The sequence below is a fragment of the Shinella sp. 1A1 genome (assembly GCF_055379515.1).
Genome location: NZ_AP039671.1, coordinates 3,367,256 through 3,421,294, shown reverse-complemented (window position 1 = coordinate 3,421,294; position 54,039 = coordinate 3,367,256). Strand labels below are relative to the sequence as shown.

Annotated in this window: 57 protein-coding genes (2 of these 57 only partly in view); 29 read left to right on the top strand and 28 right to left on the bottom strand. The window is 65.6% G+C overall.

Features of this window, described 5'->3' with window-relative positions:
* A protein-coding gene (locus ACZ48C_RS16630; protein ID WP_318910530.1) for a F0F1 ATP synthase subunit A crosses the window boundary here: on the top strand, window positions 1–566 show its 3' portion. It extends 181 nt beyond the left edge of the window; only the last 566 of its 747 coding nucleotides appear in the window; the start codon falls outside the window, past its left edge; it ends in the stop codon at window positions 564–566.
* Window positions 567–687: 121 nt separating this feature from the next.
* A complete protein-coding gene (locus ACZ48C_RS16625) occupies window positions 688–897 on the top strand; it encodes a hypothetical protein (protein ID WP_464781784.1) in 210 nt (69 codons plus the stop codon).
* A 4-nt stretch (window positions 898–901) separates the two neighbouring features.
* Here ACZ48C_RS16625 and ACZ48C_RS16620 read toward each other — a convergent pair whose 3' ends face one another.
* Window positions 902–1,900, bottom strand: a complete 999-nt coding sequence (locus ACZ48C_RS16620; protein WP_464781783.1) for an aldo/keto reductase — start codon at window positions 1,898–1,900, stop codon at window positions 902–904.
* Between the two features lie 148 nt (window positions 1,901–2,048).
* Between ACZ48C_RS16620 and ACZ48C_RS16615 the strand changes: the two genes are divergently transcribed.
* Window positions 2,049–2,945, top strand: a complete 897-nt coding sequence (locus tag ACZ48C_RS16615) for a LysR family transcriptional regulator (protein ID WP_464781782.1) — start codon at window positions 2,049–2,051, stop codon at window positions 2,943–2,945.
* Here ACZ48C_RS16615 and ACZ48C_RS16610 read toward each other — a convergent pair.
* Entirely contained in the window at window positions 2,936–3,379 is a 444-nt protein-coding gene (locus ACZ48C_RS16610) for an N-acetyltransferase family protein (RefSeq protein WP_464781781.1), read from the bottom strand. The genes ACZ48C_RS16615 and ACZ48C_RS16610 overlap by 10 nt on opposite strands.
* A 2-nt stretch (window positions 3,380–3,381) precedes the next feature.
* A complete protein-coding gene (locus tag ACZ48C_RS16605) occupies window positions 3,382–4,332 on the bottom strand; it encodes an aldo/keto reductase (protein ID WP_464781780.1) in 951 nt (316 codons plus the stop codon).
* 173 nt (window positions 4,333–4,505) lie between these two features.
* On the opposite strand from ACZ48C_RS16605, the gene ACZ48C_RS16600 reads away from it, so the two are divergent.
* On the top strand, window positions 4,506–5,492 hold the full coding sequence (locus tag ACZ48C_RS16600) for a Gfo/Idh/MocA family protein (protein WP_318910521.1): 987 nt from the start codon (window positions 4,506–4,508) through the stop codon (window positions 5,490–5,492).
* Here the strand turns inward: ACZ48C_RS16600 and ACZ48C_RS16595 are convergent, their stop codons facing one another.
* Complete coding sequence (locus ACZ48C_RS16595) at window positions 5,493–6,020, bottom strand: N-acetyltransferase family protein (protein ID WP_464781779.1); 528 nt, start codon at window positions 6,018–6,020, stop codon at window positions 5,493–5,495.
* 8 nt (window positions 6,021–6,028) lie between these two features.
* Window positions 6,029–6,607, bottom strand: a complete 579-nt coding sequence (locus tag ACZ48C_RS16590) for a helix-turn-helix domain-containing protein (RefSeq protein ID WP_464781778.1) — start codon at window positions 6,605–6,607, stop codon at window positions 6,029–6,031.
* Window positions 6,608–6,750: 143 nt separating this feature from the next.
* Between ACZ48C_RS16590 and ACZ48C_RS16585 the strand changes: the two genes are divergently transcribed.
* Window positions 6,751–7,998, top strand: a complete 1,248-nt coding sequence (locus tag ACZ48C_RS16585; RefSeq protein WP_464781777.1) for an MFS transporter — start codon at window positions 6,751–6,753, stop codon at window positions 7,996–7,998.
* A 61-nt stretch (window positions 7,999–8,059) separates the two neighbouring features.
* Complete coding sequence (gene lepA, locus ACZ48C_RS16580) at window positions 8,060–9,892, top strand: translation elongation factor 4 (protein WP_119257273.1); 1,833 nt, start codon at window positions 8,060–8,062, stop codon at window positions 9,890–9,892.
* A gap of 59 nt (window positions 9,893–9,951) precedes the next feature.
* On the opposite strand, the gene ACZ48C_RS16575 is transcribed toward lepA, so the two are convergent.
* Window positions 9,952–10,923, bottom strand: a complete 972-nt coding sequence (locus ACZ48C_RS16575; protein ID WP_464781776.1) for a hypothetical protein — start codon at window positions 10,921–10,923, stop codon at window positions 9,952–9,954.
* A 176-nt stretch (window positions 10,924–11,099) separates the two neighbouring features.
* On the opposite strand from ACZ48C_RS16575, the gene ACZ48C_RS16570 reads away from it, so the two are divergent.
* Complete coding sequence (locus ACZ48C_RS16570; RefSeq protein WP_464781775.1) at window positions 11,100–11,297, top strand: hypothetical protein; 198 nt, start codon at window positions 11,100–11,102, stop codon at window positions 11,295–11,297.
* Window positions 11,298–11,412: 115 nt separating this feature from the next.
* Here ACZ48C_RS16570 and ACZ48C_RS16565 read toward each other — a convergent pair whose 3' ends face one another.
* Window positions 11,413–12,027: a transglutaminase-like cysteine peptidase gene (locus ACZ48C_RS16565; RefSeq protein ID WP_119257272.1), complete on the bottom strand. Its 615-nt coding sequence runs from the start codon at window positions 12,025–12,027 to the stop codon at window positions 11,413–11,415.
* 112 nt (window positions 12,028–12,139) lie between these two features.
* Window positions 12,140–12,958 (bottom strand): alpha/beta hydrolase, encoded by an 819-nt coding sequence (locus ACZ48C_RS16560; RefSeq protein ID WP_464781774.1) that lies wholly within the window; start codon window positions 12,956–12,958, stop codon window positions 12,140–12,142.
* A gap of 234 nt (window positions 12,959–13,192) precedes the next feature.
* Here ACZ48C_RS16560 and infC point away from each other — a divergent pair, with 234 nt between their 5' ends.
* The 6 genes from infC (at window position 13,193) to pheT (ending at window position 19,078) form a co-directional block, all read left to right on the top strand.
* Window positions 13,193–13,729 carry a translation initiation factor IF-3 gene (gene infC, locus ACZ48C_RS16555; protein WP_119257271.1) on the top strand — a complete coding sequence of 179 codons (537 nt, stop codon included), beginning with the start codon at window positions 13,193–13,195 and terminating at the stop codon, window positions 13,727–13,729.
* Between the two features lie 226 nt (window positions 13,730–13,955).
* Window positions 13,956–14,159 (top strand): 50S ribosomal protein L35, encoded by a 204-nt coding sequence (gene rpmI / locus ACZ48C_RS16550; protein WP_024270153.1) that lies wholly within the window; start codon window positions 13,956–13,958, stop codon window positions 14,157–14,159.
* 38 nt (window positions 14,160–14,197) lie between these two features.
* A complete protein-coding gene (gene rplT / locus ACZ48C_RS16545) occupies window positions 14,198–14,602 on the top strand; it encodes a 50S ribosomal protein L20 (protein ID WP_119257270.1) in 405 nt (134 codons plus the stop codon).
* Window positions 14,603–14,687: 85 nt separating this feature from the next.
* Window positions 14,688–15,551: a serine/threonine protein phosphatase gene (locus tag ACZ48C_RS16540; RefSeq protein ID WP_464781773.1), complete on the top strand. Its 864-nt coding sequence runs from the start codon at window positions 14,688–14,690 to the stop codon at window positions 15,549–15,551.
* A complete protein-coding gene (pheS, locus tag ACZ48C_RS16535; protein ID WP_464781772.1) occupies window positions 15,544–16,629 on the top strand; it encodes a phenylalanine--tRNA ligase subunit alpha in 1,086 nt (361 codons plus the stop codon). Before ACZ48C_RS16540 ends, pheS begins: the two co-directional genes overlap by 8 nt.
* 22 nt (window positions 16,630–16,651) lie before the next feature.
* Window positions 16,652–19,078, top strand: a complete 2,427-nt coding sequence (pheT, locus tag ACZ48C_RS16530; RefSeq protein WP_464781771.1) for a phenylalanine--tRNA ligase subunit beta — start codon at window positions 16,652–16,654, stop codon at window positions 19,076–19,078.
* A 181-nt stretch (window positions 19,079–19,259) separates the two neighbouring features.
* Here the strand turns inward: pheT and mbfA are convergent, their stop codons facing one another.
* Window positions 19,260–20,243 (bottom strand): iron exporter MbfA, encoded by a 984-nt coding sequence (gene mbfA, locus ACZ48C_RS16525; protein WP_424547739.1) that lies wholly within the window; start codon window positions 20,241–20,243, stop codon window positions 19,260–19,262.
* Window positions 20,244–20,362: 119 nt separating this feature from the next.
* Between mbfA and ACZ48C_RS16520 the strand changes: the two genes are divergently transcribed.
* Window positions 20,363–21,187: a C40 family peptidase gene (locus tag ACZ48C_RS16520; protein WP_318910506.1), complete on the top strand. Its 825-nt coding sequence runs from the start codon at window positions 20,363–20,365 to the stop codon at window positions 21,185–21,187.
* 98 nt (window positions 21,188–21,285) lie between these two features.
* Here the strand turns inward: ACZ48C_RS16520 and ACZ48C_RS16515 are convergent, their stop codons facing one another.
* From ACZ48C_RS16515 to ACZ48C_RS16500, 4 genes are all read right to left on the bottom strand, one after another.
* Entirely contained in the window at window positions 21,286–21,951 is a 666-nt protein-coding gene (locus ACZ48C_RS16515; protein WP_119257264.1) for a YiaD family glycine zipper/OmpA-like lipoprotein, read from the bottom strand.
* A 151-nt stretch (window positions 21,952–22,102) separates the two neighbouring features.
* Window positions 22,103–22,978, bottom strand: a complete 876-nt coding sequence (locus ACZ48C_RS16510) for an EamA family transporter (protein ID WP_464781770.1) — start codon at window positions 22,976–22,978, stop codon at window positions 22,103–22,105.
* A gap of 129 nt (window positions 22,979–23,107) precedes the next feature.
* Complete coding sequence (locus tag ACZ48C_RS16505) at window positions 23,108–24,133, bottom strand: histone deacetylase family protein (RefSeq protein WP_464781769.1); 1,026 nt, start codon at window positions 24,131–24,133, stop codon at window positions 23,108–23,110.
* Window positions 24,134–24,380: 247 nt separating this feature from the next.
* The gene (locus ACZ48C_RS16500; protein ID WP_464781768.1) at window positions 24,381–24,791 is read right to left on the bottom strand and encodes a hypothetical protein; all 411 of its coding nucleotides are present in this window, start codon (window positions 24,789–24,791) and stop codon (window positions 24,381–24,383) included.
* A gap of 124 nt (window positions 24,792–24,915) precedes the next feature.
* Between ACZ48C_RS16500 and ACZ48C_RS16495 the strand changes: the two genes are divergently transcribed.
* Window positions 24,916–25,701 carry a helix-turn-helix domain-containing protein gene (locus tag ACZ48C_RS16495; RefSeq protein WP_464781767.1) on the top strand — a complete coding sequence of 262 codons (786 nt, stop codon included), beginning with the start codon at window positions 24,916–24,918 and terminating at the stop codon, window positions 25,699–25,701.
* Here the strand turns inward: ACZ48C_RS16495 and ACZ48C_RS16490 are convergent.
* From ACZ48C_RS16490 to ACZ48C_RS16480, 3 genes are read right to left on the bottom strand one after another with little or no spacing between them, the layout of a single operon-like run.
* A complete protein-coding gene (locus ACZ48C_RS16490; RefSeq protein WP_464781766.1) occupies window positions 25,691–26,056 on the bottom strand; it encodes a DMT family transporter in 366 nt (121 codons plus the stop codon). The two genes, ACZ48C_RS16495 and ACZ48C_RS16490, sit on opposite strands and share 11 nt — an antisense overlap.
* Window positions 26,053–26,760 (bottom strand): class I SAM-dependent methyltransferase, encoded by a 708-nt coding sequence (locus ACZ48C_RS16485; RefSeq protein WP_464781765.1) that lies wholly within the window; start codon window positions 26,758–26,760, stop codon window positions 26,053–26,055. Before ACZ48C_RS16485 ends, ACZ48C_RS16490 begins: the two co-directional genes overlap by 4 nt.
* Window positions 26,761–26,783: 23 nt before the next feature.
* A complete protein-coding gene (locus ACZ48C_RS16480) occupies window positions 26,784–27,776 on the bottom strand; it encodes a glycosyltransferase (protein WP_119257259.1) in 993 nt (330 codons plus the stop codon).
* Window positions 27,777–27,902: 126 nt separating this feature from the next.
* Between ACZ48C_RS16480 and ACZ48C_RS16475 the strand changes: the two genes are divergently transcribed.
* The 3 genes from ACZ48C_RS16475 (at window position 27,903) to ACZ48C_RS16465 (ending at window position 31,964) form a co-directional block, all read left to right on the top strand.
* Window positions 27,903–29,723 (top strand): hypothetical protein, encoded by a 1,821-nt coding sequence (locus ACZ48C_RS16475; protein ID WP_464781764.1) that lies wholly within the window; start codon window positions 27,903–27,905, stop codon window positions 29,721–29,723.
* A 62-nt stretch (window positions 29,724–29,785) separates the two neighbouring features.
* Window positions 29,786–31,366: an exodeoxyribonuclease VII large subunit gene (xseA, locus tag ACZ48C_RS16470; protein ID WP_464781763.1), complete on the top strand. Its 1,581-nt coding sequence runs from the start codon at window positions 29,786–29,788 to the stop codon at window positions 31,364–31,366.
* Window positions 31,367–31,373: 7 nt separating this feature from the next.
* On the top strand, window positions 31,374–31,964 hold the full coding sequence (locus tag ACZ48C_RS16465; protein ID WP_464781762.1) for an NAD(P)H-dependent oxidoreductase: 591 nt from the start codon (window positions 31,374–31,376) through the stop codon (window positions 31,962–31,964).
* Here ACZ48C_RS16465 and ACZ48C_RS16460 read toward each other — a convergent pair whose 3' ends face one another.
* The gene (locus ACZ48C_RS16460) at window positions 31,965–32,447 is read right to left on the bottom strand and encodes a MarR family winged helix-turn-helix transcriptional regulator (protein WP_464781761.1); all 483 of its coding nucleotides are present in this window, start codon (window positions 32,445–32,447) and stop codon (window positions 31,965–31,967) included.
* Window positions 32,448–32,530: 83 nt separating this feature from the next.
* On the opposite strand from ACZ48C_RS16460, the gene ACZ48C_RS16455 reads away from it, so the two are divergent.
* A complete protein-coding gene (locus ACZ48C_RS16455) occupies window positions 32,531–33,427 on the top strand; it encodes an EamA family transporter (protein ID WP_464781760.1) in 897 nt (298 codons plus the stop codon).
* A 79-nt stretch (window positions 33,428–33,506) separates the two neighbouring features.
* Here the strand turns inward: ACZ48C_RS16455 and ACZ48C_RS16450 are convergent, their stop codons facing one another.
* A complete protein-coding gene (locus tag ACZ48C_RS16450) occupies window positions 33,507–34,745 on the bottom strand; it encodes an aminopeptidase (protein WP_464781759.1) in 1,239 nt (412 codons plus the stop codon).
* Window positions 34,746–34,806: 61 nt separating this feature from the next.
* A complete protein-coding gene (gene ybaK, locus ACZ48C_RS16445) occupies window positions 34,807–35,280 on the bottom strand; it encodes a Cys-tRNA(Pro) deacylase (RefSeq protein ID WP_464781758.1) in 474 nt (157 codons plus the stop codon).
* A gap of 189 nt (window positions 35,281–35,469) precedes the next feature.
* Here ybaK and ACZ48C_RS16440 point away from each other — a divergent pair, with 189 nt between their 5' ends.
* Window positions 35,470–35,646: a hypothetical protein gene (locus ACZ48C_RS16440; protein WP_464781757.1), complete on the top strand. Its 177-nt coding sequence runs from the start codon at window positions 35,470–35,472 to the stop codon at window positions 35,644–35,646.
* A 228-nt stretch (window positions 35,647–35,874) separates the two neighbouring features.
* On the opposite strand, the gene ACZ48C_RS16435 is transcribed toward ACZ48C_RS16440, so the two are convergent.
* The 5 genes from ACZ48C_RS16435 to ACZ48C_RS16415 all read right to left on the bottom strand — a co-directional run bounded on the left by ACZ48C_RS16435 (window position 35,875) and on the right by ACZ48C_RS16415 (window position 42,697).
* A complete protein-coding gene (locus ACZ48C_RS16435; RefSeq protein WP_464781756.1) occupies window positions 35,875–36,834 on the bottom strand; it encodes a 2-hydroxyacid dehydrogenase in 960 nt (319 codons plus the stop codon).
* A gap of 14 nt (window positions 36,835–36,848) precedes the next feature.
* Entirely contained in the window at window positions 36,849–38,483 is a 1,635-nt protein-coding gene (locus ACZ48C_RS16430; protein WP_464781755.1) for an ABC transporter ATP-binding protein, read from the bottom strand.
* A complete protein-coding gene (locus tag ACZ48C_RS16425; protein ID WP_454630316.1) occupies window positions 38,480–39,619 on the bottom strand; it encodes an ABC transporter permease in 1,140 nt (379 codons plus the stop codon). Before ACZ48C_RS16425 ends, ACZ48C_RS16430 begins: the two co-directional genes overlap by 4 nt.
* Entirely contained in the window at window positions 39,619–40,695 is a 1,077-nt protein-coding gene (locus ACZ48C_RS16420) for a microcin C ABC transporter permease YejB (protein ID WP_119257249.1), read from the bottom strand. Before ACZ48C_RS16420 ends, ACZ48C_RS16425 begins: the two co-directional genes overlap by 1 nt.
* Before the next feature lie 151 nt (window positions 40,696–40,846).
* Window positions 40,847–42,697 (bottom strand): extracellular solute-binding protein, encoded by a 1,851-nt coding sequence (locus ACZ48C_RS16415; RefSeq protein ID WP_119257248.1) that lies wholly within the window; start codon window positions 42,695–42,697, stop codon window positions 40,847–40,849.
* A gap of 181 nt (window positions 42,698–42,878) precedes the next feature.
* Here ACZ48C_RS16415 and mepA point away from each other — a divergent pair, with 181 nt between their 5' ends.
* The 6 genes from mepA (at window position 42,879) to ACZ48C_RS16385 (ending at window position 48,983) form a co-directional block, all read left to right on the top strand.
* Window positions 42,879–43,949 (top strand): penicillin-insensitive murein endopeptidase, encoded by a 1,071-nt coding sequence (gene mepA / locus ACZ48C_RS16410; RefSeq protein WP_464781754.1) that lies wholly within the window; start codon window positions 42,879–42,881, stop codon window positions 43,947–43,949.
* Between the two features lie 157 nt (window positions 43,950–44,106).
* Window positions 44,107–44,487, top strand: coding sequence for a methylglyoxal synthase (locus ACZ48C_RS16405; RefSeq protein WP_119257246.1), 381 nt, complete (start codon window positions 44,107–44,109; stop codon window positions 44,485–44,487).
* Window positions 44,488–44,548: 61 nt separating this feature from the next.
* Window positions 44,549–45,574 (top strand): glucokinase, encoded by a 1,026-nt coding sequence (locus tag ACZ48C_RS16400; RefSeq protein ID WP_119257245.1) that lies wholly within the window; start codon window positions 44,549–44,551, stop codon window positions 45,572–45,574.
* Between the two features lie 117 nt (window positions 45,575–45,691).
* The gene (locus tag ACZ48C_RS16395; protein WP_464781753.1) at window positions 45,692–47,485 is read left to right on the top strand and encodes an ABC transporter ATP-binding protein; all 1,794 of its coding nucleotides are present in this window, start codon (window positions 45,692–45,694) and stop codon (window positions 47,483–47,485) included.
* Window positions 47,486–47,504: 19 nt separating this feature from the next.
* Window positions 47,505–48,323, top strand: a complete 819-nt coding sequence (gene dapB, locus ACZ48C_RS16390) for a 4-hydroxy-tetrahydrodipicolinate reductase (RefSeq protein WP_464781752.1) — start codon at window positions 47,505–47,507, stop codon at window positions 48,321–48,323.
* A gap of 24 nt (window positions 48,324–48,347) precedes the next feature.
* Window positions 48,348–48,983 (top strand): 2,3-bisphosphoglycerate-dependent phosphoglycerate mutase, encoded by a 636-nt coding sequence (locus tag ACZ48C_RS16385; RefSeq protein ID WP_424547760.1) that lies wholly within the window; start codon window positions 48,348–48,350, stop codon window positions 48,981–48,983.
* A 52-nt stretch (window positions 48,984–49,035) separates the two neighbouring features.
* On the opposite strand, the gene ACZ48C_RS16380 is transcribed toward ACZ48C_RS16385, so the two are convergent.
* Together ACZ48C_RS16380 and ACZ48C_RS16375 are read right to left on the bottom strand one after the other, a co-directional pair.
* The gene (locus ACZ48C_RS16380) at window positions 49,036–49,908 is read right to left on the bottom strand and encodes a methylated-DNA--[protein]-cysteine S-methyltransferase (protein ID WP_464781751.1); all 873 of its coding nucleotides are present in this window, start codon (window positions 49,906–49,908) and stop codon (window positions 49,036–49,038) included.
* 71 nt (window positions 49,909–49,979) lie between these two features.
* Window positions 49,980–50,480, bottom strand: a complete 501-nt coding sequence (locus tag ACZ48C_RS16375) for a DUF2244 domain-containing protein (protein ID WP_464781750.1) — start codon at window positions 50,478–50,480, stop codon at window positions 49,980–49,982.
* A gap of 69 nt (window positions 50,481–50,549) precedes the next feature.
* On the opposite strand from ACZ48C_RS16375, the gene nth reads away from it, so the two are divergent.
* Window positions 50,550–51,314, top strand: coding sequence for an endonuclease III (gene nth / locus ACZ48C_RS16370; protein WP_464781749.1), 765 nt, complete (start codon window positions 50,550–50,552; stop codon window positions 51,312–51,314).
* Here the strand turns inward: nth and ACZ48C_RS16365 are convergent.
* A complete protein-coding gene (locus ACZ48C_RS16365) occupies window positions 51,304–51,876 on the bottom strand; it encodes a TetR/AcrR family transcriptional regulator (RefSeq protein ID WP_464781748.1) in 573 nt (190 codons plus the stop codon). The two genes, nth and ACZ48C_RS16365, sit on opposite strands and share 11 nt — an antisense overlap.
* Before the next feature lie 137 nt (window positions 51,877–52,013).
* On the opposite strand from ACZ48C_RS16365, the gene ACZ48C_RS16360 reads away from it, so the two are divergent.
* Window positions 52,014–52,442, top strand: a complete 429-nt coding sequence (locus ACZ48C_RS16360; RefSeq protein WP_464781747.1) for a VOC family protein — start codon at window positions 52,014–52,016, stop codon at window positions 52,440–52,442.
* Here the strand turns inward: ACZ48C_RS16360 and ACZ48C_RS16355 are convergent.
* On the bottom strand, window positions 52,425–53,150 hold the full coding sequence (locus tag ACZ48C_RS16355; protein ID WP_424547764.1) for a sulfate transporter family protein: 726 nt from the start codon (window positions 53,148–53,150) through the stop codon (window positions 52,425–52,427). The genes ACZ48C_RS16360 and ACZ48C_RS16355 overlap by 18 nt on opposite strands.
* A 151-nt stretch (window positions 53,151–53,301) precedes the next feature.
* On the opposite strand from ACZ48C_RS16355, the gene ACZ48C_RS16350 reads away from it, so the two are divergent.
* Window positions 53,302–54,039, top strand: the beginning of a protein-coding gene (locus ACZ48C_RS16350; RefSeq protein WP_464781746.1) for a methyl-accepting chemotaxis protein. The gene runs 831 nt beyond the window's last position; 738 of the gene's 1,569 nt are visible here — the first part of the coding sequence; the start codon lies at window positions 53,302–53,304; the stop codon falls past the right edge of the window.

Genomic DNA, 54,039 nt, shown 5'->3' with positions numbered 1-54,039 from the left:
CCGAACTCGTCTACGATTTCATCGCCAGGACGCTGCGCTCCAATGCGGGCGAGCAGGGCATGCGCTTCTTCCCGCTGGTCTTCTCGCTCTTCATGTTCATCCTCGTCGCGAATCTCATCGGCATGTTTCCCTATGCCTTCACCGTGACGAGCCAACTCATCGTCACCTTCGCGCTCGCCATCACGGTCTTTACGACCGTCACGCTCTACGGCCTCTTCCGGCATGGCGCGGGGTTCCTCCGCCTCTTCGTACCGTCCGGCGTTCCGCTGGTCCTGACGCCGATCATCGTGCCGATCGAGGTGATGTCCTATTTCTCGCGGCCCGTCAGCCACTCCGTCCGTCTCTTCGCCGTCATGCTCGCCGGCCATATCACGCTGAAGGTCTTTGCCGGCTTCGTCGCCTCGATGACGGGGCTGGGAACGCTCGGCGTGCTGGGCGCCATCCTGCCCTTCGCCATGACGGTGGCGCTGACGGCGCTGGAAATCCTGATGGCCGTCATCCAGGCCTATGTCTTCGCCATGCTGACCTGCATGTATCTCAACGACGCGCTGCATCCGAGCCACTGACAACCCGCCCTGTGCCGAAAATGCACAGGGCCGAGCCGTCGCCGTTCACGCAATCGAAAGGGGCGTGCGGTAAAGGGAGGGTGGATCACAACGGGGCCATCCCATGCAGATAGCCGGCATCATGAACACGGCCCTCCGGGGCATGGCGGGCGAGACGGCGCGCCTCGACCGGGCGGCGCAGACGATCGCGGAGGCACCGGCCGGGGCCGATGACCCGGCAGAGAGCATGCTGGACATGATCTCCGCCAGGATCGGCTTTCGTGCGAATGCCGCCGTCTTCGAGACGGGTGCGGACCTCTGGCAGGTCCTTGCCACGATCAAGCGCGACTGATCCTCTACCGGTTCGCCATTGAGGCCATGCGCTGCGGATAGCGCCCGCCGGCGACCCGCGCCGGCGACAGCAGCTCGCCGAGCCGCGCGGCCTCCTCCTTCGTCAGGGCGACATCGGCGGCGGCGACGTTCTGCTCGAGATGCGGCACCTTGCTGGCACCGGGGATCGGCACGATGAAATCGCCCTGCGCCAGCACCCAGGCAAGCGCGAGCTGCGCGGGGGCCACGCCCTTCTCCTTCGCCATCTCCTCCAGGAGCGCCACCAGCGCCAGGTTGGCATCGAAGTTTTCCGCCTCGAAACGCGGCAGCGAGCGGCGGAAATCGTCGGCCGAGAGGCCGTCGAGCTTCTTCAGCGCGCCGGTGAGAACGCCGCGGCCGAGCGGGCTGAAGGGCACGAAGCCGATGCCGAGTTCCCGGCAGGTTTCCAGAACGCCGTTCTCCTCCGGGTCGCGGGTCCACAGCGAATATTCGCTCTGCAGGGCGGATATCGGGTGTACGGCATGGGCCCGGCGGATCGTCTCGGCGCCGGCTTCCGACAGGCCGAGCGCCTTCACCTTGCCCGCGCGCACCAGCTCCGCCATCGCGCCCACCGTCTCCTCGATCGGCACGGCCGGATCGACGCGATGCTGGTAGTAGAGGTCGATGACCTCGACGCCGAGCCGCTTCAGCGACGCCTCGGCGACGGCCCGAACATTTTCCGGCCGGCTGTCGGTGCCCGTGATCATCTCGGCGGAAGGCTTCGTGTCGTCGATGCGGAAGCCGAATTTCGTGGCGATCACCACCTTGTCGCGCACCGGCTTCAGCGCCTTGCCGACGAGGATCTCGTTCCGGTAGGGGCCATAGACCTCGGCCGTATCGAAGAGGGTGACGCCAAGATCGACGGCGCGATGCAGCGTCCTGATCGCCGCCGTCTCGTCGCTCGAAGGGCCGTAGGCGTGGCTCATGCCCATGCAGCCGAGGCCGAGGGCGGAGACGTCGAGGCTGCCGAGTTGTCTGTGTTTCATGACAGGATCCTTTTGCTTGCGACCGGGAGGCGGTCCATGCGCCGGGCAGCGGCTCACCCGCCCTCATCCGGCGAAACGCAATCTACGGCGCGCCGCTTCATCTGAAAATTGCTGCAAAAGCCAACGGCTTGTTCTATCTGTTGGAACAATGAACCGCACCCAGCTCTCGCAACTCGCCGTGCTCACCATCGTCGCCGAGACGCGCTCCTTCCGCAAGGCCGCCGCCGAGCTCGGCATCGCGCCCTCGGCCGTCAGCCATGCCATCTCGGCGCTGGAGGCAAGCCTCGGCGTGCGGCTCCTCGCCCGCACCACCCGCTCCGTTTCGCCGACGGAGGAGGGCCGCATGCTGCTCGATACGCTGGCGCCGGCCCTGTCCGACATCGGCAATGTCATGGAGGCGCTCGCCGACCGGCAGGGCCGGCCCGCCGGGCCGCTGCGCGTCACCATGCCCCTTATCGCCGCGGAGGACATCGTCATGCCCCGGCTCGGGGCCTTCCTTCTCGCCTATCCCGATATCGAGCTGGAGCTTCGGACCGACGACCGCTTCGAGGATATCGTCGAGAAGGGCTTCGATGCCGGCCTCCGGCTCGGCGAGCATCTGGAGGCCGACATGGTCGCCGTGCGGGCGAGCGGGCCGTGGCGCGGCCTCGTGGTGGGCGCGCCGGCCTATTTCGAAACGCACCCGAAGCCGCTCCAGCCGCGCGACCTCATGCAGCACCGCTGCATCCGCCGGCGCTTTTCGAGCGGTCGCATCTATCGCTGGGAGCTGGAGAAGGACGGGCGGCAGGTGACGGTCGACGTTACCGGCCCCCTCATCGTCTCGGACCAGCGGTTGATGCGGGCGGCGGCGATGGACGGCGCGGGCCTTGCCTATGTCTTCGACCAGCGCGTTGCCGAGGACATTGCGGCGGGGCGCCTCGTCGCGGTGCTGGAGGACTGGTGCCCCGCCTTCGACGGCTTTTCGATCTACTATCCGACGCGCCGGCAGATGCGCCCGGCGCTGCGCGCCTTCGTCGATTTCTTCCGCTATCGCGGTCAGGTCTGAAGACGGTAGCGGATGTGCCCGTCGGTCTCGACATAGCTGTCGTAGAGTTTCCTCGCCCGGTCGTTGTCGTGGCTGGTATGCCAGTAGATGCCGCGCCAGCCATGCCGCTTGGAAATGGCGATCAGGTCGTCGATCAGCGCCCGGCCGACGCCCCTGCCACGGACCGTGCCGTCGACGAAGAGGTCTTCGAGATAGCCCTCCGGCGCGATGTCCCAGGTGGAATCATGGTAGTGGTGGATGGCAAAGCCGACCACCTTGCCGTCCTCCTCCGCGACGCGCATCGAGACGCGCGAGCCGGGATCGAGCACGCGCGCCCAGGTGAAGGCCGTCACCTCCTCCGGTACCTCGGTTCTATAGAAGGCGAGATAGCCGGCCCAGAGCCTTCTCCAGGCCGCCTCGTCGTCTTCGGCCGCATCGCGGAGGATGAGCGCCATGGTCAGGCCCCCGCCTTGTCGAGCGCCGCCATCTGCTCGGGCGACAGCGAAAGATCGGCGGCCTTCGTCAGGCTCCCGAGCTGGGCAAGGCTCGTCGCGCTGGCGATCGGCGCGGTGACCGCCGGCTTGGCCATCAGCCAGGCGAGCGCGATTTCCGCCGGCTTCGCGCCGGTCTCGGCCGCGACCTTGTCGAGCGCCGCAAGGATGCGCTGGCCCTTGTCATCGAGATAATGCGCGACGCCCTCGCCGCGCGCCTTGCCCTCGGTATCGGCCTTCGAGCGGTACTTGCCGGTGAGGAAGCCGGAGGCGAGGCTGTAATAGGTGATGACGCCGATATCCTCCTTGCGGCAAAGCTCGGCGAGCGGCCCCTCGAAGCTGCCGCGGTCATAGAGGTTGTATTCGGGCTGGAGCGCCGCATAGCGCGGCAGGCCCGCCTCGTCGGCGGCCTCGAACGAGGCCTGCAGCTGGCCGGCATCGAGGTTCGACGCGCCGAAGGCGCGCACCTTGCCGGCCTTCACGAGGCTCGCATGGGCTTCCAACGTCTCCTCGTAAGGGGTGTCGGCGTCCGGCCAGTGGGAGAGATAGAGGTCGATATGGTCGGTCTGCAGCCGCTTCAGCGACTTCTCGACCGCCTCGACGATCCACGACTTGCGCAGGTCCCGCCGTCCCTGGCCCATGTCGGAGCCGACCTTGGTGACGATCACCACCCTGTCGCGGGCGATGCCCGAGCGCTTCAGCCACTTGCCGATGATCGCCTCGGACTCGCCCCCCTCATTGCCCGGCACCCAGCGGGAATAGACATCCGCCGTGTCGATGGCGTTGAAGCCCGCGCCGGTGAAGGCATCGAGGAGATCGAAGGAAGTCTTCTCGTCGGCCGTCCAGCCGAAGACATTGCCGCCGAAGACGAGCGGCGCGATGGAAAGGCCGGTCCTGCCGAGGGAGCGAAACTGCATGGGGTCCTCCAAGGGGTTCGTGCTGAAAAGGCTTTTCGCCAACATAGGGCGCGGCCCGGCGCTTTGCACGTGGCCCGCCGTCGATTTTTGGGCGTCCTGCGCTTGCGAGGAACGTACCTCGTGACTAGTCTTCCCGGCGCAATCAGGGCCCGCACAATCGAGGAGAGATCATCATGCTGCGTTTCGGAATCCTGTCGACGGCCAAGATCGGCCGCGAACTCGTCGTGCCGGCCATCCAGGATGCGGAGAACTGCGTCGTCACCGCCGTCGCGAGCCGTGACAAGGCCAAGGCGCGCGCCATGGCCGACCGCTTCTCCGTGCCGCATGCCTTCGGCTCCTACGAGGAGATGCTCGCCTCCGATACGATCGACGCGGTCTATATCCCGCTGCCGACCGCGCAGCATGTGGAATGGTCGATCAAGGCGGCGGATGCCGGCAAGCACGTGCTCTGCGAAAAGCCGATCGCGCTCAATGCCGGCGAGATCGACGCGCTGATCAAGGCGCGCGACCGCAACAAGGTGCTAATCTCGGAAGCCTACATGGTCACCTACAGCCCCGTCTGGCGCAAGGTGCGCGCGCTTCTCGCCGAGGGCGCGATCGGCCGGCTGCGCCATGTGCAGGGCGCCTTCACCTATTTCAACCGCGATCCGGGCAACATGCGCAACGTGCCGGAGCTCGGCGGCGGCGGCCTGCCGGATATCGGCGTCTACCCGACGATCACCACCCGCTTCGCCACGGGCAAGGAGCCGGTCCGCGTGCAGGCGAGCACCGACCGCGACCCGGATTTCGGCACCGACATCTATTCGAGCGTGCGCGCCGATTTCGGCGATTTCGAACTGTCCTTCTACATCTCCACCCAGCTCGCCCAGCGCCAGATCATGGTCTTCCACGGCGACAAGGGCTTCATCGAGGTGAAGTCGCCCTTCAATGCCGACCGCTACGGCGTGGAGGAGGTCGAGCTCACCAACCAGAACCATGGCGAGAGCCAGATTTTCCGCTTCCAGGACGCCCGCCAGTACCGGCGCGAGGCCGAGGCCTTCAGCCGGGCCGCGCGCGGCGAGAAGGAGGAGATCGTGACGCTGGAAAGTTCGGTGAACAACCAGAAGGTCATCGACGCCATCTACCGCGCCAGCGAGAAGGACGGCTGGGAGGCGGTGTGATCACCGCTTTGCCCCGATCTTCTTGTAAAAAAACGTCGTCGCGCAGAAGCGCCCGTCCGGATAGAGCGCATAGTCGGGGATGACCCCGGCGCGCTGCCACCCGAGGCGTTCGTAGACCGTCTCGGCGGGGCTGCCGGTGGCGGTGTCGAGCACCAGCAGCGTCTTGCCGTGCCGGGCCGCCTCCGCTTCGGCGGCCGTCATCAGCGCGCGGGCAAGGCCCCGGCCGCGCTCGCTTTCCATGACGAGCAGCTTCTTCACGTCCGCCCGGTGCGGCTGGTTCGGCATCTGGCGGATGCCGACCTGCACCGTGCCGACGATGCGGCGCTCCCGCTCCGCGGCGAAGAGCAGCGTCGCCCCCTCCCCGACCGCTGCCGCGACGCCGTCCCAGAAGGGCAGCGCATCGGCCGGCCCATAGGGCGCCATGAAGCCGATGGAGGCCCCGCCGGCAACGCAATCGGCCAGAACCTCTGCCAGTTCGCCCATGCGGGCGCGGGTCTCGCTCTCGTCGAGCAGCCTGATATCGCGCATCTGTCCTCTCAGGAACGGCCGCGGTCCAGCACCACGGCATAACGGGCCGGCGTGTCACCGGGATTTTCGAAGACATGGCCTTCGGTGATGCTCATGTAGAGGCAGTCGCCGGGGCGAAGGTCGTGCACGGTTCCGCCGACCGTCATGCGTAGCGTGCCGGAAAACAGCCAGACATGCTGCGTCATGCCGGCCCGGCCGGTTTCCGGCGGATAGGCGATGCGCACGCCGGCGGGGAACTCGACCTCCACGACATCGACGCGCGCGGCGGTGTCGGGCGGGGAGACGGCACGGCGCTGGTAGCCGGTTTCCGGATCGCGCCAGACGGTCTGCGCCTCGCGCCGCGACAGCGGATCGCCCTCGGTCCCGGAAAAGGCGAAGAAGGCGGAGAGCGTGAGGTCCAAGGCGGCGCAAAGCCGCGAGAGGAGCTGCGCCGTCGGGCTCGCCTCGCCGCGCTCGATGCGCGAGATCATGGCGCGGCTGACGCCCGAGGCGGCCGCAAGGTCCTCGAGGGTCTGGTTGCGCGCCGTTCTGAGCAGCCGCAGCCGGTCGCCGATAGCGCTTTCGAGGGGATCGATATCGCTTTCCATTATCGTGGAATAATTATCCTTTATAATGGAGTCAACACGCATCATCCCATCGCAAAATAATTCGCCGCCATGCCGCTCCGGCGACAATGCGACATCGGCGGTTTCGCTATGGTTGCGCCGGGATCAGGCGGAGGGGACGGATCATGGGCGGCACACAGCGGGCATCGTCGCTCTTTTCCATCACCGCCATCGTCGTTTCCATGACCTTCGTCGCCATCGGCAACGGCATCATGCTCGCCTATGTGCCCTATGTGCTGTCGCATGCCGGCGCGCCGTCGTGGACGCCCGGCGCGGCCGTCACCGCCATCGCCTTCGGCGGGCTGATCGGCTGCGTCATCGCCGGGCCGGTCATCCGCCGCGTCGGCCATGCGCGCGCCTTCTCCTGCTCGCTGGCGCTCGTCATCATCGCCGCCTTCCTCGTCGCGCTCGGCATGCATCCGCTCGTCTGGGTGCTGGCGCGCGGCATCTACGGCATTGCCGGCAACTGCAACTTCATCATCGCCCAGAGCTGGCTGAACCACGCGGCGGACAACCGCTGGCGCGGCAAGGCCATGTCCTTCTTCTACATGACCTATGTGCTGGGGCTCGGCGTGGGCGCCTGGATCTTCGGCCGCATGCCGGCCGACGGCAACCTCGCCCCGCTCGTCACCATCTTCGTGTCCACCGTCGCGCTCCTGCCGATCGGCCTCACCAAGCTGCCGACGCCGCCGGCGCCCGCCCGCGTCAGCCTCGATTTCCCCATGGCCTGGCGCAATTCGCCGGTCGCGCTCATCGGCGTGCTCGCCTCCGGCGGGCTTTCCATGGTCGTGCAGGGCTTCACGCCGATCTATGCCGCCACCAACAATGTCGGGCAGGCCGACGTGGCGCTCCTGATGTTCGTCATGCAGTTCGGCCTGATCTTCGTGCAATATCCGCTCGGCACGCTTTCCGACCGGATCGACCGGCGCGTCGTGCTGGTCGTCACCTGCCTGCTGATCACCGGGGCGGCCATCGCCGCGCTCTTCGTCTCGTTCAGCGCCTTCGTCCTGCTGATGATCGTCTTCGCGCTCTGGGCCGGCGCGGTCGAGAGCGTCTATTCCATCGCCAACGCCCATGCCAACGACCGCACGGATCCGGAGGATTTCGTGCCGCTCGCCTCGACGCTGCTCGTCGCCTGGTCGACCTCGGCGACTATCGTTCCGCTCGGCGTGACGGCGCTGACGCCGGTCTTCGGCCCGCAGACCTTCATCTATGCCGCGATGGGCGTCGCGCTCGCCTATGCCGCCTTCGTCGCCCAGCGGCTGAGGCTGCGCGAGACGGTGCCGCCCGAGGCGCGGGAAAACTTCGAGCTGCTGAGCGCGCAGGTGCCGAATGCCGGCGCGCTTGTGGAAGGCGAGAAAGCCCCGGAATAGCGGCGCTTGCCAAGCCGAAACCCTTCATTTACCGCTTTGCGGGAATCCTGCTCGCTGCTATATGGCGCGCATGAGCACCAATAATTCGACGCCCCTCGACCATATCCGCAATTTCTCGATCGTGGCCCATATCGACCACGGCAAGTCGACGCTGGCCGACCGGCTGATCCAGTCGACCGGCGGCCTTGCCGACCGCGAGATGTCGGAGCAGGTCCTCGACAACATGGAGATCGAGCGCGAGCGCGGCATCACCATCAAGGCCCAGACGGTGCGCCTGCACTACAAGGCGAACGACGGCGAGACCTATGTGCTGAACCTCATCGACACGCCCGGCCATGTCGACTTCGCCTACGAGGTCTCGCGCTCGCTGTCGGCTTGCGAGGGTTCGCTGCTGGTCGTCGACGCTTCCCAGGGCGTGGAAGCCCAGACGCTCGCCAACGTCTACCAGGCGATCGACAACAACCACGAGCTCGTCACTGTCCTCAACAAGATCGACCTGCCGGCGGCCGAACCCGACCGCATCAAGGAACAGATCGAGGAAGTGATCGGCATCGACGCCTCCGACGCCGTGCTCATCTCGGCCAAGACGGGCCTCGGCATTCCCGACGTGCTGGAAGCCATCGTCAAGCGCCTGCCCGCGCCGAAGAGCGAGGGCGGCGAGAAGGCCCCGCTGAAGGCGCTGCTGGTCGACAGCTGGTACGATACCTATCTCGGCGTCATGGTTCTCGTGCGCGTCATCGAGGGCCGGCTTTCCAAGGGCCAGACCGTGCGCATGATGGGTACGGACGCGAAATACACCGTCGAGCGCGTCGGCGTGCTGACGCCGAAGATGGTTGCGATGGATTCGCTCGGCCCGGGCGAGATCGGCTTCATCACCGCCTCGATCAAGGAAGTGGCCGATACCCGCGTCGGCGACACCATCACCGAGGACAAGCGCCCGACGGCCAAGGCCCTGCCGGGCTTCAAGCCGGCCCAGCCGGTCGTCTTCTGCGGCCTCTTCCCGGTCGATGCGGCCGATTTCGAGGACCTGCGCTCGGCGATGGGCAAGCTGCGCCTCAACGACGCCTCGTTCTCCTTCGAAATGGAAAGCTCGGCAGCGCTCGGCTTCGGCTTCCGCTGCGGCTTCCTCGGCCTCTTGCATCTCGAAATCATCCAGGAGCGCCTGGAGCGCGAATTCGACCTCGACCTGATCGCGACCGCGCCTTCGGTCGTCTATCAGCTCTACATGACTGACGGCTCGATGCGCGAGCTGCACAACCCGGCCGACATGCCCGACGTCGTGAAGATCTCGGAAATCCACGAGCCGTGGATCCGCGCGACGATCCTGACGCCGGACGACTATCTCGGCGGCATCCTGAAGCTTTGCCAGGACCGCCGCGGCATCCAGATCGAGCTGACCTATGTCGGCACGCGCGCCATGCTGACCTATGACCTGCCGCTCAACGAAGTCGTCTTCGACTTCTACGACCGCCTGAAGTCGATCTCCAAGGGCTATGCCTCCTTCGACTACCAGATCACCGACCACAAGGAAGGCCATCTGGTGAAGATGTCGATCCTCGTCAACGGCGAGCCGGTCGATGCGCTTTCCATGATGGTGCACCGCATGGCCGCCGAAAAGCGTGGCCGCGACATGTGCGAGAAGCTCAAGGAGCTGATCCCGAAGCACATGTTCAAGATCCCGATCCAGGCCGCCATCGGCGGCAACGTGATCGCCCGCGAGACGATCTCGGCGCTGCGCAAGGACGTGACCGCCAAGTGCTACGGCGGCGACGCCACCCGCAAGCGCAAGCTGCTGGACAAGCAGAAGGCCGGCAAGAAGCGCATGCGCCAGTTCGGCAAGGTGGAGATCCCGCAGGAAGCCTTCATCGCGGCGCTCAAGATGAGCGACGAGTAATAAAGGCACTATTTCAAGATGCGCCGATAGAATCGGCGCATCACAAACTAAGCCTTGAGCTATTCGGATGTATTTTTGCGATTTGGTAGCTGGATCTTCATAGCACTCAGCACGCCGATCAACTCATCGACACTCTCTTGATCGCGGAACGAAAACCGCCCAGTGATTAACTTACCACTGCGGGAGCTGCCAGAAATAGAGACTTCGTAGGGCTCATCGTCATCAACAAGGCTCGCGTTACCATGTACCGGAGCAGACGCAGGGATTAGCACCTCAGCCGCATCCCTATCATGCCGCTCACCATTGGGCACGAATATACCAAACGTCGATGATTGCGGCGCCTCCACCTCCATCTCTACTTTAAGAAGATTCTTGGTTTCACGATAGGTTCGCACAACCGCGTCAGCTGCGGATGGGATGAATTTTTGCGTGATCAGATACGCCCGAATTGCGGCATCGCTCGCCTTACCGTCATTGTATCGCGCATCTATTTCTCGGAAGAGCTCGGGTCGTGAGGCAGCTTCACGTATTGCCTCAGCACGTTCTGCCATTCCTTCCTCGTGCGCAATAATGCGGACGGCAAGATCAGAAACCCGAGTTTCGTCACCACGGCCCTCAAGCAAGCCATATTTGGACAGAGCAGCTAGTACTGTTAGGCTCTTTCCATTTAGCCCACCATATCCCATTAAAGTTGCAGCCACCTCACGAGGTACCGGCGATTGGTAATTTTGAGAGAATATGTTCCCTACCTTCTCGATTGCCTCTTTGAGGCCCAGTGCCGGGTATGACGGGCTTCGAACCTTTGCCATATCAATCTCCTTTGGTATTCTTGGATACACCGCCCCCATCAGAAGCGTCAACTCCATAAAAGTATTCTCAAAAATATTCGTTTGCGAATAATTTGAGCGAACACTTGCGAACACCTTTAAGCTGTGGCAGCTTTCAAAGTAAGGAGAATCGTCATGACGAGAAGAGCGGTAGCCAGCCGCATCCCGAGCACCGGCGCGGCTGGCGATAACAAAAAGGGCCACAACACAGGAAGGCTGGTACCCGACCTGAATTGTGACCCGTGGTGTCAGCGGACAATCCCGAATCCGCTGGGCGGAGTAACTGGGGAATGCCGATATCTGAACCTTTTACTTTTTCAGAATCGCACTTCCCAGTCTCCGTTTCAAGAGGGCGCAGCCTTCTAAGTCAGGAGGTCACAATGACCAATGACAACGTACCTAGCTACGCGCTCATGTTCGATGATGCCGTCCAGATTTGGCTTCGTCACTGGACTGGCGAGTTTCAGAATCGGATTGCCGCCAGTTTCGACGTCAATCCGGCGCGTGTGAACGAGGTTCTCAAGGAACGGAAGTTCATCGGCAGTCGCGAAGCGGCCCGTGCCAAGAGCAGTGCCTAACAACGGGCTGACACCCATTTGGCGAGCAATGCTGTGGCCAAGTTCGGAACAGAGATCAAAACGAAGAAGGCCGCGGATCGCTCCGCGGCCTTTTCATATCCGTGATGCAGCCTGCTTACTGGCCGACCGAGGACACCATGACGGCGTCGCCGTTTTCGATCGAGACCCAGCGGCCGGCATGGAAGGAGGCCTGGCGCTTGAGATAGCGGTAGGGCGTCTTCGTCCAGAGCTTCACCTCGTTGTTGAGGTTGTCGAGGATGTAGTCGCCCTGGGCGGTGCGCAGCGTCAGCACGGCATGGCCTTCGCCGTCCGGCTTGCGCACGACGGTGATGAGGAGATCGCCGGCGGCAAAGCCCTTCTGCATCAGCATCCTGCGCTTGAGGAGCACGAAATCCTCGCAGTCGCCGGCATTGTCCGGATAGGCCCAGACCTCGTCCTTGCCGTAGAGTTCCTTGTCCGTCATCGGGGTGATGTCGCGGTTGACGCGAACATTGATCTCGCGGATCACCGACCAGCCGAATTCCGTCACCTTGGCGGGCGCGGTGCGCGCGCCGGGGCCGCATTCGGACTTGTGGGTCTGGCAGAATTCGTAGTGACCGATGGGCTGCGAGGTCACGCCGCCCGTCTTCATGGAGAGCGCCGATGCCGGTGCCGTGAAAGCCGAGGAAGAAGAAACGAGGAGAGCGAGAACCGCTGCAGCCCCAGCCTTCGCACCAATCATTCGTGCCATGAAACGTCCCCTAATCGTTAACAAAGAGTTAACGGTGAGAGGGCCATCTCGTCAATCATCAGAATTGGCGATGCTGTATTATGGTTAAAATGCGCATCGCCGATGCTCGCCCTCAGTCGCCGCGGGCGAGGACTTCCGCGGCATCGAGGATCTTGGCGATATCCTGCGGGCGCGACAGGCGGTGGTCGCCGTCGCGGATCATCGTCAGCACCACGTCGTCGCCGGAAAGATGCTCCATCAGGCGCACGGCATGGGCATGAGGCACGTCCGGGTCGGCCATGCCCTGCAGGATGTGGACGGGGCAGCCCGTCTCGATGACGCCGTCGAGCACGCGGTTGCGCCGCCCGTCCTCGATGAGCTTCAGCGTATAGATGTTCGGGTCGGGGCCGTAGGGCGTCGGCTCCTCGAACTGACCACGCTCGGCAAGGGCCGTGCGCTCGGCCTCCGTCAGGTTCGGCTCGATGAGTTCCGAGGTGAAGTCCGGCGCCGGAGCGATGAGGACGAGACCTGCGACCTCGATATCCCTGCGCGCAGCAAGCTCGGCGACGGCGCGCAGCGCGATCCAGCCCCCCATGGAGGAGCCGACGAGCACGAGGCGGCGTGAGCCGAGCGTCTTTACCGCATGGTCGATGACGGCGAGCGACTCTTCCAGCCAGCGCGAGATCGTGCCGTCGGTGAAGGCCCCGCCCGAGGCGCCGTGGCCGGAATAGTCGAAGCGCACGCAGCCGGTGCCGAGGCGGGCGGCGAGCGCGGCGAGCTCCACCGCCTTGGTGCCGGACATGTCGGAGCGGTAGCCGCCGAGCCAGACGAAATGGGCGAGCGTGTTGCCGGATGCCGGCGACTGGAGCGCGACGACGATGCGCCGCGCGTCATCCCCCTCGCCGACCGTGATGAAATCCGCCGCCGCGCCATTGCCGTTCGCCATCGTCATACCTATCTCCTTTTCATGCTGCCCGATCGCGGAAAACTGCTCGCCACTAGGTCTTTTGCCGAGAGCTAGACCAGATTCGTCCTCGCAAGGACAGGTGGTGATTTTTTCCGCGCGGCATGCTATTGACTTCCCAAGCGCGATCAACACATTGCCGACAAACGCCGCATTTCGGGCGAAACGGCCCGATCGTCGCACAGATTCATACCCGTCGAAACAGTCGAGGAGACCACGACCATTCGCAGACCTTTCAAAGCGGAAGCACCCGTCAAAGACGGCCCGCGTTCCAACAGGGAAATCCGGATTCCCCGCGTCCAGCTCATCGATGCCGAAGGCAACAACCACGGCACCGTTCCGACAGATCAGGCACTCCGCATGGCCGAAGAAGCCGGCCTCGATCTCGTGGAGATCGCACCGAACTCCGAACCGCCTGTCTGCAAGATCCTTGACCTTGGCAAGCTGAAATACGCCAACCAGAAGAAGGCGGCCGAAGCGCGCAAGAAGCAGAAGATCGTCGAGATCAAGGAAATCAAGATGCGCCCGAACATCGACACGCATGACTATGACGTGAAGATGAAGGCCATGAACCGCTTCTTCGAGGAAGGCGACAAGGTCAAGGTGACGCTGAAGTTCCGTGGCCGCGAGATGGCTCACCAGGAACTCGGCATGAAGCTTCTCCTGCAGGTCAAGGAAGACACCCTGACCATCGCCAAGGTCGAAGCCGAGCCGAAGCTGGAAGGCCGCCAGATGATGATGGTGCTCGCTCCCAAGTGAGCCCCGTCGCCGGCGCCACGCGCTGAACGGATCAAGCCGCCCTCCGGGGCGGCTTTTCCATTTCGGCCGGAATCCACGCTTTCCGAGGAATCCGGTTGCGCTTTTCGGGGACATCGGTTACAAGCCGCCGTCCGAACGGTCCGGCAGGGCATGCCGTGGCCGTTCTTTACGCTGGAGGGGCGCCTTCGTCAGTGCCTCTCGAATTCAAGAAGAATGGAGTAGCAAAATGCCCAAGATGAAGACGAAGTCGTCTGCCAAGAAGCGGTTCAAGATCACCGCGACCGGCAAGGTCGTCGCTGCCGCTGCCGGCAAGCGCCACGGCATGATCAAGCGTACCAACAAGTTCATTCGCGACGCCCGCGGCACCATGGTGCTGGCCGAGCCCGATGGCAAGAAGGTCATCAAGAACTACCTGCCGAACGGTCTCTAAGACTCATCGCGCATTTGATACGTTAAGGAGATCATGACATGGCACGTGTAAAACGCGGCGTTACTTCCCACGCCAAGCACAAGAAGACGCTGAAGGCAGCCAAGGGTTTCTACGGCCGCCGCAAGAACACCATCCGCGCCGCCAAGGCTGCGGTTGATCGTTCCAAGCAGTTCGCCTACCGCGACCGCAAGGTCAACAAGCGCAACTTCCGCGCTCTCTGGATCCAGCGCATCAACGCTGCCGTCCGCGAGCACGGCCTGACCTACGGCCGCTTCATCGACGGCCTGAACAAGGCTGGCATCGAAGTTGACCGCAAGGTGCTTTCGGACATGGCGATCCATGAGACCGCAGCTTTCGGCGCGCTCGTCGCAGCCGCCAAGAAGGCTCTGGAATACCTCAAGGACGCCGGCACGAAGAACGAGTTTGAGACCGCCGTCAACTAACCGGCGCTCACAACAAATCTTCGCTTCGTTGTGAAACCCGCGCCGGGGAACCGGTGCGGGTTTTTGTTTGATTTCGGAAGGAACCATGGACGGCAAGCCGACCCAGCTCGACACGATCCCGGATGCGACCGCCAAGGATATCGAGACGCTTCTCGTGACCCTTGCCCGCGGCGCGCGCCGTGTCGAGCGTGTGGAGATGTCCTTCGGCGCCGTCTGGATCAAGCGCTACGGCACGGAACGCCCGCCGACCTGGACGAAGGCGCAGGGGGCGCTCGCCGCGCTCCTTCGCCAGCCCTTCCTGCGCCCCTCGCCCTATCTCGACAGCAAGGGCATGATCGACCGCGAGGTTCGCCGCATCGAGACCTTCGCCGGAAAGGACGTGCCCGTGCCACGGGTGCTCTATTCCTCCGGCAGCGCGCTCGTGCTTTCCGACGTCGCGCCGACCGTGACCGCCCGCCTCTCGGCGCTGCGCAAAGCCGAGCCCGCCGCCCATGACGACCTGCTCGTCGCCTGCGCCGCAGAGCTCGGTGCTCTCCACGGCAAGGGCCTCTGCCACGGAAGGCCGCATCCGCGCGACTTCTTCCTTGCCGGGAACCGCATCGGCTTCATGGATTTCGAGGAGGAGCCGGAAGCCGCCATGCCGCTGGCGACGGCCCAGGCGCGCGATCTCTGGCTGCTCTTCCTCCAGCTCGTCGACCGCGCGGCCTTCGGCACGGAAACCGCTGAAAAGGCCTATGCGGCCTGGCGCGCCACAGCACCTTCCGCCGCCGAGACGGAACTCAAGACGATGCTCCGGTTCCTCTGCAAGTTTTTATGGCTCCCCCGATTGATCGGGCGCGTGCACATGAGTAGTGATCTGCGACGCTTCCTCGCCGCAACCCGCTATCTCCAGGGGGTTCTTCTCTCTCCCCGCCCGGCCGACGCAAGCAAAGCAGGTAAAGATGACTGAACTCGACACACTGGAACAGCAGCTCCTTTCCGACGTTGCCGCGGCCTCCGACGAGGCGGCGATCGAAGCCGTGCGCGTGGGCGCGCTCGGCAAGAAGGGCTCCGTCTCGGAACTCCTGAAGACGCTCGGCACCATGTCGCCGGAAGAGCGCCAGACGCGCGGCGCGGCGATCAACGCCATGAAGACACGCGTGACCGACGCGATCGGCGAGCGCAAGAGCGCGCTGCGCGACGCCGCCATCGAGGCCCGCCTTGCGGCCGAGACGGTCGATGTCAGCCTGCCGGTCCGCTCCTCGCCCGCCGAGCGCGGCCGCATCCATCCGATCAGCCAGATCGTCGACGAGATCACCGCGATCTTCGGCGACATGGGCTTCTCGATTGCCGAAGGCCCGGACGTCGAGACGGACTACTACAACTTCACGGCACTGAACTTCCCCGAGGGCCACCCGGCCCGCGAGATGCACGACACGTTCTTCTTCCCCGCCGACGAGAACGGCGAGCGCAAGGTGCTGCGCACGCACACCTCGCCCGTGCAGGTGCGCACCATGGAGGCGCAGCAGCCGCCGATCCGCATCATCATTCCCGGCAAGACCTACCGGCAGGACAGCGACGCGACCCATTCGCCGATGTTCCACCAGGTGGAAGGCCTCGTGGTCGACAAGACCGCGAATGTCGCCAACATGCGCTGGGTGCTGGAAGAGTTCTGCAAGGCCTTCTTCGAGGTCGACAGCGTCACCATGCGCTTCCGCCCGTCCTTCTTCCCCTTCACCGAGCCGTCCTTCGAGGTCGACATCCAGTGCGACCGCTCGTCGGGCCCGATCGTCAAGTTCGGCGAGGGCACGGACTGGATGGAAATCCTCGGCTGCGGCATGGTCCACCCGAACGTGCTGCGCGCCGGCGGCCTCGACCCGGACGAATACCAGGGCTTTGCCTGGGGCATGGGCCTCGACCGCATCGCCATGCTGAAATACGGCATGCCGGACCTGCGCGACTTCTTCAACGCCGACGTCCGCTGGCTGAGCCACTACGGCTTCCGCCCGCTCGACATGCCGACCCTGTTCGGCGGCCTCAGCGCGTAACCGGCATCCAAGGAGAAAGACAATGAAATTCACGCTCTCCTGGCTGAAGGATCACCTCGACACCGACGCCTCGCTGGAGGAAATCTGCGCGAAGCTGACGGCGATCGGCCTTGAAGTGGAGGAGGTCGACGACAAGGCCGCCTTCAAGCCCTTCGTCATCGCCAAGGTGGTTTCCGCCGAGCAGCATCCAAACGCCGACAAGCTGCGCGTGCTGATGGTCGATACCGGCAAGGGCGACCCGATCCAGGTCGTCTGCGGCGCGCCGAATGCGCGCGCCGGCCTTGTCGGCGCGTTTGCCGCACCCGGCACCTACGTGCCCGGCATCGACGTGACGCTCGCCATCGGCACGATCCGCGGCGTCGAGAGCCGCGGCATGATGTGCTCGGAGAAGGAACTCGAGATTTCCGACAACCATGACGGCATCATCGACCTGCCGGCCGATGCGCCTGTGGGCACGAGCTACGCCGCCTATGCCGGCATCGACGACCCGGTCATCGAGATCAACCTGACGCCCAACCGCCCGGACTGCACGAGCATCTACGGCATCGCCCGCGACCTCGCCGCCTCCGGCCTCGGCACGCTGAAGGCCCCGAAGGCTCCCTCCTTCAAGGTGGAAGGCGAAACGCCGGTCAAGGTGAAGCTGGAGCTTGGCGGCGACGATCATCTGTGCCCGGGCTTTGCGCTCCGCCTCGTGCGCGGCGTGAAGAACGGCCCGAGCCCGCGCTGGATGCAGCAGCGGCTTCTGGCCATCGGCCTTCGCCCGATCAACGCGCTCGTCGATATCACCAATTACATGACCTTCGACCAGGGCCGTCCGCTGCATGTCTTCGACGCGGCCAAGGTGAAGGGCGACCTCGTCGTGCGCCGCGCGGCCGAAGGCGAGAAGGTGCTGGCGCTCGATACGCGCGAATACACGCTGAACCCTGCCAATGTCGTCATCTCCGACGATAACGGCGTCGAATCCATCGGCGGCATCATGGGCGGCGAACATTCGGGCTGCGACGAGAACACCGTCGACGTGCTGATCGAATCGGCGCTCTGGGATCCGATGAACGTGGCCAAGACCGGCCGCTCGCACGGCATCATCACCGATGCGCGCTATCGCTTCGAGCGCGGCGTGGACCCGGAATACATGGTTGCGGGCCTCGAGCGCGCCACGGAACTGGTGCTGGAGCTTTGCGGCGGCACGCCGGCGAAGACCGACGTCGTCGGCTACAAGGGCTTTTCCGCGAAGGTGGTCGACTTCCCGTTCTCGGAAGTCCGCCGCCTGACGGGCGTCGACGTCTCCGAGGCTGAAAGCACGAATATCCTGACCCGCCTCGGCTTCACCGTCACGGGTTCGGGCGAGCGCGTTTCCGTCGCGGTTCCCTCCTGGCGTCCCGATGTGGACGGCAAGGCGGACCTCGTGGAAGAGGTCATGCGCATTCACGGCGTCGACAATATCAAGCCCTCGCCGCTGGAAAGCCACGGCACCGTCAACGGCCGCATCCTGACCACGCTGCAGATCCGCACGCGCCTTGCCAAGCGCGCGCTTGCCGCGCGCGGCATGATGGAGGCCGTCACCTGGTCCTTCATCCCGAAGGCGCATGCCGAACTGTTCGGCGGCGGCGCGGCCTCGCTGGCACTGTCGAACCCGATCGCGGCCGACATGTCCGACATGCGCCCCTCGCTGCTGCCGGGCCTCCTGGCGGCCGCCCAGCGCAATGCCGACAAGGGCTATGGCGACGTCGCGATCTTCGAAGTCTCCGGCACCTATGAGAACGACCGCCCCGAGGGACAGCGCCGCGTGGCCGGCGGCGTTCGCCGTGGTACCGCCTCGCTTTCGGGCTCCGGCCGTCTCTGGTCGAACGCGGCCAAGGGCGGCGGCAAGCCGGTCGACGTCTATGACGCCAAGGCCGATGCGCTCGCCGTGATCGAGGCCTGCGGCCTGCCGATGGGCAATGTGCAGATCGAGCCGGGTGCGCCCTCCTGGTACCATCCGGGCCGTTCCGGCACGATCAAGATGGGTCCCAAAATCGTTCTAGGTTACTTCGGCGAGTTCCATCCGAAGGCGCTCGGCGCGCTCGACGTGTCCGGCGCGCTCTGCGGCTTCGAGATCTTCGTCGATGCCATGCCGGAGCCGAAGAAGAAGGCGACCCGCACCAAGCCGGCGCTCGACCTCTCGCCCTTCCAGGCGGTGAAGCGCGACTTCGCCTTCGTGGTCGACAAGACGGTGGAAGCCGGCGCCATCGTGCGCGCGGCCACCGGCGCCGACCGCAAGCTGATTGCGGCCGTCAACGTCTTCGACGTGTTCGAGGGCGCATCGGTCGGCGAGGGCAAGAAGTCCATCGCCATCGAGGTCGTCTTCCAGCCGACCGACAAGACGCTGACCGACGAGGACTTCGAGGCCGTGACGGCCAAGATCGTCGGCAATGTGGTGAAGACCACCGGCGGCACGCTGCGGGCATAAGGTTGGTGGGGCGATAGCCCCTCATCCGCCTGCCGCGACCTTCTCCCCGCAGGCGGGGCGAAGGGACGTTGCCGCACCGCTTCCCTTCATTGAGGCAAGGCGTCGCCACAACCTCCTTCTCCCCGCCTGCGGGGAGAAGGTCGCGGCAGCGGGATGAGGGGCCATCGCCACGCCCCAACCCTCACGCGTTGCCGATCAGCACCCCCGCCGCCAGCACGAGGCTGCCGCCGAGCACGACCTGCAGCACGGCGCGGAAGAATGGCGTTTCCATGAAGCGGTTCTGGATGAAGGCGATGGCCCAGAGCTCGATGAAGACGACGAAGACGGCGATGGTCGTCGCCAGCATGAAATTCGGGATGAGGTAGGGCAGCGCGTGGCCGAGGCCGCCGAGCGCCGTCATGATGCCCGAGGCGAGGCCGCGCCTCACCGGCGAGCCACGGCCGGAGAGCTTGCCGTCGTCATGGGCGGCTTCCGTGAAGCCCATGGAGATGCCCGCGCCGACGGAGGCCGAAAGGCCGACGAGGAAGGTCTGCCAGGTATCCTGCGTGGCGAAGGCGGCGGCGAAGATCGGCGCGAGCGTCGAGACGGAGCCGTCCATCAGGCCGGCAAGGCCGGGCTGCACATAGGTCAGCACGAATTGCCGCCGCGCCGTCTGGTCCTCCTCCGCCCGCACGTCCTGCGGCGTGTGCTCCTCGCCCAGCCGATGGGCGAGCGATTCGTGCGACTTCTCCGCCAGCGCCAGATCGCCGAGCAGCTTTCGCGTCGGGGCGTCCTGCGTGCGCGCGGCGGCCGTCAGGTAGAAGCGGTGCGCCGCCTCCTCCATGGCCTCGGCCTGCTCGCGAATCCTGTCGAGCGGCATGTTGCGGATCAGCCAGTCGGGCTTTCGCTCCGGGAAATCGCGGACATATTCGCGGCGGACCAGCGGAATGCGGTCGCCGAAGCGCGCGATATGCCGGTCGATCAGCATCTGGCGGTGGTGGCTCTCTTCCTCCGCCATCTCCTCGAAGATGCGCGCGGAATTGGGATAGGCATCCCGCAGCTCATCCGCATAGGCAAGATAGATGCGGCCGTCATCCTCCTCGGAGGAGATGGCGAGGGCGAGGATTTCCTGCTCGCTGAGCGATTCGAGGCTGCGCTTGCCGGAACTGAGAAGGCGGGAGAACATCTGCGATCATCCAGTTTAGAACTATTCTAAATATAGGAGAAAGAGTGCCCCGGTCAACCTCGACAGCGTGCGATGCATGAGGCTAGATTGGCCTTCGCAGAGACTGTAAGGGACGAGACGTGACCGGTGCATTGAAGCCGCTTTCCACAAGCCGCGACACGCTGCTCGACCGTCTCGGCCGCCTGGTCGCCGACCGGCTGCAAAGCCAGACATCCGGCTACGAGCCCTATACGCCCTCCGATCCCGAGACGCTGGCGCGTACGCTGCGCCCCGGCGATATCCTGCTGGTGGAGGGCAACCAGAAGGTCTCGGCGGCGATCAAGTATCTCACGCAGTCGACCTGGTCCCATGCCGCGCTCTTCGTGGGCGACGCGGTGCCGCTGACGCTGGACCAGGCGGCCCTGCCGGCCACCGAGCGGCCGCAGCTCGTCGAGGTCAATCTCGGCGAGGGGTGCGTCGCCGTGCCGCTCACCAAGTACCGCACCTACAATACGCGCATCTGCCGCCCCATCGGCCTGACGCCGGAGGACCGGGATACGCTGATCGCCTTCATGATCTCGCGGCTCGGCCTGAAATACGACATGAAGAACATCACGGACATGCTGCGCTATTTCCTGCCGACGCCGCCCATTCCGGTGCGCTGGCGGCGCCGCATGATCGCCTTCGGCTCGGGCGATCCGACGCGGGCGATCTGCTCGACGCTGATCGCGGAAGCCTTCGAGGCGATCCGCTACCCGATCCTGCCGGACGTGACGCGCGCGCCCGGCCACGCGGCGGCGACCTCACCCTATTCGCGGCAGGAAATCCTGCACATCCGGCACCATTCGCTATACACGCCGCGCGACTTCGACCTCTCGCCCTATTTCGAGATCGTCAAGCCGACGCTCAAATACGGCTTCGACTACAAGCGGCTGGAATGGGGCCCTGACAGAGAAGGGCCGTAGAACGGCCCTTCGAAGATTTGCAGCAATGTGGCGGGCGCTCGGAGCGTTTCGGCGCATTTCCGGACGCAAAACCGCTGCGCACTTTTGCTGGAAATGCTCTATCCCTGACGCAGCGGCGAGATGGAGATCTCGACGCGGCGGTTCTGCGCACGGCCAGCTTCCGAGGCATTGGAGGCGATCGGGCGCTCCAGGCCGTAGCCCATCGCCGACATGCGCCGCGGGTCGATGCCGCGCGAGGCGAGGTAATTGGCGACCGAGTTGGCGCGGCGCTCGGAAAGATCCTGGTTGTAGCCGGCATTGCCGACCGAGTCGGTATGGCCGTCGACGTCGATCAGCGTCTTGTCGAACTTGCGCAGCACGATGGCGACGGAATCGAGCGTCTCGTAGAAGGGCGGGATCACCCGGTCCTGATCGGTCGCAAAGGTGATGTTCGAGGGCATGTTGAGGATGATGCGGTCGCCGTTGCGCGTCACCGAGACGCCGGTGCCCTGGAGCTGCGCGCGCAGCTCGGCTTCCTGATTGTCCATGTAGTTGCCGATGGCGCCGCCGGCAAGCGCGCCGACGCCGGCGCCGATCAGGGCCGCGTTGCGGCGCTGGACGGGATTGTTGCCGATGAGGAGGCCGGCGACCGCGCCCATGCCCGCGCCGATGGCCGCGCCGCCGGCCGTGTTGGAGACCTTCTGTTCGCCCGTATAGGGATCGGTCGTCGTGCAGGCAGAAAGAAAGGCCGCGGCAACCGCGACAATCGCGCATTTCTTGTACATTGAGGGTCCCCGGAGGTTTCGATGATTCTGCTTCAACCTAGCGATTGCGGCAGGAACATGAAAGAGACCCTTCCGCCCGGCCTTTCCCCCGAAGCATTTTCGTTTTGCGGCTTTCCGGATGCAAACCGCAGTGCAACGGGCCAGGACTGCTCTAGCTTTCGTCGTCTCCGCCCGACGTCACCCCAGCGCTTGCCGCGACGACGAGCGCCGTTCCGAGCATCTGGAAAGGCGTCATCGGCTGGCCGAGGACGAGGAAGCCGGCAAGCGCCCCGAGCGCCGGCTCGAGGCTCATCAGGATGCCGAAGGCCGAGGTCGGCATGCGGCGCAGCGCGATCATCTCCAGCGCATAGGGAAGCAGGGGCACGAGGACGGCAAGGCCGAGCATCATGCCGAGGCCTTCGGGGTTGAACGCCTCGGCGGCCCGCGGCAGGCCGAACGGGGCGGCGACAACGGCGGCGACCAGCAGCGACATCGAAAGGCCTTCCAGCCCCCGGAACATCCTGCCCGTCTTCTTCATGAGGATGATGTAGGTGCCCCAGCCGACGCCCGCGCCGCAGGCGAAGAGCACGCCGACGGGATCGCCGACCCAGCCCGCGCCATCATGGGACAGAAGCACGACGCCGGCAAAGGCCGCGAGCGGCCAGACCAGCCGCCAGCCGCCGCCGAGCGACCAGGTGGCCACAGCGAGCGGGCCGAGGAACTCGATCGCCACGGCAAGGCCGAGCGGAATGCGGTCGATGGCGGCGAAGAAGCAGAGCGTCATCGCCGCCATGGTGGCGCCGAGCGACAGCGCGCTCAGCCATTGCTCGCGGCTGTAGGAGCGCACCGGCGGGCGAACGACGAGCGCCAGCACGAGCGCCGCCATGACGAGGCGGAAGAAGGTGGTGGTGGACGGCCCGTAGGCGGAAATCGCCGTCGCGGAAAACGCCGAGCCGAACTGGATGCTCGACATGGAGGCAAGACAGAGCAGCACGCCCGAAAGAAGCCCCGTATTGCCGGGACGCGGCATTGCCTGCTGATCCGCCATGAAAGGCCCTCCCGGCCCGTTGTGCCCGGGCTTGCGCATGGGGCATGTTTGCTGACATTGCTCTAACGGAGGGCCTGCCATCCGGCAAATTGATATTTATGACGGCTTGCTTCAGCAAAATTGATGGGCTCAGCCCGCCACGCCCTTCAGCGTATTGGCGACGTTGAGGCCGATCTCCGGCACGCCGTAGCCGCCCTCCATGACGACGAGCACCGGCACGCCGCTCGCCGCGACCGCCCGGCCCATCGTCACATAGTCCGGCGAGGTGAGCTTGAAGAAGGAGATCGGGTCCTTTTCGAATGTATCGACGCCGAGCGAGAGGACGATGGCCTCCGCGCCGAAGGCGGCGATGCGCTTCAGGGCATCGAGAAGCGCCGCCTCCCAGACGGAATAGGGCGTTCCCGGCGCCATGGGATAGTTCTGCGTCGTGCCCGCGCCCGCGCCCTTGCCGGTCTCCTCCGCATAGCCGAGGAAATGCGGGAAGGCCTCGGCGGGATCGCCGTGCAGCGAGGCGAAATAGACGTCGCCGCGCTCGTAGAAGATATCCTGCGTGCCGTTGCCGTGGTGGAAGTCGACATCGAGGATCGCGACCTTCCTCGCGCCCTTGTCGAGGAGACGCTGGGCAGCGACCGCGGCATTGTTGATGAAGCAGTAGCCGCCGAAGCTGTCGATGCCGGCATGGTGGCCCGGCGGGCGGCAGAGCGCGAAGGCGGCCTTTTCGCCGTCCGCAACGATATCGGCCGCGGTCAGCGCCGTGCGCATGGAGGAGAGCGCCGCTTCCCAGGTGCCGGGCGAGATCGCCGTCTCGGCGGCGTTGCAGTAATAGCCGAGCAGGCCGTCGATCTGGGTCGGAATGCGCGGCGAGGTACGGCGTACGGGGAAGGACGTGGCGATGGCTTCGCCCTTGTAGCCGGCGGACTTCCACTGGTCCCAGGCGGTTTCCAGAAAGGAAAGATAGCCGGCGTCATGCACCTTCAGCGCGGTTTCCAGACCGTACTGATCGGGCGCGGCGATGTCGGTGAAACCGGCATCCTTGACCGCGGCCAGAATCCATTCCGCCCGGAACGGCGCCTCGAAGGGCGGCACCAGTTCGCCGCCGTAAAGCTCGCTGCGAGCGTTCCTGAGCTTGTGGTCCTCGGAAAAGATGACGCGCATGAAGGGTTCCCCGTTTTTCATTCGGCGCGACGGTAGTGCATTTTTTCCGGAAGGGAAATCTCTCCCGCGGGGTAGGGAACGGGCGTTCGCGGCACAGCTTGGCGGGTGCTTCGCGCGTCCCCTCTGCGTGCCGGCATCCCCCCACAAGGGGGAGAACGACAAAGGCTTGCTCATCGCACGAAATTAAATGCCGAGTGTACTGCACGGTAAGCCCCTCCCCTTGTGGGGAGGGGCTTAGGAGGGGTCTTCAAACCACCGCCATCCGTCGCTGACGGGCAAAGCCGATCTGCTTGAGGAGCAGGATGTCGGCGACCGCCACGGCGGCAACCGCGACGAGCCCCATGCCGGTCAGCGTCAGGCCGCCGCGGGCAAGGAGGAGAACGGCGACGCTGCCGATCACCCAGAGAGCATCTCCCGTGACGGCAACGCGCACGGCGGCGGGCGACGGCCGGTCCTGCCGACCGACGGCGAGGTGGAAGGCACCCCAGAGGACGAAGAAGGCGGCAAGGCCGATGAGGACGGCGGGCGTCGCATGCGGGCCGACGAGGCCGCCGATCGGGCCGGCAAAGAGGAAGAGGGCGATGCCCGCGGCGAGAGAGAAGACGCCGTCGGCGAGCATGACGGATTTCAGAAGATTGCGGTTGAGGGCTGCGAACATGATGGGCTCCTTTCGTTGTCGATGGGGCCATCCTGTCGCGGCGAGGGAAGCAAACCAATTACCTTGGAGGTAATGGAAATTCCGTCGCCGCTCCTGTCTATTGCAGAAAGGCATGGAGGCGGACATGGAATTCGGCGAACATCTCAGGGAATGGCGCAGCCATCGGCGCCTCAGCCAATTGGAGCTGGCGAGCGAGGCGGGCATTTCGGCCCGCCATCTCTCCTTCCTGGAGACCGGCCGCTCGCGCCCCTCGGAGGGCATGATCCTGCGGCTTTCCGCCGTGCTCGACATTCCGGCGCGCGACCAGGGCCTGCTCTTCTCCGCCGCCGGCTTCCGGCCGCGCTTTATCACTGCGCCGGCGGCCGACCTTTCGGCCTTTCCACCGGCGGTGGCGGAGGCGATCGGCCTCATCCTCGCCCGCCACGATCCCTATCCGGGCGTCGTCTTCGACCATGAATACAATGTGCTGACCGCCAACCAGGCCTTTCTCGGCCTTGCCGGCATGGCGGGAATTACGGTTTCGCCGGGCGACAATTTCCTCGACGCCTACCTCGGCGCAACGCCGCTGCGCTCCATCATCGTCAACTGGGCGCAGTCGGCGGCCGACCTGGTGCATCGCATCCGCGCCGAGGCCTGGCTGCAGGGGCCGCGCAGCCCGCTTTCAAAACGCATCGAGCGGCTGGCGACGACGGAAGAAATCCGCGCGGCGCTGGAAGCCTTTCCGGAGAGCGAGCGGCTGCCGGTCCTGCCAATCGAGATGAAGATCGGCGTAAAGCGCTTCAACTGGATCACCACGCTCACCTCCTTCGGCTCGGCGCAGGATGCGCTGGTGCAGGGCGTGCTGATGGAGAGCTTCTTCCCGGCCGATGCCGAGACGCGGGCTCACTTCGAAGGCGCGATCAACCGTTGATGACGACCATGCCGCCGATGATGAGGGCGGCGCCGAGAGCGTAGCGCAGCGTCAGCGCCTCGCCGAGGAAGATACTGGCCAGGACAGGCACGAAGCAGAAGGTCAGCGCCATGAAGGAATAGCCGGTCGTCAGCGGCACTGCCTTCAGCACGAATATCCAGATAATCGTGCCGGCACCGTAAATGGCGAGCGCGACCAGCAACAGCGGGTTGACCATCAGCGCGGCGAGGCCCTTGACGCCGAAATCGCCTGTCGTACCGCTCGTCAGCTTGAAAAGGACCTGTCCTGCCGCGATCATGAGCGGCGTGCCGACGAGGCCGGCCCAAATGGCAGGGCTATGGCCGCCCGTCGTCACGCGATCGGCTCCGGCCGGTCTTCCACGTAAAGGATGTCGCGGCCGATATCGATGCACAAATGATGCTCTGGGACCGGATGCACCGCCCTCAGGAAGGAATGCGTGTAAGGGAAGAAGTTGAAATGCGGATTGAAGCTATAGCGGTATTCGCGCTCGCGCGGCACGACGATGATCAACCGGCGGCGCGCGATGCGGCGCAGTTCGGCGATCGCCTGGCGGTATTCCAGAACATGCTCGATGACATGGGTGCAGACGACCGTATCGAACTCGCCGTCCGCAAAGGGCAGTGATTCGATCATCGCCGCGACATATTCGACGCCATCGATACCGGCAGCATCCTCTATCACGAAATCGACGCCCGTCAGCCGCTCCAGGCATGGATTGCCCACTTTGATGTGACTCAGCAGCGCGCCGGTGCCACAGCCGACGTCGCAGACGCTCTTGCCGACGATGGAAGCGACGATCCGATCGATGCAGGCCTGCGAATTGTCCGTGCCGGCGTGGACGCGCGGATGCTCGCGATACAGATCCTCGTACTCCGCGGCGGTAAGGAACGGCGCGCGCTCGCGGAACCTTGCCAGCTTGGTGATGTGCTTGCCCCAGACGAGGCTGGCGGCCTGCCTGAACAGCGCGGAATCGCGCAGGATCGGCGGCAGCACGTCCTCGATCACGAAGCGGATGCGGTTGGTAGTTTCCCGGTTCATGTGGCTGTTCTCAACGATTGGGCTCAGGCAGCGAGATGGCGTACCGCTTTGTCTCCAGCATTTCGGGCGGACCGGACATGCCGGCCGGCGGGCAGGTTCATGTAGTGGATGCGCAGCTGCTCGGCACGGGCGCGGGCGAGTGAATCGAGGATAAGGCCGGCGGAAAAGACGAGGAAGGAGATCATCATCAGCACCAGCGAGAAGACCCAGGTCGGCATGCGGTCGACGAGGCCGGTGCGGAAATAGGCCATCAGGACCGGCGCCATGAAGACGAGGCTGAGGCCCATGAAGCCGCCGCTGATCGCGCCGAAGAAGGTGAAAGGGCGTGTCTCCTTCATCAGCATGGCGAACATCCAGAGGATCCTCGCGCCGTCGCGGAAGGTGGAGAGCTTGGAATGCGAGCCCTCGGGGCGGCGGCCGTAGTCGAGCTCCAGCTCGGCGACCGGCAGGCGCAGGCGCGAGGCATGCACCGACATTTCCGTCTCGATCTCGAAGCCGCCGGAAACGGCCGGGAAGCTCTTGGCGAACCGGCGCGAGAAGGCGCGGTAGCCCGAGAAGATATCCGAGAAATCGTTGCCGAAGAGCGAGCGGTAGAGCGTGTTGAAGATGCGGTTGCCGAAGGCGTGGCCCTGGCGGCCGGCATCGGCACGCACGCCGCGGCGCGTGCCGACGACCATGTCGGCACCTTCGGTGATCAGCGTGCGGATCAGCTCCGGCGCATCCGGGGCGGCATAGGTGCCGTCGCCGTCGGCCATGACATAGATATCCGCATCGATATCGGAGAACATGCGGCGCACCACATTGCCCTTGCCCTGGCGGCGCTCGCGCACCACCGTCGCGCCGGCCAGCGCGGCGCGCAGCGCCGTCGAATCGGTGGAATTGTTGTCGTAGACATAGATGCGGGCCGTCGGCAGCGCGGCGCGGAACCCGGTCACGACCTCGCCTATCGTCTGCGCCTCGTTGTAGCAGGGCAGCAGCACGGCGATATCGAGGTCTTCCAGCAAGGCATGCGTCATGGCGGCGCGATCTCCCGAGGCAGGCCGGCTCATGCGACCTCAGGTTTTACTATTTCTTGAGAAGGTTAAGGCTAGGTTTCGGCAGGCTTCCCATGGCGTCGGAAAGGGCTTCCCGTGTCGAAAACCATGCCTGCGGCTCTCCCGCTCGCACCAGCGGGCACATCCGCGCCGCGTCAGGGCATGACGCTGCAGGTGCTCGCCCTCTATGCGCTCGTGGCGATCGCCCTCGTGCTTGTCGTTTCGCTGCCCTTCGCCACGGACTATGTCGGCGCCGACAATGACGACACGATGCGGCTCGTCGTGGTGCGCGACCTGCTGGCCGGCCAGAGCTGGTTCGACACGACGCAATACCGCCTCGGCCTTGCGGGCGGCACGCTGATGCACTGGTCGCGCTTCATCGACCTGCCGATCGCCAATCTCATCAGCTTCTTCTCGCTGTTCACCGATGCGCGGCAGGCCGAGGCCATCGCGCTCGCCGTCTGGCCGACATTCCTCGTCGTGCCGGTGCTGTACGGCATGGGGCTTGCGGGCTACCGGCTCGGCGGCAAGGCCGCCATGCATGCGACGCTGGTGCTGACCACCGTGTTCGTCGTCGCGCTCAACCGCTTCCAGCCGGGCGCCATCGATCATCACAATGTCCAGCTCGCGCTTGTCGCCTGCATAGCGGCCATGCTGCTCGATCCCGGCAGGCGGGCGCGCGACCATGCGGTGGCCGGCCTGCTTGCCGGCCTTGCCATCGCCATCGGCGCGGAGACGACGCCGCTGATCGGCGCCGTCTGCCTTATCGTCGCGCTGCGCTGGGTGTGGCACGGAGAAGCCTTCCGCGAGGCGGCGGCCGCCTTCGGCCTGTCGCTGGCGCTGACCATCACCGTCGCCTTTTTCGCGACCGTCGCACCCGCGCGCTACACGCAAGTGACCTGCGACAGCCTTTCCTACGGCTTCTATGCGCTGGCGACGTTCGGTGGCGGCGTACTGTTCCTGGTGGCCTCGCTCGCCAGCGGCCGGTCGTTCGGCGGGCGGCTTGCGGCCCTTGCCGGCGCCGGCGCGATCCTTGCGGCCTCGGTGCTGATCATCGCGCCCGGCTGCCTTGCCAACCCGCTCGACACGCTCGATCCGCTGTTGAAGACCTTCTGGCTCTCCGGCGTCATCGAGGCGCAATCGGCCGTCGCGCAGTTCAGGCTCGATCCGGGATCGGTCGGCAGCTTCTATGCGCCCGGCCTTCTCGCCATGCTGGTCTGCCTCTGGCGCATCCGGCGGAGGGAAGCCGCCGAGGGGCACCTCGTCGTCCTCGGCCTGCTGGCGGTCGCCTTCGCCGTCTCGCTGATCCAGATCCGCGGCGCGATCTTCTCCAACATGCTCTCGGCCCTGCCGCTCGGCCTTGCCATCGCCGATCTCAGGAAGGCCTCCAACGCCGCGCCGAAGAACCTCAAGCTCGGGCTCGCCTTCATCGCCATGACGCTCGCCTCCGTGCCCGCAAGCTGGGCGCTGGCCGGCGCGCTGCTGCCGGGCCGCTCGCAGGACACGCTGCGCGCCGGGCTCTCCAGCACCGCCGCCGAGCGCCCCTCCTGCACCGCCGAAGCGTCGATCGCCCCGCTCGCCGCCGAGCCCGTCGGCGTGGTGGCCGGCGCCTCCAATCTCGGTTCGCCGATCCTGCGCTATACCGGCCACCGCGTTCTTTCCGCGCCCTATCACCGCAACCAGGGCGGCATGCTGACGGAACTGCATATCGGCCTTTCCAATCCGCACCAGGCGGAGGCCTTCCTGCGCGGCGCGCATGTGACGCTGCTCGCCTTCTGCGGAGAGGACACGCAGACCCGCGACATCGCCGAAGCGGAGCCCGGCGGCCTCTATGCCGATCTCCTCAAAGGCAGGGTGCCGGCCTATCTGGAGCCGGTCGCGGACACGGAAAACGCCGCCTTGCAGCTCTATCGGGTCCGGCCGGAATAGGGCTGGGGATGCCGGCGCGCCCTGCCGTGCCATCGGCGGGAAAACGCACTACACTTGCCGCCATGAGCTTCTTTTCCGAAAACGATTCGCCCAGCAACCTTGCCGAATATTCGGTGTCGGAGCTTTCCGGCTCCATCAAGCGCACCGTCGAGCAGGCCTTCGACCAGGTGCGCGTGCGCGGCGAGATTTCCGGCTATCGCGGCCCGCATTCCTCGGGCCATGCCTATTTCTCGCTGAAGGACGACCGGGCGCGCATCGACGCGGTGATCTGGAAGGGCAGTTTCTCGCGCCTTCGCTTCAAGCCCGAAGAGGGCATGGAGGTGATCGCGACCGGTAAGATCACCACTTTCCCGGGCTCCTCGAAATACCAGATCGTCATCGAGACGCTGGAGCCGGCCGGCGCGGGCGCGCTGATGGCCCTGCTGGAGGAGCGCCGGCGCAAGCTCGCCGCCGAAGGGCTGTTCGATACGGATCGCAAGAAGCCGCTGCCCTTCCTGCCCAAGGTCATCGGGGTCGTGACCTCGCCCACCGGCGCGGTCATTCGCGATATCCTCCACCGCATCGCCGACCGTTTCCCGGTCCATGTCGTGGTGTGGCCGGTGAAGGTTCAAGGCGAAGGCTCCGGGCAGGAGATCGCGGCGGCCATCGAGGGCTTCAACACGCTGGACCCGCTCGGGCCGATCCGGCGGCCGGACGTGCTGATCGTCGCGCGCGGCGGCGGCAGCCTCGAGGACCTCTGGAGCTTCAACGACGAGATCGTGGTGCGTGCCGCAGCCGCCTCGCGGATCCCGCTGATCTCCGCCGTCGGCCACGAGACGGACTGGACGCTGATCGACCACGCCGCCGACCGCCGCGCACCGACGCCCACGGGCGCGGCCGAAATGGCCGTGCCGGTGAAGGCCGATCTCGATGCGGAGATCGCCTCGCTCGCCGCGCGGCTGCGCGGGGCGACGGCCCGCCAGATGGACAACCGCCGGCAGGGTGTTCGCGCGCTTGCCCGCGCGCTTCCCTCGCTCGACCAGCTTCTCGCCCTGCCGCGCCGCCGCTTCGACGAGGCATCGGCCGGGCTCGGGCGCGGCCTGCAGATGAACACGGTGAACAAGCGCCGCGCCTTCGAGCGCACGGCGGCGCATCTGCGGCCCGACATGCTGCTGACCCGCATCGGCGAACGCCGCCAGCGTGTCGCCGACCGCCTGCTCCGGGCCGAGCGCATCGTGGAGCGCCGGCTCGACCAGCTCCGCGCGCGCCTCTCGGCCTTCGACGTATCGCTGCGCGCGACGCCCGCCCGCATCACGGCGCAGACCGCGCGCGCGCGCGACCGGCTGAGCGGGCTTGCGCTCCGGGCCGAAAGCGCACTTTCCGGCGACCTTTCCAGGCGGCGCGCCCTGCTTCTGGCGCAGGACCGCATGCTGCAATCCCTCTCCTATCGCAATGTGCTGAAGCGCGGCTATGCGCTGGTGCGCGACGAGGACGGTGCGCCGGTCAAGGGCGCCGTCGAGCTTGGCCCCGGCCGCGCCATCGCCATCGAGTTCGCCGACGGCACGGTGGATGCCGTCACCGGATCGGGTGGCGGGACGCCAAGAAAGAAGCCGGCGAAGGCGGAAGCGGAAAAACCCGCGACCCGCCAGGGCTCGCTGTTCTGAGGCCGCCATGCGCATCCTTCTCGTGCTCGCCCATCCGCTGGAGGAAAGTTTTGCCGCAAACGTCGCCGAGACGGTGCGCCGGAAGCTGATCGCCAACGGCCACACGGTCGACCTGCTCGATCTCTACCGCGAGGACTTCGACCCGCGACTCAGCCATTCGGAACGCTCGCGCTATTTCGAGCCGGCTTACGACCCATCCGAGGCCGGGCCCCTCGTCTCCCGGCTGAAGCAGGCGGATGGGCTCGTTCTGGTGTTTCCGCAATGGTGGTTCAATTTCCCGGCCATCCTGAAGGGGTTCTTCGACCGGGTCTTCGCACCGGGCGTCGCCTTCGAGAACGATCCGGACGGCGGGCGCATCCAGCCGCGGCTCGGCAATATCCATCTCTTCTGGGCCTTCACCACGACGGGCTCGCCCTGGTGGGTGGTCAACCTCTATATGGGCAACCCGGTACGGCGCCTGCTGAAGCGCGGCATCGCCGCCTTCTGCGCCAAGGGGCTCGATTTCAAGATGGTCAATCTCTACGACATGGACCGCATCGACGATGCGAAGCGCAAGGCGCATCTCGCACGGGTCGAAAAACTCGTCGACCGGATCTGACTATTCGAAATCCTTGAGGAATTTTCGCAGGAGGCTATCGAGCGCCGCCCGCTCGCCCGCGTCCAGGCTTTCGAGCAGCCGATGCTCGTTTTCGACATGGGCCGTCACCGCCTCGTCCACCAGCGCAAGACCCTTCGGCGTCAGCGCGATGATGACGCCGCGCCGGTCGTCCGGATTGTGCGAGCGCTCGATCAGCGCCGCCTTTTCCAGCTGGTCGAGCCGGTTGGTCATCGTGCCGGAGCTGACCATGGTGGTCGCGATGAGATCGCCGGGCGAAAGCCGGTAGGGCGGACCGGAGCGACGCAGCGTCGCCAGCACGTCAAAGCTCGCCGAATTGAGCCCATGCGCCAGAAGCGTCTTTTCGATCTCGCGAGCGACATGGGTGCGCAGTCGCGCCAGCCGGCCGAAAAGGCCCATCGGCTCGACATCAAGGTCCGGCCGTTCGCGGTTCCACTGTTCAAGAATTCTGTCGACGTGATCCATAGCTCGACTAAAGCAGAGATTCTCTTGACGTCAAGATAAATCAATGTATCTTGATCTCAAGATTCTTTGATTGGAGACAAATCATGTCCCGCGCTTCCGACCTTCTCCTCACCGCCATCGCGCCCGCTGTCTGGGGCAGCACCTATATCGTCACGACCGAGCTTCTGCCGGCCGGCTACCCCCTGACCGTCGCCATGCTGCGCGCCCTGCCCGCCGGGCTTCTCCTGCTGGTGCTCGTTCGCCAGCTGCCCAGCGGCATCTGGTGGCCGCGCACCTTCCTGCTCGGCGCGCTGAACTTTTCCTTCTTCTGGGCGATGCTCTTCGTTTCGGCCTACCGGCTGCCCGGTGGCGTCGCAGCGACGGTCGGGGCCATCCAGCCGCTGATCGTGCTCGGCCTGTCGCGTGCGGTGATGGGTACGGTCGTGCGGCCGCTCTCGGTTCTTGCCGGCCTTGCCGGCATCGGCGGCGTCGCGCTGCTGGTGCTGACGCCGGCCGCGGCGCTCGACCCGGTCGGCATCGCCGCGGGCCTTGCCGGCGCGGTCTCCATGGCCTTCGGCACCGTGCTCTCACGCCACTGGCAGCCGCCCGTGCCGCCGCTCACCTTCACCGCCTGGCAGCTCACCGCCGGCGGCCTGCTGCTGGTGCCGGTCGCACTGGCCTTCGAGCCGGCCTTGCCGATGCCGACAACGGAAAACCTCATCGGCTTCCTCTATCTCGGCGTGATCGGCGGAGCGCTCACCTATATCGTCTGGTTCCGCGGTCTTGCGCGGCTCGATCCGGCAACGATCTCGCCGCTCGGCTTCCTCAGCCCGCTCGTCGCTGTCGTGCTCGGCTGGGCGCTGCTCGGGCAGGATCTCAGCCTGCTGCAGATCGGCGGCATGGTCGTGGTGCTGGGCAGCGTGTGGCTCAGCCAGCGGGCGCAGGCGACCGTGGCGCAGCCTGCCGCCGGCGGAAAGGCCGTATCGTCAGCCGCTCGCTGACGATTCCCGTCCCGCCCGCAGCCATCATCCCCGGGTCAAACCCGGGGATGAGCGTGCCGGAGGAAAGGGATGCGAGAGCTCACGCCCACTCGCCGGCGCGCATGACCGGGGTGCGGCTTCCATTGGCGCGGATGCCGTCGATGTCCACCTTGTCGGAGCCGATCATCCAGTCGATGTGGATGAGGCTCTCATTGCCGCCCTGCGCGCGAATCTCATCGGGCGACAGGCTCGCGCCATCGAGGAAGCACTTGGAATAGCACTGGCCGAGCGCGATGTGGCAGGAGGCATTCTCGTCGAACAGCGTGTTGTAGAAGAGGATGCCGCTCGCCGAGATCGGCGAGGAATGCGGCACCAGCGCCACCTCGCCGAGCCGGCGCGCGCCCTCGTCCGTATCGAGCACCTTGTTCAGCACCGCCTCGCCCTTCGACGCCTTCGCCTCGACGATGCGGCCGCCTTCGAAGCGCACCCGGATATCGTCGATCAGCGTGCCCTGGTGGGAGAGCGGCTTGGTGGAGGAGACGTGGCCTTCGACGCGCAGCGCATGGGGCGTCGTGAAGACCTCTTCCGTCGGGATGTTGGGGTTGCAGGTGATGCCGTTCTTCGCCGTGGAGGCGCCGCCATGCCATTCGTGGCCATCGGCAAGGCCGACCGTCAGGTCCGTGCCCGGGCCCTTGAAATGCAGGGCCGAGAAGCGCTCGCCGTTCAGCCAGGCCGAGCGCTTGGCAAGGTTCGCATTGTGCGCCGCCCAGGCCGCGACCGGATCGGCGACATCGACGCGCGAGGCGGCGAAGATGGCGTTGGCGAGTTTCTCGACCGCCACGTTTTCCGGGTCGTTCGGGAAGACCTGCTTCGCCCAGGACGGGTTCGGATAGGAGACGATGTTCCAGTTGATGTCGAAATTGGCGATCTTCTCCAGCGCCGGCTTGTAGGCGGTGGAATTGGCCTTGTTGGCGCGGGCGACCTTGGCCGGATCCTCGGCCGAAAGCAGCATCGGGTTGTCGCCGGCAATCGCAAGGCGCGCCGCGCCGTTGGCATAAGCCTTGGCCATGCCCTCGTAGAGCCAGTCCGTCGCGTGGTCGAAGCTTTCGTCCGGGGCGTGATGGTAGCGGGCGAGCGTTGCCTCCTCGTCGGCATAGAAGGTGCTGACGAGGCCGGCGCCGGCCATATAGGCATGCTTGGTGATAAGGCGGACGAGCGGCAGCGCAGCGATCGGCGCGGTCATCACGAGGTCCTGCCCCTTGCGGAGCTGGAGGCCGACGCGCACGGCGACTTCGGCGAGTTTTTCGAGCTTTTGCGGATCGACGGAAGGATTGGTCATGGCAGCCTGCTTTCTGGAATCGATGCGGGAAACGTAGTGCGCCAAAGCGGCAATGAGAAGGTCAGGCGACGACGGGCGCTGCAATCGCCTTCAGCGCCGTCACCACGTCGCGCGGCGCAAGGCGGACCTGAAGGCCGCGCTGGCCGCCGTTCATGTAGACGACCTCATGCGCCAGCGCCTCCTCCTCTATGGCGGTCGGCACCTGCTTCTTCTGGCCGAAGGGGCTGATGCCGCCGACGACGAAGCCGGTCAGCCGCTCGGCATCCGCCGGCTTCATCATGTTGGCGGACTTGCCCTTGAAGGCACTCGCCAGCTTCTTCATGCTGACCTCGCGATCCGAGGGCACGATGACGCAGACCGGCTTGCCGTCCACCTCCGCCATCAGCGTCTTGAGGACACGCGACGGATCCTCCCCCAGCGCCTCGGCGGCCTGGATGCCGACGCGGTCGGCGGTGGGATCGTAGTCGTAGGTGTGGACGGTGAAGGAAACGCCGGCCTTGGCAAGGGCCTGGGTGGCGCGGGTGGTCTTGGACATGGCGGGCCATCAATGAGAAATCGATCGGTCCGCATGGGTGCAGGAGAGGGGCCGCCATGTCAATGCGGTCGCGGCGCCGGTGAGCGACAGCATGCCTGTTCCCGCGGGAACAGCGGACGGCGGAGGGATATGAGACCTTCTGATCACCGGATGAGAGAGGCTCATCCCCACCGATCAGGAGAGAGACCCATGCGCAAGATCATCGTTTCCGCCACCATCGCCCTCATCGCCGTCATCTCCTTCGCCGCTCCCTCGCAGGCCGGCTACTACAGCTACGGCTACGAGCCCTATTGCTTCGTCAAGAAGGTGAAGACCTACGACTACTACGGCAATGTGATCGTCAGGAAGATCAGGGTCTGCCGCTGAGCAACCCCTCACTGACCTCCCCGAAGGCCCGGATGTTCCCTGCATCCGGGTCTTTCGTTTGTCCTGCAGTGCGGATGGGTGAACCCTCGGGTCGAGCCCGAGGACGACGACAGAAGGGGAGTATGGCGCATCTACCAGCCGGCCCGCATGCCGCAGCGTTCAAGGGAAGCGGAAACATGCTCCCCCTCCGTCATCCTCGGGCTCGACCCGAGGAGCGGCACGGCACGCTCAATAGCCGGCGCTGCGATCCACCAGATGCTCCAGCGGCTTGCCGCTTTCCAGCCGCCCGATCTGGTGGGCGACGTGGCGGAAAAGGGCGGCGACGTCGGAGGCGGCGGCGGCGTGGGGGGTCATGAAGACCCTGTCCATCGACCAGAACGGGCTTTCGAGCGGCAGCGGCTCCTGCTGGAAGACGTCGAGCGAGGCGCCGTGCAGCGTGCCGTCGTTGACGGAGGCGACGATGTCGGCCTCGACCTGGCTGCCGCCTCGGCCGCCATTGATGAAGACCGGGGCGCCGAACGGGCCCTTGCGGCTGAGGCGGGTGAAGAGGCCGGTATTGTAGATATCGCGCGTATCCGGCGTCAGCGGCAGCAGGCCGACGAGGAAATCGGTCCTGCCGAGGAAGGCGTCGAGGCCCTTCTCGTCATAGGTCTCGAAGCCCTCGGCCTTGCGGCCGCTCTTCGACCAGCCGATGACGTTGAAGCCGAGCGTCTTCAGCTTTTGCGCCGAATCCTGCCCGAGCACGCCGAAGCCCATGATGCCGACGGTGATGTCCTTCGCCTCGGGCTGGGGAAGCTCGCGCCAGATGCGCTTTTGCCGTAGCGCCTCATAGGCCTGGTGCTGGCGCAGGTGCATGAGGCATTGCATGACGATCCATTCGCTCATGCGGGTCGTCAGCGTGTCGTCGACGAAGCGGACGAGCGGCACGTCCGGCAGGCCAGGCAGCGTCAGCACATGGTCGACGCCGGCGCCGCCGGAGAAGACGACCTTGAGATCCTTCGCGCGGGAGAAGAGATCGGCGCTTGGCCTCCAGACCACGGCGTAGTCGATGCCGGAAAGGTCGCGGTTGCGGTTTGCCGGATGCAGCAGGTTGATGACCTCGCGCTCGGGAAAAGCGCCCTTGAGCGCGGCGGCGACCTCTTCCTGGTCGAATTTCAGATCGATGATGACCGGGCTTTTCGTCGACATGCTGCTTCCTGCTGCTACTGGCTTATCGTCTCGCTGCGGACGGCTTCGAGGTTGAAGGCGGCGGCCATGAGGGCCCTGGTATAGGCCTCGCCCGGCCGCTCGATGATGTCCTTCGCCCGGCCCTTTTCCACCACGCGCCCGCCGCGCATGACGATGATGTCATTGGCGAGCGCGCGCACGACCTTGAGGTCGTGGCTGATGAAGAGATAGGCGAGATTGTGCTTCGCCTGAAGATCGCGCAAAAGTTCGACCACCTGCGCCTGCACGCTCATGTCGAGCGCGGAGGTCGGCTCGTCCAGCATGACGAATTCGGGCTTCAGCACCATGGCGCGGGCGATCGCGATGCGCTGGCGCTGGCCGCCGGAAAATTCGTGCGGGTAGCGCCAGCGGGTCGTGGGATCGAGGCCGGTTTCCTCCAGTGCAGAGGCGACGCGATGGTCGCGCTCGGCTTCGGAAAGCGAGGGCTCGTGGATCGTCAGGCCTTCCCCGACGATATCGGCGACCGACATGCGCGGCGAGAGCGAGCCGTAGGGGTCCTGGAAGACGATCTGCATGCGCCGGCGCAGCGGCCGCATCTCGGCGAAGGTGTGGCCGGCGATATCCTGCCCGACGAAGGCGATGCGGCCCCTGGACGAGATGAGCCGCGTCAGCGCGAGGCCGAGCGTCGTCTTGCCGGAGCCGGATTCGCCGACGACGCCGAGCGTGTGGCCGGCGCGCAGTTTCAGGTCGATGCCGTCGACGGCCTTCACGTGGTCCACCACGCGACGCATGAAGCCGGCCTTGATCGGGAACCAGACCTTGACGTCCTCCGCCTCCACGACGACAGGCTGGCTGTCGTCGGCCGGACGCGGCTCGCCCCGCGGCTCGGAGGCGAGCAGGTGACGGGTATAGGCGTGCTGCGGGTTGGAGAAGATCTCCTCGACCGGGCCGGTCTCGACGATCCTGCCCTTGGTCATGACGCAGACCCGGTCGGCGAACTTGCGCACGATGCCGAGGTCGTGGGTGATGAAGAGCATGGACATGCCGTGCTCTTCCTTGAGGTTTTTCAGGAGTTCGAGGATCTGCGCCTGCACGGTGACGTCGAGCGCGGTGGTCGGCTCGTCGGCGATCAACAGCTCGGGGCGGTTGGCGAGCGCCATGGCTATCATGACACGCTGGCGCTGGCCGCCGGAGAGCTCGTGCGGATAGGCGGCGAGGCGCTTTTCCGGCTCGCGGATACCGACCTGATTGAGGAGTTCGAGGATTTTCGCGCGCGCGGCGGGGCCTTCGATATCCTGGTGCAGTTTCAGGATCTCGCCGATCTGCCGCTCGATGGAATGCAGCGGATTGAGTGAGGTCATCGGCTCCTGGAAGATCATGGTGATGTCGTTGCCGCGCACATTGCGCAGCGCCGCATCCGACGCTTTCAGGAGGTCCTTGCCCTTGAAGACGATCTCACCGGACGGATGGCTTGCGGCGGGATAGGGCAGCAGCCTCAGGACCGAGTTCGCCGTCACCGACTTGCCGGAGCCCGATTCGCCGACGAGGGCGACGACCTCGCCGCGGTGGATCTCGAAGGAGACGCGGTCGACGGCGAGCGAGGTGTTGCCACCCTGATGGAAGGCCACCGACAGGTCGCGGACGGAAAGGATGGTTTCGGGAGCGCTCACCGGAAGGTCTTCCTCGGATCGAAGGCGTCGCGCGTCGCTTCGCCGACGAAGATCAGCAGCGACAGCATGACGGACATGACGACGAAGGCGGTGAGGCCGAGCCACGGCGCCTGAAGGTTCTCCTTGCCCTGCGCGATCAGCTCACCCAGCGAGGGCGAGCCCGGCGGCATGCCGAAGCCGAGGAAGTCGAGCGAGGTGAGCGTGGTGATCGAGCCCGACAGGATGAAGGGCAGGAAGGTGAGCGTCGCGACCATCGCGTTCGGCAGGAGGTGCCGGTACATGATCGTCGCATTGCCGACGCCGAGCGCCCGGGCGGCCCGGACATATTCGAAATTGCGGGCGCGCAGGAATTCGGCGCGCACCACGCCGACGAAGCCGACCCAGGAGAAGAGCAGCATGATGCCGAGCAGGATCCAGAAGCCGGGCGGCAGGATGGCGGCGATGATGAGCAGGATGTAGAGCACCGGCATCGAGGACCAGATCTCGATGAAGCGCTGCATCAGAAGGTCCGTCCAGCCACCGAAATAGCCTTGGATCGCGCCCGCCGTGACGCCGACCACGGCCGAGCAGATCGTCAGCGCGAGGCCGAAGAGCACGGAGATGCGGAAGCCGTAGATGACGCGGGCGAGCACGTCGCGCGCCTGGTCGTCCGTGCCGAGCCAGTTGAGATTGTGCCAGTTGCAGTTCACGTCCGCCGCGCCGTCCGGATAGCCGGAGCAGCGCTCCTCCTTCGACATCAGCCAGAAGGGCTTGGTCGGCGCGGAATGCGGGATGTTGGAATTGGTCGAGCTGTAGGAATAGCGGATCGGCGGCCAGATCATCCAGCCGTTCGCCTCGATCTCCTCGGTAATGAAATCCGAGCGGTAGTCCGTCTCGGCGAGGAAGCCGCCGAATTTCTCCTCCGGGTAATCGATCACGACGGGGAAGAGCAGCTCGCCCTTGTAGGAGGCGAGGATCGGCCGGTCGTTGACGATACATTCGGCAAAGAGGCTGAGCACGAAGATGACGAGGAAGATCCAGAGCGACCAGTAGCCGCGCCGGTTCGCCTTGAAGTTCTCCCAGCGCCGCTTGTTGGTCGGCGAGAGCAGGCCCTTCCTCGGCGGGGCGATGGGGGTCGTATCGGTAATGGCGGTCATCAGACGTCCCTCCGCTCGAAATCGATGCGCGGATCGACCCAGGTATAGATGAGGTCGGAGACGAGGGAGACGACGAGGCCCATCAGCGAGAAGATGAAAAGCGTCGCGAAGACGATGGGATAGTCGCGCCGGACGATGGAATCGTAGCCGAGGCGGCCGAGGCCGTCGAGCGAGAAGATATATTCGATGAGGAGCGAGCCCGTGAAGAAAGCCGAGATGAAGGCGCCGGGGAAGCCGGCGATGATGATCAGCATGGCGTTGCGGAAGACGTGGCCGTAGAGCACCTGCCCCTCGGTCAGGCCCTTGGCGCGGGCCGTCGTGACATATTGCTTCTTGATCTCGTCGATGAAGGAGTTCTTCGTCAGGAGCGTCGTCGTGGCGAAGGCGGAGAGCAGCAGCGTGATCAGCGGCAGCGTCATGTGCCACATGTAGTCGAGCGGCTTCTGCCACCAGGCGAGGCTGCTGAAATTGTCCGAGACGATGCCGCGTAGCGGGAACCAGTCGAGGAACGAGCCGCCGGCGAAGACGACGATCAAGAGGATGCCGAAGAGGAAGCTCGGCACCGCATAGCCGATGATGATGATGCCCGACGTCCAGACGTCGAAGGCCGAGCCGTCCTTCACCGCCTTATGGATGCCGAGCGGGATGGAGATGGCATAGGAGAAGATGAGGATCCACACGCCGAGCGAGATGGAGACCGGCATCTTCTGCGCGATGAGGTCGACGACGGAGACGTTGCGGAAGAAGCTCTCGCCGAAGTCGAAGCGCATGTAATCCCACATCATCGTGAAGAAGCGCTCGAGCGGCGGCTTGTCGAAGCCGAACTGCTTTTCCAGCTTGGCGATGAATTCTGGATCGAGGCCGCGCGCGCCGCGATAGGCGCTGTCCTGCCCGACCTGCAGCATGTCGCCGCCCCCGCCGGACAGGCGGTCGCCGCCGCTCTGGCTCGTCAGGTCCGCGATGACCTGCTCGACCGGGCCGCCGGGCGCGAACTGCACGATCGCGAACGAGATCGCCATGATGCCGAAGATCGTCGGGATCATCAGCAGGATGCGGCGCAGGATATAGGCGCCCATCAGCGATTACCCGCCCGATTGCGCCGCGTCGATGTCCAGCCGTCCAAGCCCGATCCTTCCGTTCTTCCGCCGCCGCGCGGCCGGTGATTCGTCATCGCTATATGGAGCCCAGCCGGACCGCCTGTGCAAGCCCCGGCTTATTTGCCCCGTCTCACCTGGCTGCGTTCTTCGACCACCAGACATCCGGGAAGCCGAGGCCGTAATAGGGCAGCTCCTTCGGCCGGGCGAGATGGTTCCAGTAGGCGACCTGCTGCGACTTCGAATAGAACATCGGCACGACATAGTGATGGGCGAGCAGCACGCGGTCCATCGCCTTGACGGTGGCGACGAGCTCGGCGCGGTTCGGCGCGAAGATGATCCGGCGGATCAGCTCGTCGATGGCGGGATCGGCGATGCCGGCATAGTTGCGCGAGCCCTGCTGGTCGACCGAGGAGGAACCCCAGTAGTCGACCTGCTCGTTGCCCGGCACCAGCGTCTGCGCCCAGATGCCGTAGAGCATGTCGTAGTCGAAGCTGCGGACGCGGTTGGTATATTGCGAGCTGTCGACCGTGCGGATGCGCGCGTCGACGCCGATATCGGTGAGGCTCTTCACATAGGGCAGGACCGTGCGCTCCTGCGAGGGATTGGAGAGCAGGATCTCGATGCCGAAGGGTTCGCCCGTCTTCACATTCACCAGCTTGCGGTTCTTCAGTTCGTAGCCCGCTTCCTTGAAGAGCATCAGCGCCTTGCGCAGGTTCTCACGCGCCGCCTTCGGATCGCCGGAGACGGGATTGGTATAGGGCGTCGTGAAGACTTCGGACGGGATCTTGTCCTTCAGTTCCTCCAGGATTTCCTTCTCGCGGCCTTCCGGCAAGCCCGATGAGGCAAGTTCGGTGCCCCAGAAATAACTGTCGATGCGGTTGAGCCGGCCATAGGCGAGGTTGCGGTTGAGGCTTTCGAAGTCATAGGCGTAGTTCAGCGCCTCGCGCACCCGCTGGTCCCTGAATTTCTCCCGGCGCATGTTCGGCACGAAGGCCTGCATGATGCCGGTGGCGCGCAGCGGATTTTCGATCTCCTCGCGCACGATGCGGCCGTCCTTGGCGGCCGGGAAGTCATAGGCCGTCATCCAGTGGCTGGACGAATTGTCGCGGTAAAAATCGACATTGCCGGCGCGGAAGGCCTCGAATTCCACGTTCCTGTCGCCGAAGAACGTATAGGTGATCGCGCCGAAATTGTTCTGGCCGACATTCACGTTGAGATCCTTGCCCCAATAGTCGTCGCGCCGCTCGAAACGGATCGAGCCGCCCGCCTGGAAGGAGGCGATCCTGTAGGGGCCGGAACCCATGACAGGCTCCAGCGTCGTGCGGCCTATGTCGCGCTTGTTGCCCTTGGCGTCCGTCCCCTCCCACCAGTGCTTCGGCACGATCTGGAACTGGCCGAGGATGTTGGGAAGCTCGCGGTTGTTCTTCTCGTCGAAGCGGAAAGTGACGTCGCGCTCGCCGGTCTTCTCCGCCGAGACGACGTGCTTGTAGTAATTGGCGAGCAGCGGATTGTGCTCCTTCGACTTTTCAAAGGAGAAGACCACGTCCTCCGGCGTCACCGGCTGGCCGTCCGCCCATTTGGCTTCCGCGCGCAGGCGGAAGGTCGCAGAGGAGATGTCGTCCGGGAAGGACACACCCTCGGCCAGCAGGCCATAGGCGGTGGTGATCTCGTCCTCGGCGGATTTCAGCAGCGTGTCGAAGACGAGGGAGGAAACGCCCGAGGCGGCCTCGCCCTTGGAGAGGATGGGGTTGAACGTGTCGTAAGTGCCGGTTTCGGAGAGCTTCAGCTCGCCGCCCTTCGGCGCGTCGGGATCGACATAGTCGAAATGGGCAAAGCCGTTCGGGTGCTTCAGTTCGCCGATGGTGGAAAGACCGCTGTGCCAGACAGGTTCCTTGGCGTCTTGCGCGAGGGCGCCGGTCGCGGCCCCCAAAGACAGGGCCAGAGCGACCGTGAACACGTTTCTCCCGAAGGCTGCCTGCATGCCAATTCCCTTTCGTATCCTTTGCCGAAGCATGCGGGAGAGAATAGGCAAAATCCGGGCAAATGACAGGCCCGCCATGAAAGCGGCGGTTTTTGCCATGCCTATCACGGGAAGGGATTCACTTCTGCGAAAGGATGGTCGTTTAACCTTTCGCAACCATTGCGACTTTCGAGACCGGACGATGCCAGCCCATTTCCTGCTTTCCCGCCTGCCCACCTGCTTCCTCGCCGCCGGCCTTGCGCTGACCGCGCTCGCCTCGCCGCTTGCGGCCGAGGAGCGGCCGGCCAAGGAGCTGTTCGGCGCCAAGCGCCTGCCGGCGATGATGGCGACGAGCCCCTACGGGTCCTATGCGAAGGGCTGCATCGCCGGCGCCGTGGCAATCCCGACGGACGGCCCGGCCTGGCAGGCGATGCGCCTGTCGCGCAACCGCCGCTGGGGCCATCCGAACATGATCGCGCTGCTGGAGCAGTTTTCGCAGGACGCCCGCGAAATCGGCTGGCCGGGGCTGCTGCTCGGTGACATTTCGCAGCCGCGCGGCGGGCCGATGCTGTCTGGTCACGCCTCGCACCAGGTCGGCCTCGATGCCGATATCTGGTTCACGCCCATGCCGGACCATCGCCTGTCCGCCGAGGAGCGGGAAAAGCTGCCCTTCACCTCCATGCTCGACAAGAGCAAGTTCCTGACGGTCGATTCGCGCCGCTGGACGCCGACCCATGCCCGGCTCGTCATGAAGGCGGCGAGCTACCCGCAGGTCGAGCGCGTCTTCGTCAACCCGGCGATCAAGAAGAAGCTCTGCGAAACCTGGCAGGGCGACCGTTCGCTGCTCGGCAAGGTGCGGCCGATCTACGGCCACGACGAGCATTTCCACATCCGCATCAAATGCCCGGAGGGCGCGCCCGGCTGCAAGCCGCAGGCGCGCGTGCCGGCCGGCGACGGCTGCGATCAATCGCTCGCCTGGTGGTTCACCAAGGAGCCCTGGGAAAAGCCCAAGCCGAAGAAGGACGCCAAGCCGGTCAAGCCCTGGTATGTCAAGATGTCGGACCTGCCGAAAGCCTGCGGCACGGTCCTGGCGAGCGCCTCGCCTTCTTCCGAGCAGGAAGTGACCTATCGCGGCAATGGCGGCGCCTCGACGGCGCTCGCCTTCTCCGCAAGCGCCGGGGGCGGTGCCAGCGCGACCATCGAATCGGTGATCGCCTCCGACACGGCCCTTCCCGCGATCGTGCCGATCCCGATTCCGCGGCCGTTCCAGTAGGCCAAGGGCCCTCCCTACCCTCTCCCCAGCAAACCTCCTGTTTTCGTCCTCCTTTGTGTGGAGATGCCGGCAGACAGAGGGAGGCTGCGGGGCTTTTCAACGCCCCGCCGCTTTTGTATAAGGCGTTCAAATCGATTAAAATCGCTGGGGAATGCCCATGTCGCGCCGGAAATGCATCGCGCTCATCGCGCATGACGAGAAGAAGGACGACATGGCGGCCTTCGCCGCCGAGCATGAAAACGTGCTCTCGCAGGCACGGATCGTTGCGACCGGCACCACCGGCGGCCGGGTGCTGGACGCCTGTCCCGGGCTCGACGTGACCCGGCTGAAAAGCGGTCCGCTCGGCGGCGACCAGCAGATCGGCGCGCTGATCGCCACGGGCGAGGTGGACGTGCTGATCTTCTTCGTCGACCCGCTGACGCCGATGCCGCACGATGTCGACGTGAAGGCGCTGATGCGACTTGCGATCGTCTATGACATTCCGATGGCGCTGAACCGGGCGACCGCCGAACAGCTTCTCGACTTTGCCGCCGATTGACGGCAACCTTCGCCGCAGATAGCGAAAGCGGACCATCCACCATAAAGAACGGGACAGCTTGATGGCACGGCCGGGCGACAACGACACGAACTTTCCCTTCCCCATCTTGATCGGCGATATCGGCGGCACCAATGCGCGCTTCGCGCTGCTGGTCGACGCCTTCGCCGAGCCGAAGCATTTCCCCATCGTCCAGACCGCCGATTTCGCCAATATCGACGACGCGCTGCAACGCTGCATCCTCGATACGACCTCCGTGCAGCCGCGCTCGGCGATCCTGGCGCTTGCCGGGCCTATCGAGGGCGACGAGGTGCCGCTGACCAATTGCCCCTGGGTGGTGCGCCCGCGCGACATGATCGCCAATCTCGGCTTCGAGGACGTGCTGCTGGTCAATGATTTCGAGGCGCAGGCGCTTGCCGTCGCCTCGCTCGGCGACGAGGACCGCGAGAAGATCGGCCCCGGCGTGGAGCGGCATTCGGCCTCGCGCGCCGTGCTCGGCCCGGGCACCGGCCTCGGCGTTGCCGGCCTCGTCCATACCCGCCACAGCTGGATTCCGGTTCCGGGCGAAGGCGGCCATGTCGATGTCGGCCCGCGCAGCGAGCGCGACTACCAGATCTGGCCGTTCCTCGAACCCATCGAGGGCCGCATTTCCGCCGAACAGCTCCTGTGCGGGCGCGGCATCATGAACATCTATCATGCTATCTGCGCCACCGACGGTATCGACGCAACGCTTGCGACACCCGCCGACGTCACCGCCAAGGCGCTTGCTCACGAGGACCGTGCGGCGGTCGAGACCGTCTCGCTGTTTTCCACCTATCTCGGGCGCGTCGCCGGCGACATGGCGATGATCTTCATGGCCAAGGGCGGCGTTTTCCTGGCCGGCGGCATCTCGCAGAAGATCCTGCCGGCGCTGCGCGGGCCCGAATTCCGGGCCGCCTTCGAGGACAAGGCGCCGCATAGCGCGCTTCTCGGTTCGATCCCCACCTATGTGGTCACCCACCCCGTCGCCGCCCTTGCCGGCCTTGCCGCCTTCGCCCGCATGCCGGACCGCTTCGGTGTTGCAACGGAGGGACGCCGCTGGAAAAGGTGAGCGCTCCGGCGGGCCCGCGCCGCGCCGCGGACTCGCCAAAAGCGGGCCGACACCCTATAGAGCGGCCACGGGCCGGTTCGCCGGCCGCCGTCGAGACCGTGCAGGAAAGTCAGTTTATTGGCCGATAAGAGTCGAACCGAGCACCCACCCGTCAGCTCCGACGCCATCGCCAGCGTGCTCAAACGCGTCATCGCCGAAAACGGCCGCGAATATGTTCGCGGCTATCTGCTGGCGATCCTTTGCCTGGCCATCATCGCCGGCACCACGGCCTTCGCCGCCTGGATCATGGAATCGGTCGTCAACGAGGCCTTCGCCAACAAGCGCGCCGACCTTGTCCTCATCATCTGCGGCTCGATCTTCGTCGCCTTCGTGCTGCGCGGCTTTGCGACCTATTTCCAGGCCGTCATCCTGTCGAAGATCGGCAACAACATCGTCGCCCGCTACCAGCGCCGGCTGTTCTCCCACCTGATGGCGCTCAGCGTCAGCTATTTCAACGAGTCGCGCTCGGCCTATCTCGCCGCCAAGATCAGCCAGAACATATCGGGCATCCGCGACGTCCTGAACATGACGGTGACGTCGCTGGCGCGCGACCTGCTGACCCTCCTCGCCCTCATCGGCGTGATGATCTCCAAGGACTGGCTGCTGACGCTCATCGTCTTCGTCGTCGCCCCGCCGCTCCTTCTCGGCCTGCGCTACGTCTCGAAGCGGCTGCGCGCCGCCACGCGCGAATCCGTCGAGTTGAACAGCCACGTGCTCGGCGCGATGCAGGAAACGGTGCAGGGCATCACCATCGTGAAGGCCTTCACGATGGAAAACCAGCTCAAGGACAAGGTCGAAAGCATCATCGAGCGGGCGGAGAACCGGTCGAACCGCATCGCCCGGCTCACCGAGCGCACCGCGCCGATGACCGAATCCTTCGCCGGCTTCACCATCGCGGGCGTCCTTGCCTATGCCGCCTTCCGCTCGATCTACGGCGGCATCATGCCGGGTGCGTTCTTCTCCTTCGTGACGGCGCTGCTGATGGCCTACGATCCGGCCAAGCGCCTCGCCCGGCTGCAGGTCTCGCTGGAACGCGCGGCGGTCAATGCCCGCATGATCTACGAGATCCTCGACCTGAAACCGCGCCAGGCCGACCGTGCCGATGCCCGGCCGCTCGCGATCACCGATGCGGCCATCACCTTCCGCGACGTGCGCTTCGGCTATTCGGAGAACGAGACGATCCTCAAGGGCGTCAGCTTCACCGCCGAGGGCGGCAGGACGACGGCGCTCGTCGGCCCCTCCGGGGCGGGCAAGTCCACCATCATCAGCCTCATTCCGCGCTTCTACGACCCGGCGGACGGCGAGATCCTGATCGACGGGCAGGACATCGCGCATGTGACCAAGCAGTCGCTGCGCAATGCCATCGCCTATGTCTCCCAGCAGCCCTATCTCTTCGAGGGCACGATCCGCGACAACATCCGCTACGGCCGCCCGGACGCGAGCGATGCCGAGATCGAGGAAGCCGCGCGGCATGCCTATGCGCATGACTTCATCCTCGCCCAGCCGCTCGGCTACGACACGCCCGTCGGCGAGAACGGCGTGACGCTCTCCGGCGGCCAGCGCCAGCGGCTTTCCATCGCCCGCGCGCTGGTGCGCAACGCGCCGATCCTCCTGCTCGACGAGGCGACCTCCGCGCTCGACACCGAGTCGGAACAGGCCGTGCAGAAGGCGCTGGACGAGGCGATGAGCGGGCGCACCGTGGTCGTCATCGCGCATCGCCTCTCGACGGTGGTGCGTGCCGACAAGATCATTGCCATGCAGGACGGCATGGTCATCGAGGAAGGCACGCACGAGGACCTTGCAGCGCGCGAGAACGGTCTCTACGCTCGCCTCAACAATCTCCAGGCGCCCGCCGGCCTCACGGGCAAATAGACAGCAAGGACGAAACGACATGAGCGGCAACCCAATGAAGCTGGTCGTCGTCGGCGCCGCGGGCCGCATGGGCCAGACGCTGATCCGCACCATCCACGCCATTAAGGGCGCGGAGGTCTTCGCCGCCGTCGAGCGTGAGGGCTCGCCCTTCGTCGGCCGTGATGCGGGGGAGCTTGCCGGCCTCGGCCCGATCGGCGTTCCCGTCACCGACAAGCCGCTGGAGGCCTTCGTGGCGGCCGAGGGCGTGCTCGATTTCACCGCGCCCGCCGCCACCGTCGAATTCGCCGGCCTCGCCGCGCAGGCGCGCATCGTGCATGTCGTCGGCACCACCGGCTGCTCGGCCGCCGACGATGAGAAGATCAAGGCCGCCGCCCGCCATGCCCGCGTCGTGAAGTCCGGCAATATGAGCCTCGGCGTCAACCTGCTCGGCGTGCTGACCGAGACGGCCGCCCGCGCGCTCGGCCCCGACGACTGGGACATCGAGGTGCTGGAAATGCACCACAAGCACAAGGTCGATGCTCCCTCCGGCACCGCACTGCTGCTCGGCAATGCCGCCGCGAAGGGCCGCGGCATTTCGCTGGCGGAGAATTCCGTGCGCGTGCGCGACGGCCATACCGGCCCGCGGCCCATGGGCACGATCGGCTTTGCCACGCTGCGCGGCGGCTCGGTCATCGGCGAACATTCCGTGCTGCTCGCCGGCGAAGGCGAGACGGTGACGCTGTCGCACAGCGCGACGGACCGCTCGATCTTCGCGCGCGGCGCCGTCAAGGCGGCGCTCTGGGCGCGCGACAGGAAGCCCGGCCTCTATTCCATGCTCGACGTGCTCGGGCTCAATTAAAGTCAGCCTCAGGAGACAGACCATATGAGCGGAACCCTCGTCCTCGTTCGCCACGGCCAGAGCGAATGGAACCTGAAAAACCTCTTCACCGGCTGGCGCGACCCCGACCTCACCGAACTCGGCGTCGAGGAGGCCAAGGCCGGCGGCAAGGCGCTCGCCGACACGGGCATCAAGTTCGACATCGCCTTCACCTCCGACCTTTCCCGCGCCCAGAAGACGCTGAAGATCATCCTCGACGAGATCGGCCAGCAGGGTCTCGAGACGATCCGCGACCAGGCGCTCAACGAGCGCGACTACGGCGACCTTTCCGGCCTCAACAAGGACGATGCCCGCGCCAAGTGGGGCGAGGAGCAGGTCCATATCTGGCGCCGCTCCTACGACGTGCCGCCGCCGGGCGGCGAAAGCCTGCGCGACACCGGCGCGCGCGTCTGGCCGTACTATCTCACGGAGATCCTGCCCCGCGTGCTGCGCGGCGAAAAGGTGCTGGTCGCCGCCCACGGCAACTCGCTGCGCTCGCTGGTCATGGTGCTCGACAAGCTGACGAAGGAAGAAATCCTGAAGCTCAACCTGGCGACCGGCGTGCCGATGGTCTACACGCTCAACGCCGATTCGACGGTGAAGTCGAAGGACGTGCTCGGGGACATGTCGGGCGCGCATTGAGCGCTGTCCCTTCCCATAAGAAAAAGGCCGGCATTCGCCGGCCTTTTGCATTTCAGGCCTTGCCCGATTCCCAGCCCAGCATGGCGCGCTTGCGCGTCAGTCCCCAGTGGTAGCCGGTCAGCGCGCCGCTCTTGCCGAGCGCGCGGTGGCATGGCACCACGAAGGAGATGGGATTGCGGCCGACGGCGGCGCCGACGGCGCGCGAGGCGGTGGGCTGGCCCAGCCCCTCGGCGATCGAGGAATAGGTGACGGCGCAGCCCATGGGGATGCGCAGCAGTGCCTGCCAGACACGGACCTGGAAATCCGAGCCGATCAGCACCACGCGCAGCGGCGCCTTCGGGTCCCAGCGCTTCGGGTCGAAGATGCGCTCGGCATAGGCGGCCGTCGCTTCCCGGTCCTCGACATAATGTGCGTTCGGCCAGCGCGAGGACATGTCCTCGAAGGCATCCATGCCGTCGGCCTCGTCGGTGAAGGCAAGGCCGGCAAGGCCCCGGTCGGTGATCATCACCAGCGCCCCGCCGAAGGGCGAGGGATGGAGGCCGTAGCGGATGGTGAGCCCTGCCCCGCGCGCCTTCCACTCACCGGGCGACATGGCCTCGTGCGTGACGAAGAGGTCGTGCAGCCGGCCGGGACCGGAAAGGCCGACCTCGAAGCTGGTTTCGAGCAGCGGCAGCTCGTCCTGCCGCAGCAGGCGCTTGGCATGGTCGAGCGTCACGGCCTGCAGGAACGCTTTCGGCGAGAGGCCGGCCCAGCGGGTGAAGGTCTTCTGCAACTGCGTCGGCGACTGGCCGAGGCGGCCGGCAATGTCCTCCAGCCCCGGCTGCTCGCGGTAATCCTCGGTGATCATCTCGATGACCCGGCGGACGGTCGTGTAGTCGCCACCCTCGGGCGTGATGTCGGTTTGCAAAGTCGCGGCAATGTTCATCGCTTTTCTCCTGTGCCGCCAGAAAAGCACGCCCTCGGCGTGCCGGCCACCCGTTTCCTGCGGGACGTAGCTTAGTAGCCGCGCTTTACCCGGGCCAGCGCGCCGGAAAAGGCGGAGGCGAAGCGCTCGCGGTCGTCGAGCGGCAGGAAGGTGCCGACATCGGTCTCCCGGCCGTTGCCGCGCACATGCATGGCGGTGATGCCGATCTTCGCCTTGCGCGAGACGAGGAAGCGCGCCCAGAACGGATTGAAGGCATATTCCGTTTCCGTGCCGGACGGCGTGATCTTGCGGATCGAGATGCTGGTGCGCGAGAGCGAAACGATCTCCTTTGCCCTGGCCGCCCGGTTGTTCAGCCAGAAGGCGCCGAAGAGGATGAGGAAATCCGCCCCGAAGAACATGACCACCGGCCAGGCGCCGGAGATCATGAAGACGGCCATGTGGGCGACGCTGAGCGCGCCCGCGATGAGGAAGAAGATACGATGCCCGTTCCGCCCCAGCGAGCGATAGGGATGCAGCTCGGCGGAGAAGACCGGCAGGTCGTTGATCGTGATGTCGGCGTTGCCTTGGGTCATGACGCTTGATTATAAGCAAGCCGCGCGGGACTGTGTAGCGGTTTTGCGGGGGCTCGCATCGGAGGCATCATGGACAGCGTGAAGACCCGGAAGAAAGCGCCCTCGGCGCCGCCGCGCCGCAAGGCGTCCGCGCCGGTGAAGAGCCTCTATTCGCAGGCCGAGCTGAAGGAGATCTTCCGCCGCTTCTCCATCCAGCGGCCGGAGCCGAAGGGCGAGCTGGAGCATGTGAACCCGTTCACGCTCGTCGTCGCCGTCGCGCTGTCCGCGCAGGCGACCGATGCCGGCGTCAACAAGGCGACGCGCGCCCTCTTCAAGGTCGCCGACACGCCGGAGAAGATGCTGGCGCTCGGCGAGGAGAAGGTGCGGGAGTACATCAAGACCATCGGGCTCTACCGCAACAAGGCGAAGAACGTCATCGCGCTCAGCCGGATGCTCGTCGACCGCTTCAACAGCGAGGTGCCGCGCACCCGCGAGGAGCTGGTGATGCTGCCCGGCGTCGGCCGCAAGACGGCCAATGTCGTGCTCTCCATGGCCTTCGGCCAGGCGACGATGGCGGTCGACACGCATATCTTCCGCATCGCCAACCGGATCCGCCTCGCCCCCGGCAAGACGCCGGACGAGGTGGAGGACAAGCTGATGCGCATCATCCCGGACGAATATCTCTACCACGCCCACCACTGGCTGATCCTGCACGGGCGGTACTGTTGCAAGGCACGCAGGCCCGAATGCGAGCACTGCGTCATCGCCGATCTCTGCAAGTCGCCGGAAAAGTCCTCGGACGTCCCTGCACCGCTGGTCGAGCTTCCCCCGCAGCTGTTCGGACCTACGCCCTGAGCCCGTCGAGGAGATCGGCGATCGCCGCCTCGTAGACCTTGCGATCGCCGCCGGCCTCGATGGCGATGGCCGCGCGGTCGAAGGCGGCGGAGAGCAGGCCGGTCAGCGCCGCAAGCCTTGCGGCTTCGATATCCGGCCCGAGCAGGGCGGACAGCCCCTCTTTCAGCGTATCCTCGGCATTGTCCCGGTCGATTGCGCCAGCGCCCGAAAAGCCCAGCACGGCAGGTGCTTCGAGCAGCAGGAGGCGCGTGCGACCGGGCTCGGCCATGGCGTCGAAATAGGCGGACGCGCCGAAAAGCAGCGCTTCGCGCGGCGAACCGGTCGGCAGCGAGACCGTCTCGATCCGCGCCGCCACGGCTTGCGCTTCGTGCTCCAGCACGGCGCGGAACAGCGCCTTCTTGTCCTCGAAATGGTGGTAGAGCGCGCCGCGCGTCACCCCCGCCTCCGCGACGATGTCGGGCGTCGCCGTTTCCGCATAGCCCCTCTCCACGAAGAGCCGCCGGGCGGCCTCGATCAGGGCGAGGCGCGTCGCCTCGGTGCGTTCCTTGTTGCTGCGCGCCATGTCGCCTCTTTACATACAATCTGTATGCATGTTAATTGATAGAAACATACAGATTGTATGTTTTTTCCAACGGCAAATCCAGCAAAAGCGTGCAGCGGCTTTCGTCCGGAATTGCGCCAGGCAGAAAGGGTAGAGAGATGAAGACGACCAGCTACTATCCCGTGATCATGACGGATGACGTCGCCGGCACCGCCGCCTTCTACACGGCGCATTTCCGCTTCGAGGCGCTCTTCACCAGCGACTGGTACATCCATCTCCAGTCCCGCGAGGACGAGAAGGTGACCCTCGCCGTGCTCGACCGCAACCACGAGACCATTCCGGAGGTCGGCCGGGGCAACACGGTCTCCGGTCTTCTCCTCAATTTCGAGGTGGAGGATGTCGACGCCGTGCATGACGCGGTGCGCGCCGCCGGCCTGCCGATCCTTGTTGCCATCAGGAACGAGGATTTCGGCCAGCGCCATTTCATCACCGCCGATCCGAACGGCGTGATGATCGACGTGATCACGCCGATCCCGCCGAGCGCCGACTATGCGGCAATGTACGACGCATCAGCCCTGCCGCAGTGAGAAGTCCCGGTCCTTGCGGCTCAGCGCCTTGTGGAGGTGCACCATCAGGCCGGCCGCGAAGAGCGGCGTCATCAGGTTGACGATGGGGATCGCCAGGAAGGCGGCGATGACGAAGCCGGCGAGGAGGACCGTGGAGGCATGCTTGGCGCGGAACAGCCGCGCCTCGGCAGGCGCGCGATAGCGCATGGCGGCGAATTCGAAGAATTCCCGGCCGAGCAGGTAGCCGTTGACCAGGAAGAAGGCGACGAGATTCACGCCCGGAATGAAGAGGAGGAAGAGGGCGATCAGGTTGCCGAGGATGACCACGCCGAGGAACTTGATCGAGCCCATGATGGCCTGGCCGAGCGGCAGCGCCGTGCCCCGTGCCTCGCCGGGATAGTCGCGCGTCTCGATGACCTCGGCGACATCGTCGAGGAAGAAGCCGGCGATGATCGCCGTCACCGGGGCGAGCAGCAAGGCGAGGCCGAGCGCAAGGCCGAGACTGGCGACGATGCCGAAGACGAAGGTGAGCCAGCCCGCCCAATCCGGCAGGTTCGGCATCATCGCGCCTTCGAGCCAGGGCCAGGCGAAGGCGATGAAGGTCTCCCGCAGCCCGAACCAGATCACGACGAGCGCCAGGACGGTGAGCCCGAGGACCTTCCAAAAGACGCTGCGCGTCTCGGGCGCGAAGAGATTGGCGAGCGAAAGCCGGACGGCGTCGAAGATCATCGAAAACTCCTGTTCGGCCTTCGCATGTAGGGTGTGGAAAAGCCCCCGGCAAGGCGCGCGTGCAGCGTGCCCATTAAGACCCCGTTAAAGGACCGCTCCTAGACTCCCGCGCACCCGCACGCAGCCGTGCGCGACAAATCAGGGAACCGTCATGCGTAATGTCCGGATCGGCAGGCTCGTGCCTGCGCTCTTCGTCCTCATGGTCGTCCTGGGCGGATTGCAGGGCATCGTCGACAACGACGCCTCCCGCTGGGCCCTGCTCGCCGCCAGCGCGGGCCTCGCCCTTGCCGGCATGGTCCTCGTCAACCGCCGTGTCGCAAGGCCGCTCGACGAGCTTGCCGAAGCCTCGAAGCGCCTTGCCGCAGGCGATACGGGGGCTGCCGTTCCGCATGCCGACCGGAGCGACGAGATCGGCGCGCTGGCGGCCGGCCTTGCGGCCATCCGCGACGCTGCCGCCGAGCGCCAACACCTCGACCGCCGGGACGAAGACGACCGCCGCCGCGCCGAAGGCGAGCGGCAGGCGCGCGAGGCCGAGCGCACGCGCGATAGCGGCCGCGTGCAGGAAGCCGTCACCAGCCTTGCCGACGCGCTCGGCAGGCTTGCGGGCGGCGACATGACCTGCCGCATCGAAAAACCCTTCGACGGCGACCTCGAGCGCCTGCGCGCCGACTTCAACGCCGCCGCCGCCCGCCTTGGCGAGGCGATGCGCGATGCGCGCGAGAATGCGCGCGCCATCGATGCCGGCGCCGGCCAGATCCGCACTGCGGCGGAAGACCTGTCGCGCCGCACCGAGCAGCAGGCCGCCTCCGTGGAGGAGACCGCCGCCGCGCTCGAAGAGATCACCACGACCGTCAGGGATTCCACCCGGCGGGCGGAAGAGGCCGGCTCG

What these genes read in the sequence shown, in the direction of transcription:
- ACZ48C_RS16365 (WP_464781748.1), bottom strand. Translation starts at nt 51,876, where the DNA reads ATGGCGCGCAGCAACAAGGAACGCACCGAGGCGACGCGCCTCGCCCTG.
- rpmI (WP_024270153.1), top strand. Translation starts at nt 13,956, where the DNA reads ATGCCCAAGATGAAGACGAAGTCGTCTGCCAAGAAGCGGTTCAAGATC.
- ACZ48C_RS16435 (WP_464781756.1), bottom strand. Translation starts at nt 36,834, where the DNA reads ATGTCGACGAAAAGCCCGGTCATCATCGATCTGAAATTCGACCAGGAA.
- ACZ48C_RS16585 (WP_464781777.1), top strand. Translation starts at nt 6,751, where the DNA reads ATGGGCGGCACACAGCGGGCATCGTCGCTCTTTTCCATCACCGCCATC.
- ACZ48C_RS16620 (WP_464781783.1), bottom strand. Translation starts at nt 1,900, where the DNA reads ATGAAACACAGACAACTCGGCAGCCTCGACGTCTCCGCCCTCGGCCTC.
- ACZ48C_RS16460 (WP_464781761.1), bottom strand. Translation starts at nt 32,447, where the DNA reads ATGGATCACGTCGACAGAATTCTTGAACAGTGGAACCGCGAACGGCCG.
- ACZ48C_RS16400 (WP_119257245.1), top strand. Translation starts at nt 44,549, where the DNA reads ATGGCACGGCCGGGCGACAACGACACGAACTTTCCCTTCCCCATCTTG.
- ACZ48C_RS16355 (WP_424547764.1), bottom strand. Translation starts at nt 53,150, where the DNA reads ATGATCTTCGACGCCGTCCGGCTTTCGCTCGCCAATCTCTTCGCGCCC.
- dapB (WP_464781752.1), top strand. Translation starts at nt 47,505, where the DNA reads ATGAGCGGCAACCCAATGAAGCTGGTCGTCGTCGGCGCCGCGGGCCGC.
- pheS (WP_464781772.1), top strand. Translation starts at nt 15,544, where the DNA reads ATGACTGAACTCGACACACTGGAACAGCAGCTCCTTTCCGACGTTGCC.
- ACZ48C_RS16570 (WP_464781775.1), top strand. Translation starts at nt 11,100, where the DNA reads ATGACCAATGACAACGTACCTAGCTACGCGCTCATGTTCGATGATGCC.
- rplT (WP_119257270.1), top strand. Translation starts at nt 14,198, where the DNA reads ATGGCACGTGTAAAACGCGGCGTTACTTCCCACGCCAAGCACAAGAAG.
- ACZ48C_RS16500 (WP_464781768.1), bottom strand. Translation starts at nt 24,791, where the DNA reads ATGTTCGCAGCCCTCAACCGCAATCTTCTGAAATCCGTCATGCTCGCC.
- ACZ48C_RS16515 (WP_119257264.1), bottom strand. Translation starts at nt 21,951, where the DNA reads ATGTACAAGAAATGCGCGATTGTCGCGGTTGCCGCGGCCTTTCTTTCT.
- ACZ48C_RS16505 (WP_464781769.1), bottom strand. Translation starts at nt 24,133, where the DNA reads ATGCGCGTCATCTTTTCCGAGGACCACAAGCTCAGGAACGCTCGCAGC.
- ACZ48C_RS16605 (WP_464781780.1), bottom strand. Translation starts at nt 4,332, where the DNA reads ATGCAGTTTCGCTCCCTCGGCAGGACCGGCCTTTCCATCGCGCCGCTC.
- ACZ48C_RS16565 (WP_119257272.1), bottom strand. Translation starts at nt 12,027, where the DNA reads ATGGCACGAATGATTGGTGCGAAGGCTGGGGCTGCAGCGGTTCTCGCT.
- xseA (WP_464781763.1), top strand. Translation starts at nt 29,786, where the DNA reads ATGAGCTTCTTTTCCGAAAACGATTCGCCCAGCAACCTTGCCGAATAT.
- ACZ48C_RS16480 (WP_119257259.1), bottom strand. Translation starts at nt 27,776, where the DNA reads ATGACGCATGCCTTGCTGGAAGACCTCGATATCGCCGTGCTGCTGCCC.
- ACZ48C_RS16440 (WP_464781757.1), top strand. Translation starts at nt 35,470, where the DNA reads ATGCGCAAGATCATCGTTTCCGCCACCATCGCCCTCATCGCCGTCATC.
- ACZ48C_RS16560 (WP_464781774.1), bottom strand. Translation starts at nt 12,958, where the DNA reads ATGACGATGGCGAACGGCAATGGCGCGGCGGCGGATTTCATCACGGTC.
- mepA (WP_464781754.1), top strand. Translation starts at nt 42,879, where the DNA reads ATGCCAGCCCATTTCCTGCTTTCCCGCCTGCCCACCTGCTTCCTCGCC.
- ACZ48C_RS16485 (WP_464781765.1), bottom strand. Translation starts at nt 26,760, where the DNA reads ATGAACCGGGAAACTACCAACCGCATCCGCTTCGTGATCGAGGACGTG.
- ACZ48C_RS16450 (WP_464781759.1), bottom strand. Translation starts at nt 34,745, where the DNA reads ATGACCAATCCTTCCGTCGATCCGCAAAAGCTCGAAAAACTCGCCGAA.
- ACZ48C_RS16385 (WP_424547760.1), top strand. Translation starts at nt 48,348, where the DNA reads ATGAGCGGAACCCTCGTCCTCGTTCGCCACGGCCAGAGCGAATGGAAC.
- ACZ48C_RS16425 (WP_454630316.1), bottom strand. Translation starts at nt 39,619, where the DNA reads ATGACCGCCATTACCGATACGACCCCCATCGCCCCGCCGAGGAAGGGC.
- ACZ48C_RS16465 (WP_464781762.1), top strand. Translation starts at nt 31,374, where the DNA reads ATGCGCATCCTTCTCGTGCTCGCCCATCCGCTGGAGGAAAGTTTTGCC.
- ACZ48C_RS16420 (WP_119257249.1), bottom strand. Translation starts at nt 40,695, where the DNA reads ATGGGCGCCTATATCCTGCGCCGCATCCTGCTGATGATCCCGACGATC.
- ACZ48C_RS16380 (WP_464781751.1), bottom strand. Translation starts at nt 49,908, where the DNA reads ATGAACATTGCCGCGACTTTGCAAACCGACATCACGCCCGAGGGTGGC.
- ACZ48C_RS16375 (WP_464781750.1), bottom strand. Translation starts at nt 50,480, where the DNA reads ATGACCCAAGGCAACGCCGACATCACGATCAACGACCTGCCGGTCTTC.
- ACZ48C_RS16600 (WP_318910521.1), top strand. Translation starts at nt 4,506, where the DNA reads ATGCTGCGTTTCGGAATCCTGTCGACGGCCAAGATCGGCCGCGAACTC.
- ACZ48C_RS16360 (WP_464781747.1), top strand. Translation starts at nt 52,014, where the DNA reads ATGAAGACGACCAGCTACTATCCCGTGATCATGACGGATGACGTCGCC.
- ACZ48C_RS16510 (WP_464781770.1), bottom strand. Translation starts at nt 22,978, where the DNA reads ATGGCGGATCAGCAGGCAATGCCGCGTCCCGGCAATACGGGGCTTCTT.
- ACZ48C_RS16495 (WP_464781767.1), top strand. Translation starts at nt 24,916, where the DNA reads ATGGAATTCGGCGAACATCTCAGGGAATGGCGCAGCCATCGGCGCCTC.
- ACZ48C_RS16405 (WP_119257246.1), top strand. Translation starts at nt 44,107, where the DNA reads ATGTCGCGCCGGAAATGCATCGCGCTCATCGCGCATGACGAGAAGAAG.
- ybaK (WP_464781758.1), bottom strand. Translation starts at nt 35,280, where the DNA reads ATGTCCAAGACCACCCGCGCCACCCAGGCCCTTGCCAAGGCCGGCGTT.
- mbfA (WP_424547739.1), bottom strand. Translation starts at nt 20,243, where the DNA reads ATGTTCTCCCGCCTTCTCAGTTCCGGCAAGCGCAGCCTCGAATCGCTC.
- ACZ48C_RS16625 (WP_464781784.1), top strand. Translation starts at nt 688, where the DNA reads ATGAACACGGCCCTCCGGGGCATGGCGGGCGAGACGGCGCGCCTCGAC.
- lepA (WP_119257273.1), top strand. Translation starts at nt 8,060, where the DNA reads ATGGCGCGCATGAGCACCAATAATTCGACGCCCCTCGACCATATCCGC.
- nth (WP_464781749.1), top strand. Translation starts at nt 50,550, where the DNA reads ATGGACAGCGTGAAGACCCGGAAGAAAGCGCCCTCGGCGCCGCCGCGC.
- ACZ48C_RS16455 (WP_464781760.1), top strand. Translation starts at nt 32,531, where the DNA reads ATGTCCCGCGCTTCCGACCTTCTCCTCACCGCCATCGCGCCCGCTGTC.
- ACZ48C_RS16415 (WP_119257248.1), bottom strand. Translation starts at nt 42,697, where the DNA reads ATGCAGGCAGCCTTCGGGAGAAACGTGTTCACGGTCGCTCTGGCCCTG.
- ACZ48C_RS16540 (WP_464781773.1), top strand. Translation starts at nt 14,688, where the DNA reads ATGGACGGCAAGCCGACCCAGCTCGACACGATCCCGGATGCGACCGCC.
- ACZ48C_RS16475 (WP_464781764.1), top strand. Translation starts at nt 27,903, where the DNA reads ATGCCTGCGGCTCTCCCGCTCGCACCAGCGGGCACATCCGCGCCGCGT.
- ACZ48C_RS16615 (WP_464781782.1), top strand. Translation starts at nt 2,049, where the DNA reads ATGAACCGCACCCAGCTCTCGCAACTCGCCGTGCTCACCATCGTCGCC.
- ACZ48C_RS16590 (WP_464781778.1), bottom strand. Translation starts at nt 6,607, where the DNA reads ATGGAAAGCGATATCGATCCCCTCGAAAGCGCTATCGGCGACCGGCTG.
- ACZ48C_RS16595 (WP_464781779.1), bottom strand. Translation starts at nt 6,020, where the DNA reads ATGCGCGATATCAGGCTGCTCGACGAGAGCGAGACCCGCGCCCGCATG.
- ACZ48C_RS16610 (WP_464781781.1), bottom strand. Translation starts at nt 3,379, where the DNA reads ATGGCGCTCATCCTCCGCGATGCGGCCGAAGACGACGAGGCGGCCTGG.
- pheT (WP_464781771.1), top strand. Translation starts at nt 16,652, where the DNA reads ATGAAATTCACGCTCTCCTGGCTGAAGGATCACCTCGACACCGACGCC.